Origin of the sequence: Corynebacterium sp. c8Ua_99, assembly GCF_039907185.1 — a bacterium.
Classification (GTDB): domain Bacteria; phylum Actinomycetota; class Actinomycetes; order Mycobacteriales; family Mycobacteriaceae; genus Corynebacterium; species Corynebacterium jeikeium_D.
Genome location: NZ_JASBOG010000015.1, coordinates 1 through 56185, shown reverse-complemented (window position 1 = coordinate 56185; position 56185 = coordinate 1). Strand labels below are relative to the sequence as shown.

Genomic DNA, 56185 nt, shown 5'->3' with positions numbered 1-56185 from the left:
ACCGTGCTGGCCGTGGTCGCTGGTCTGGCAATTACCGCTTCCGCGTCTGTCGGCCAGGACCTCTACCAGGCCGTGATTCGCAAGGGACAGGCCACGGAAGCCGAGCAGGTTCGTGTCTCCCGCATTACCGTTATCGTGCTGGGTGTTGTCGCCATTATCCTCGGCATCCTGGCCATGGGGCAGAACGTCGCCTTCCTGGTGTCGCTGGCCTTCGCAGTGGCAGCATCCGCAAACGTGCCGACCATCCTGATGTCCCTGTTCTGGAAGCGCTTCAACACCGCAGGCGCAGTTGCCTCCATGTACACCGGTGTCATCGCCTCGCTGGTTCTGATTATCTTCTCCCCGGCAGTCTCCGGCGCTGAGTCCTCGATGATTCCGTCCGTTGACTTCTCCTGGTTCCCGCTGACCTCGCCGGGTCTGCTCGCAATCCCGCTGGCGTTCCTGGCTGGCATCATCGCCACCTACATGGGTAAGCCGGATAACTTCGATGACCTGGCAGCTGAGATGGAAGTTCGCTCCCTGACCGGTGTTGGTACCGAGGCTGCGGTTGATCACTAATAACCACTGAGCCTTTGGCTGGCAACGCTGTCCGAACAGCTCGGCCAAACTCAATTAACTGAATAGACAAATGCAAAAGCCCCGTTATCGTCACTGGTAGCGGGGCCTTTGTGGTGGGCGCGGGGTCGTCGTCAAGCATGTGCGAATCAGTGCATGATAGTTAATGGACGGGCCTGTTGCCCTGGATCCGCAGGGGCTCGCGGAAGCGAGCACGGAGTCTTAGATATAAGGTGGGAAGGTAACAATCTGGTTTGCCCCACCGCAATAATTGGAGTGTGTATGACTGACAATTCTGGCGCTTCTGAGAACAACAATTCTTTCCGTAGCGCCCTGCATGATGAGCACGTAAGCCTTGGCGCAGAAATGCGCAATGTTGGTGGCTACGAAGTGCCGTTCCGCTACTCTTCGGAAATTGCAGAGCACAACGCAGTGCGTGAGGCCGTTGGTGTTTTCGACCTGTCGCTGATGGGTATCATCCGCGTCACTGGTGAGGATGCGGCGGCGTTCCTTGCACACTCCCTGATTTCGGCAATCAAGCCGCTGGCGTTGGGTCGTGCCAAGTACACCATGATTGTGCAGGAAGACGGCGGCATTATTGATGACCTCATCATTTACCGCCTCGGTAGTCACGAATTCATGCTGGTGCAGAATGCCGCAGCCGCTGAAGATGTGTACTCGACGCTGCGCGAGCGCGTTGGTGGCTACAACGTCGAGGTTGAGCGCATGAATGACAAGAATGTGCTCCTGGCCATTCAAGGGCCGAAGGCTGCGAAGCTTCTGCGCCGTCTGTTGCCACAGGATCTGCACGCGACTCTCGATGGCATGAACTACTACTCTTGCACTCTGCTCGAGGTCGCAGGTGTGGAAATGATTGTTGCCCGAACCGGCTACACCGGTGAGGACGGCTTCGAGATCTTCCCGCCGGCTGACCGCGCCGTCGAGGTCTGGCGTGCAATCATTGCAGCAGGTGGCAAGGTGGAAAACCCGGAGGATCCGGCTGACAACGGCGCTGACCTCGGCCTGCTGCCGTGTGGTCTGGCCTGCCGCGACACCCTGCGTCTTGAGGCTGGTATGCCGCTCTATGGCTACGAGCTGACTCGCGACCGCACTCCGCTGGAGGCCGGCCTGAAGTCCATCATGGGGCCGACCAAGGGGCAGTTTATTGGTCGCAACGCACTGATTAATCGTCCGCAGTCGAAGGAGCTACTGGTTGGTCTGCGTTTCTCCGGTGATGAAGCTCCGAAGCGTGGCACCAAGCTCATTGATGCGGAAGGTAACGAGGTTGGCGTGCTGACTTCCGCCAAGGTGTCGCCGACTTTGGGGCACCCCATCGGTTTTGCATACGTTCAGCGTTGGCAGTCCTCCACTGGCACGGAGCTGACCGTTGAAGGCGCCGGCATTACCGCCACCGTCGTTCCGACGCCGTTCTACAATCGCCGTCACCGCAAGTAGGGGAGCGCGGGTGCTCCGCCGCATTGTGGCGGGCTCAGATCTGTTCAGGTTCGTCTCTTCGTATCTGTTGGGTAAATAAAAAATCCGCTGCAGTATTGTTGCAGCGGATTTTGGTTTTTAGGGCGAGCTAGCGCACCTTACCTAACTAAGTCCCGAGCCGACGAACCTCGCAGCCAGAGACGAACCTAGCGGAACAGGCCGGTGAGCCCATGATTATCTTCGCTTGGCTGCTCTTCCTGCTCCGATTCCGATTCTGTCGGCTCGCCGGAGGTTGTCGGAGTCGTTGAAGTATCGGGCGGCGTGGAAGTATCAGAGGTCGTCGAGCTCTCCGTCTCACTTGTCTCCGTTGTGCTCTCGCTCGGAGTCGTCGGCTCAGGTTCCTGAGGCAGTGGCTCAGTGGTCGTCGGAGTAGTGGAAATCCACATTTGCTGCGATGTCGGGTTCGCGGGGGTTTGCTGCAGCACCGTCCATACTTCCTGCTCGCCGACTTGTGCGCATTCAAGATTCTGGCCGTTGGCGCTCATTCGTATTTCCCCGGTCTGGTTCGGGCACAGCTGCCCGATGCGCGGCGTACCGCCTTCTCGAACCTTTGGTCCGGTCGTCGTCGGCGAACTCGTCGTCGACACCGTAGTAAGTTGGCTTGACGACGAGGTTTGCGTCGCGGCAACCTCCTCGCTTTCGCTGTTGGCGCAGCTGGTGGCCGTGGCTGCGAAGGTGAGGAAGCAGCAGGCCAGCGCCAGCTGCCGGCGGTTCTTGCGCCGGACGGCAGTGAGTTTAGGGTGCTGTACGGCTGACAGCTGAGTTCGCGTATTCACATCCATCTCACTTTCTGGGCTTCTCGGGCCTGCGTCGCGTGGTTTAATTCTCGGCTTTCTGGGGCGGCGTCTCCTGAAAAACCACTGGGGGTGCCAGCTATAGGGGAACTTGCCAAGTTATTGGCAAGGTAGTTGCTGACACCCAATAGATAGGTTGATTCAACCGGCAACTATACAGTCAACTTTTCGATTTGCATACTGGATGCTTCTAATCGTGGCAGAACGGGTGCGGTAGGGAAAGGCAATTCGTCTGTGAAGTCATAAGTGGTTTTGATAGCGTGTGTCCCATGTATCGGCGCACCCCGAATCGATTCCCCGTAAAGAGTAATGCGGATTTGTTCGCTCGGCGCAGTGGCGCGTGGATACTGGATTCGTTCCTTGTAGGAATCTTTGTTGCCATCATTATGGCACTTGGCAAACTTGCGTGGGAAGCAGCCATGGCGAACTGGGCGCTGCCGAGTCCGCCAGAGTTCAGGATTTTGTATGGTGTCATATTCCCAGCTGTCTTTTTCTTTGTGCGCGTGGTTGCAGAGGCTCGCGGTGAACAGACGTTTGGTAAAAGCGCATTTTTGCTACACGTTGTTCCAGCGCGGAAAGCAGACTCTGGGGCAACTCCGTTCGAAGTCGCTCAGCCAGAGGGAACATCGGAGCTCGAATCAGGAGACGATTCTTGGCACAGAGGTTGGCGGGCAGCGGTACGTAATTGTTACCTATTGTCGCTGATTTTCTTGCCTACGGGTTTTGAGCCAAACGTTGAACTGTTTTTTGGTGTCCTGATGATTTGGGTTGCTGTTTGCCGCTGGCACCCATTCGACTGGTTGGCAGGAAAACGCGTCGTTGTTGAAAGGCGTAGCGAGCGCTAACGTTCGAGCAAGCGTCAGGCCCTGGCTCTTTCCTCCTCGGCCTCAACCTCAGCGTTGAATTCTCGTTTAGAAGACTGCCACTGGTCTTCGGTCATACCGATACGCCAGTAGCCAGAAATGGAAACGTCTTTCTTCGGGATCTCAGATTCGACGAAGAGGAAGCGGCGCAATTCCTTGATCATCTCGGCGACACCGTGGATGAACCAGCTAGTTTTCTTACCTTCTGGAATGCCCGCCTCGCGCACTGCGCGGGATAGCTCTGTGCCGTGGGTTGCGCCGTTGCGGAGGACCCAATGGACTTCCACACCCTCTCGGGTTGGGAGCTCAAACTTCCGATCTTCGGACTCGATTTCGATGTATGCGGTTGCGGTCGTGCCTGCTGGGAGGTGCTTCAGTCCGGCGCTGATAGCTGGCGCTGCGGACTCGTCTCCGGCGAGTACAAAGTGTTCATATTCTGCTGCAGGTCCCCATGCGCCTCCTGGCCCTAAGAAGCCACGCTTGTCTCCGATTTCGGCTACGCGTGCCCACGGTCCAGCCAGGCCGGAATCGCCGTGGGTGACGAAGTCGACGTCAAAGTCGCCGGTTTCGGAGTCCACATTAATCAGAGTGTATGTGCGGGTGATTGGCAGTTTGTCTCGCGGCTGTTCGGCGCGAATTTTCGCAATATCGAACGGCCAGGAGTAATCAGCGTCCTCTGGCACAAACAATAATTTGATGTAATGGTCGGTAAACTCCAGCTCCTTGCCCACAAATGCAGGCGAGTTCATGCTCAAACGAACAAGGTCTGGGGAAATCTGGCGACGTCCAGTAACTGTTGCCTCGTGTGCCTTACGGGGCTTACGCTTCGGTGCTGCTGCTTTAGCTAGGCCAGCCATAGTTGTCACTGTCCTTCAACAAGTCTTGGGCTGTTTTGTACTGGCGGAAGTCTACACGCCACGTGATTAGGTAAGCCTAACACAAGTGTTTCTGGAAATTGCTGGGTGATGCGTTCTCAGGAGGGGGCGTAGTGGCCGGTCGTGAGAAAAACAAAGAACCCTCGCGCCCTATATGTAAAAGGTCACGAGGGTATTTGTGCCCCAGAGAGGAATCGAACCTCCGACACCGGCTTTAGGAGAGCCGTGCTCTATCCACTGAGCTACTAGGGCAATCATCTTCCGGGTAAAACAGCCGTGAAAACACATTCTCGGCGGCCGGAAAATTACTTCATCACTTTAACGCATCTGCGAGCTCTAGTGGCAATTGGGTCCTCGACCTGACACGCAAACATGCAGGAAGCTCGCTATTACCCCCATGTGCTTTTGTGCTCGGCGGTGCCGCCCGGAATCTGGCTAACATGGTTTATAACGAGCGACTTTCTTGCGCTTGCGGTCGCAACAGCGCTACTTATTTTCCGGTCGCTGTTTTGGAGGAGGATGACAATATGATTAAGCCAACTTTCACGGATGTCAACGGTGTCAAGATTAAGTGCTCCATGACCACGGACTCGGACAAGCCGCACCTTTTGGTTTCGCGCATGGAAGATGATGGCTCTTTGACTCCGATTCTGGAGATGAACGTGTACGACTCCAAGTACATGGCCAACGCTTGCGAGATTTACTTGAAGCAGGCCGCTTCGGCTAACCTCCAGGGTTCGATGGCTGGCCTGTCTCCAGATGAGATGGCTGAACAGTTCGGTTACGAGGGAGATCCGACCAATCACTAGTCGAAACGACGCCGCCCGCACTCAGGCCGAGAGCCCTGTATACAGCGGATATGTCGATGTAGACGTCATCGGAATCGGCGCCGGTAGTCCGAGCCACATTACGCTCGAGGCTATCGGCGCTCTTGCTGATGTCGACGTAGTTTTTGCTCTCGACAAGGGTGATGCCAAAGCGGACTTGTTGGCTGCGCGACAGGCGATCGTCGATAAGCATGCGCCGCATGTCGAACTCGTTACCGTTCCCGACCCGCCACGTGACCGCACGCCCGATAACTACGGCGCAGTCGTCCGTGACTGGCATCAGCGCCGTGCAGAGCTGCTTGCCGACGCCTTCGTCGCTCACCTCGGACGAGAGGGCAAGCGCCGCGGTGCGTTCTTGGTCTGGGGTGACCCCTCCTTGTATGACTCAACATTGCGGATTTTGCAGCGCGTCCGCGACCTTGGGCTGGACGTGCGCTCGCGAGTTATCCCCAGTGTGACGGCGATTTCCGCGCTGACCGCAGCGCATGGAGAGTGCCTGAACCAGATTGGTAAGCCGGTATTGATTACCACTGGTCGGCGCCTGGGGGAGCGTGCGCCTGGCATGGATGCGGTGGTGATGCTCGATGGCGGTGCAGCCTGGCTCGAGCACGCGGACCCGGAGGAAGAGATTCTCTGGGGTGCATTCCTGGGAACGGAGCTGGAGACGCTCCGCCGTGGTCGCGTTGGCGACGTCGGCGAAGAGATTGCGGAGCTGAAAAAGAAGCTCCGTGCGGAGCACGGTTGGATTATGGATATCTACCTGCTGCGTTCCGGCGCCTAGGACTGAGCAGTCGCAGCGGTGCCAGTTCGGCTAGCTGACTTTCTTGCCCAAGAAGCCCTCTGCCCATCGGTGGAGGGCTTTTTCGGCGGCTTCGACGCCGTCGGCGACGGTTACCTTGGTGAGGACCTGATCGTCGTTAGGCAACACGCGTGCGGGATCGCCTGCGGGACGGACGGTGATGCTGACGTGGTCGGCATTGATGACCTCGACGGTTGCTAGTGCGAGCATCTCGACGTTCGTCTGCTCAGCAACCGCAAAGCGGTAGGCGGTGTCGTTTTCCCACTCGGTGGTGGAGTTCCGAAGGAACTCGGCGACGGAGTCAGGGGCCAATTCTGTGAGTAATTGGGTTGCGACCGGGGCGTCATCGACGCGGGAATCGTGGCGCAGCGGACGGCAGTAGAAGCGGCCGGCATTTACTTCCATGGGTTCCATACCGTCCACTCTAGACGTCCTGAACAGTGTTTAAGGGCGCCGGGGGAGGGGCTGAAAAGAATCAAGCGGGGCTGGCTGCGAATCCCATCGCAACCAGCCCCGCTTAGAGCTTTAGAACTACTTCAGTTCCATCAGGACATCGCCCTTGCCGACACCTGAGCCAGCCTCGGTAGCCAGACCCGTGACAACGCCGTCCTTGTGAGCCTTGACTGGGTTTTCCATCTTCATGGCCTCAAGGACAACCACGGTGTCACCCTCGGAGACTTCCTGGCCCTCTTCGACGTTGACCTTGATGACGGTGCCCTGCATCGGAGCAACCACAGCGTCACCGGAAGCGGCCTTCTTGGAACCGCCAGCGCGCTTCTTCTTGCTCTTCTTCTTGGCACCAGCGTTGCCGCCGCCCAGAGCCAGGTCGCCCGGCAGGGCTACCTCGACGCGGCGACCGTCGATCTCGACGACAACCTTCTGAGCCGGAACGGTGTCGGTGTCAGCGTCGGAGTCACCGTCGTACGGAGCAATCGGGTTGTCCCATTCCTCTTCAATCCACTTGGTGTAGACGTCAAACTTCTCGCCATCGCCGACAAACGCCGGGTTCTCCACAATGTGGCGGTGGAACGGAATGACCGTTGCCAGGCCCTCAACCTGGTACTCGGACAGAGCACGAGCGGAGCGGCGTAGGGCCTCTTCGCGGGTCTCGCCCCAAACAATCAGCTTGGCCAGCATGGAGTCGAACTGGCCGCCGATGACGTCGCCCTCCTTGATGCCGGTGTCCATGCGGACACCCGGGCCGGACGGTTCGACGTACTTGGTGATGGTGCCCGGAGCCGGCATGAAGTTGCTGCCGGCGTCCTCGCCGTTGATGCGGAACTCGAAAGCGTGACCGCGCATCTCCGGGTCTTCCTTGATGGACAGTTCCTTGCCTTCAGCAATGCGGAACTGCTCGCGGACCAGATCGAGGCCGGTAATTTCCTCGGTGACCGGGTGCTCCACCTGTAGACGAGTGTTGACCTCGAGGAAGTTAATCAGACCGTCAGCGCCAACCAGGTACTCAACGGTGCCCGCACCGTAGTAGCCAGCCTCGCGGCAGATGTCCTTAGCGGACTGGCGCAGGCGCTCATCCTGCTCTGGGGTCAGGAACGGAGCGGGTGCTTCCTCGACGAGCTTCTGGAAACGACGCTGTAGCGAGCAGTCACGGGTGGAGGCGACAACGACGTTGCCGTGCTTATCAGCGAGAACCTGGCACTCGACGTGGCGTGCCTTGTCCAGGTAGCGCTCTACGAAGCACTCACCGCGACCGAAGGCCGCAACGGCCTCACGGGTAGCGGACTCGTAGAGGTCGGCGACCTCTTCCATCTTGTGTGCGACCTTCATGCCGCGGCCACCGCCACCGAAAGCGGCCTTAATGGCGATTGGCAGACCGTGCTCCTTAGCGAACGCGACGACCTCGTCTGCATCCTTAACTGGCTCCTTGGTGCCTGGAGCCATTGGAGCGTCAGCCTTCAGCGCGATGTGACGAGCGGTGACCTTGTCGCCCAGGGCGCGGATGGACTCTGGTGACGGGCCAATCCAGATCAGGCCAGCGTTCTCAACAGCCTCAGCGAAGTCGCCGTTCTCCGACAGGAAGCCGTATCCCGGGTGGATGGCATTAGCGCCGGACTTCTTTGCGGCGTCCAGAATCTTGTCGAAAACTAGGTAGGACTCAGCGGAAGTGGTGCCACCGAGAGCAAAAGCCTCATCCGCCATGGTCACGAAAGGAGCGTCCGCATCCGGCTCAGCGTAAACGGCGACGGAAGGAATGCCGGCGTCCTTCGCAGCGCGAATAACGCGAACGGCAATCTCGCCACGGTTGGCGACGAGAACCTTCGTGATTTTTTCAGTGGTCTGCTCGGACACGAAATCCTCCATTTTTCGTGGGCACCCCGAGAATTGGCCCTCGGGGCAAGGTTGCGACAGTCATTTGTAGGAATCACAAGCAGCACTGCAGTTAACTGAGTGGTGAACCGCAATGCGGTTCACCACGCGGTAGCTAACAGCGTGTGACCCAATGTCTCCATTGTGTCACAGGTGCGGTAAGCAACCTCTTTTTGCTCGCTACATAAGGGGGTAGGGATTGTGGTCTTGAGCAGCGTTCAAGTGGTCATGGGGGCAGCTGAAGTGGCTATTTTCCGCCCAAAAACCTAGGTTTGTGGTTAAAATTATCACCCAAGAGTGCAAGAGCCGCCCCCTTGATTGGGGGCGGCAGGGGGAAACTAAATCTCCGGTGTAGCGTCAGCCGCTGACGCTGGAAAAACGGTGGGGGAAGCGCCCACCGGTTGCGTCGATCGCCTACAGGCTTCCCGGCTCCGAACCGTGGGCAATGGGCATGCCAATCATATTGCCCCACTCAACCCACGAGCCGTCGTAGTTGCGAACATTCTCGTGGCCGAGCAGGTGGTGCAGTACAAACCAGGTGTGCGCGGAGCGCTCGCCGATGCGGCAGTAGACAATCGCCTCATCTTCAAATTGGACGTGCGCGTAAATCTGCTCGAGCTCTTCGCGATCGCGGAAACGCGAGTTCGGGTGAACGGACTGATTCCATGGAATGTTTACCGCGGTTGGAATGTGGCCACCACGCAGGACGCCTTCCTGTGGGTAATCGACCATGTGGGTTCGTGCACCGGCATACTCCTCCGGAGTGCGCACGTCGATAATCGGAGCCTTTCCAATGAGCTCACGTGTATCGCTGAAGTAGGCGCGCAGTGTCTTGTCGTCGCGCTCGACGACAGGGTAGTCAGTGCGTGGGTAATTGGGGACCTCGAAGCTCGTGTCTCGTTCTTCAGTCATCCAGGCATCGCGGCCACCGTTAAGCAGGCGCACGTCGGGATGCCCAAAAAGCTCGAAGACCCAGAGTGTGTAGGCGGCCCACCAGTTGGACTTGTCGCCGTAGATTACGACGGTGTCATCGCGCGAGATGCCCTTCTCGCGCATGAGCTCGGCAAAGCCTTCGGCGTCGATATAGTCGCGGCGCACGGGATCGTTAAGGTCGTGATGCCAGTCGATGCGAACCGCGCCCGGAATATGTCCAATGTCGTAGAGCAGTGAGTCCTCGTCGGATTCAACAACGCGCAGACCGGGAGAGCCCAGTCGGGCAGCAAGCCAGGAGCTAGAGACGAGGCGCTCAGGGTGGGCGTACTGCTGGAACTGGGGGTGCGGGTCGTGCGGAACAGCCATCGGATACTCCCTTGGCGCAAGTTGGGTGGGTGGGACTTTCTGACGTTTATCGTCAATTGCATATCTAGTTTACGGGTCGCGTGGCGAACGGCGGAATAGTCCCCAGTGTGAGCGCTTTCCGACGGCAACAATTGCGTCCGCGGCCACCCTGGGATACGCCTCACAGTTGGGGGTAAAAGCAGTGTTTTCAGCGCGCTTGGAGTCCAGGTAGTGCCCTAAAATTTAGCTGAGAGTTAGCGCAAAAACTGTGTTGATTCGTATCACTGGAAAATGGGCTGAAATGGGCTATCTGCCTGGGTATTCGCTGCGTTACGGAGACAATTGAGTGCCGGAAGTCCATGTATTTTCTTAAAAGGAGTGCCTGTGCACAAGAACATTGTTGTATTCGAGATCGAGGGCGGCTCGGACAAGTACTTCGACGGACACCGCAAGGACACCATGCCAATCGTCAACGCTATCCGCGAAGCCGGTTGGTCCGCTGAGGTCGTCTACTACCGACCGGAGTGGAAGGACGACCTGTACGACTACGTCTCCCAGAACTTCGACGGCTACATCTCCCGCGTAAACCCGGGCAACATCCCGGGTGGTGAGAGGGGCTACTTCGAGCTTCTGACCAGTCTCTCGGTCGCTGGTTTGGTTGGTATGTCCACCCCGGGCGAAATGATGGCCTACGGCGCAAAGGACGCACTGGTCAAGCTCAAGGACACCGACCTGGTTCCGTCTGACACCGCTGCATACTACGACGTCGAGGCATTCCACAGCACTTTCCCGACCTCCCTGTCCTACGGCGAGCGCGTCCTCAAGCAGAACCGTGGCTCCACCGGATCTGGCATTTGGCGCGTGCGTATCGCTGACGAAGAGGTTGCTAAGAACGTTGAGCCGGGCACCCCGCTGCCGCTGAACACCAAGCTGAAGTGCACCGAGGCCGTGGACAACCACACCGAGACTCGCGAGCTCGGCGAGTTCATGGATTTCTGCGACCAGTACATCATCGGCGATAACGGCATGCTCGTGGACATGCGCTTCATGCCGCGCATCACCGAAGGCGAAATTCGCATTCTGCTGGTCGGTCCGCACCCGGTCTTCGTGGTTCACAAGAAGCCGGCCGAGGGCGGCGACGCTTTCTCCGCAACCTTGTTCTCTGGCGCGAAGTACACCTACAACAAGCCGGAAGAGTGGCAGGACCTCATCGACATGTTTGCTGAGGCTCGCCCGGTCATTGCCGAGAACCTCGGTGGCGACAATATCCCGCTAATCTGGACCGCTGATTTCATGCTGGCAGACGGCGAGGACGGCGAGGACACTTACGTTCTCGGCGAGATCAACTGCTCCTGTGTCGGCTTCACCTCCGAGCTGGATATGGGTATTCAGGAGCTTGTTGCTCAGGAGGCCATCAAGCGCGTTGAGGCTGCTAACAAGTAGTCTCAACAGCTAAGAAAACCGCACCAATTTGGTGCGGTTTTTGCTTTACGACGTCCTTGCGATGCCTACCGATTCCAGAACTGGGAGACCGAATAGCCGTAGCGATACAGAGCTCGGCGCACGACAGGTAGCGACAGTCCGATCACACTGGATGAGTCGCCATTGATGCCATCGACAAACCAGCCGCCTAGAGCCTCCAAAGTAAACGCGCCAGCGCACTTCAGCGGCTCGCCCGTCGCAGCGTAGGCACGGATGTCCTCTTCTGGGACTTCAGCGAAATCGAGGGAAGTAATCGCCACCTCAAGGTGCTCGCCCTTTGGTGTCACGACACAGTGACCAGTAATCAGCTCAGCCGTCCGGCCACTCTGTTGATGCCAGCGCTCAATGGTCTTTTCTTCCGTGTGGGGCTTGCCCTGCAACTGCCCGTCGAGAAGCAGCATTGAATCCCCGCCAATGACAATGTCATTGGGGTAGGCCGGAGAGGCAGCGTGTGCCTTGGCCTGCGCGAGTTCCTCGACGATGCGTACCGGCGATGCGTCCGGAAGGGCTGTGATTACGGCATCCTCGTCGACGTTGGGCGCTACTGTGATGGGCTCGATGCCTGCAGAGCGGAGAATGTGCAGTCGCGAAGGGGAAGTGGAAGCCAAGACGATTCGGGGGCTGCTCATAGTTAGTGATTTTAGTGAGGGCGGAATCGTAAAGCCTAATTTTTGTGGCAAACATGCGTGGGGTTGGCCCGATTGTAAGAACAGGCAGATTTTTTAGATGGCAGCTGCCTTCTAACGATGTAAAGTAAAGTGGACATCAAGTTAAAGAAAGTACACAGATGAGTGGGGAAGAACGTTCGAACCAGGTCAGGAGATACCGACGCTGGTTGGAGCTGAGCCAAGCAGATTTAGCCGCGCAGGTGGAGGTCTCGCGGCAAACCATTGCAAATATCGAGCGGGGAAATTACTCGCCTTCGGTGTATTTGGCGTTGCGTATCTGCAAGGTCCTGGGAAAAACAGTCGAAGAAATTTTTGGTGAGGAAGGATACTGACAATGTCCTATGCGGATGTCGTAATTGAACGCAACAGCGCCACGGTGGACGATGAGTATCAGCAAATGTTGCTGCATAAGTCCTACACGTACGGGTTCACAATGATGATGTGGGCTAACTACGTGCTTGCAACGGTACTGATTTGGCTCATTCCAGAGCCAAAGATGGTGGGCGTGACAGTGGCAATCATCTTGATGCCGCTGGTTGGACTCCTGTTTTCGCAGCGGTGGTTGCGACGTCAAGTGCCAATGCCGAAGATTAATGGTCTTACAAAAGGCGAGATTGCAGCACTCGTAGCCGTTATTGGGCTGTGGCTGATTGGTTTTATCAGAGTGCAAATGCTCTCTGAGGCAAGCGCTGGTGGGGCACTATCGGAATCGTGGGGATTCATTGCCGGCGCGGTGGTGGGTGCTGCCATCGGTCTGGCGTTTGTGTATTTCCTGTTCAAGGTGGTGTGGCCGGTAGCTCGCAACCGTGATCAGCGCCGGCTGGACCGGGAGCTCGATGACGAGTGTGATGGCGAGTCGCTGGGTGAACAGGGCTAGTAATAAGCAGTGGTCAAGGCTAAGGCAGTAACAAAAACCAAAGCGCCACCATCGGAAACCCGATGGTGGCGCTTTGTGCTAGCGAATCAACGCAGCTAGCGTGCGGTAACGACTACGCGGTAAGCGGTAGCTGTACTAGTAGAAATGGACGTTGCGGAACGTGCCCGGTACGTGCTGGTGCGGCTGGTGGAAACCCTCTTCCAGCCGACCCCAGTTGTTGCGCGGGCCGCGGTCCTCTGGGGCGCCGCCGGCTGCTGCCATACCTGCGAACAAAAGCGCGAGCGTGGCGGTTTCAGCGTCAGACGGGTTGCCCTTGAGGACGGACATGAACGGTGCAGCCGGGGCTGCAGCGGCGTCCTTGCCTTCGGTTGCTGGGGTGTTTTTGGAATCGGTCACAGCGGAATGTTCCCATGCTTCTTGGCGGGTACGTTAACAACCTTGCGATCCAGCAGACGCAGACCCTCGATGATCTGGCCGCGGGTCTCGCTCGGCGGGATAACGGCGTCGATGAAGCCGCGCTCAGCAGCCATGTACGGGTTGACCAGGGTGGCCTCGTACTCTGCCTCATACTCCTTCTGCAGTGCGACGACATCCTTGCCCTCGGCCGCAGCAGCCTTGAGCTCCTTGCGGTAGATGAAGCCGACAGCGCCGGAAGCACCCATGACCGCAATCTGAGCGGTCGGCCATGCCAGGTTGATGTCAGCGCCCATGTCCTTGGAGCCCATCACACAGTAAGCTCCGCCGTAGGCCTTACGGGTGATGACGGTAATCTTCGGGACGGTGGCCTCAGCATATGCGTACAGCAGCTTGGCGCCACGGCGGATGATGCCGTCGAACTCTTGGTTGGTGCCCGGCAGGAAGCCTGGAACGTCAACCAGCATGATGATCGGAATGTTGAAGGCGTCACAGGTGCGGACGAAGCGAGCCGCCTTCTCGGATGCCTTGATGTCGAGGCAGCCAGCGAACTGAATCGGCTGGTTGGCGACGAAACCGACCGAGCGACCTTCCACGCGACCGAAGCCGATGACCACGTTCTGTGCGTAGTCCTCCTGAATTTCCAGGAAGTCCTCGTCGTCGACCAGACGGGTGATGACGTCCTTGATGTCGTACGGCTGGTTTGGGGAGTCTGGAATCAGCGTGTCGAGCTCGAGGTCAGTCTCAGTGATGTTGTCAGCGATGGAGCCCTCGAACGGCTCAGCCTCCATGCGAGGAGCCTCAGCGCGGTTGTTGGACGGCAGGTAGCTGACCAATTCCTGAACGAAAGTCAGAGCGTCTTCGTCATCAGCGGCGGTGTAGTGCGAAGTACCGGAGGTGCTCATGTGAGTACCAGCGCCACCCAGCTCTTCCTGTGTGACCTCTTCGCCAGTGACGGTCTTAATAACGTCCGGGCCGGTGATGAACATCTTGGAAGTGCCATCGACCATGACAATGAAGTCGGTCAGGGCCGGGGAGTAGACGTGGCCACCAGCGCAGGCGCCCATGATCAGGGAGATCTGTGGGATAACACCAGAAGCCTGGGTGTTTCGGAAGAAGATCTGGGAGTAGAGGCCGAGGGAAACAACGCCCTCTTGGATGCGGGCACCAGCACCCTCGTTGATGCCGATAATTGGGACACCGGTCTTGATGGCCAGATCCATGATCTTGACAATCTTTTCACCGTAGACTTCACCGAGCGCGCCACCGAAGATGGCGCCGTCCTGCGAGAAGACACAGACCTGGCGGCCATCGATGGTGCCGTAGCCTGTCACAACACCGTCAGTGACAGGGCGCTTGGCGTCGAGGCCGAAGTTCTTGGAGCGGTGACGTGCGAGAGCGTCAACCTCCACGAACGAGCCCTCGTCCAAGAGGAACTCGATGCGCTCACGAGCGGTCATCTTGCCCTTGTCGTGGACGCGGTCAATGCTGGCCTGGCCCATTGGAGCCTGGGTCTCTGCGAGACGGGCTCGCAGATCGGCCAGCTTTCCAGCAGTAGTGGTCAAATCCGGGGTTTCACCGGTTGATGTATTTGCGGCAGTCGTCATACCAACTAGTTTACGTTTCGAAAACGGGGGGAGGTAGTTGGGGGCAATCGCTGTTAACAAAAGTAGGGGTAATGACTAGCTCGTTGTACAGCAAAAAGCCTGCTCTTACAGTGGAATATTGCCGTGCTTGCGCGCAGGCCACGGTACTTTCTTTGAAGTTAGAAGGCGCAGATTTTTTATCACTCGAGTTCGTGTCTCGGAGGGGAGGATGACTTCATCAATTAACCCCCGTTCGGCGGCACGATAAGGCGTGAGCATGTGTTGCTCGTATCCCATTTCCAGTTCAGCAATGAGTTCTTTCACACTCTCGGGAGTGCCAAATCTATCGGCCGCTGGGTCTGCTGCGAGAGCTGCTTCGGTGGCGGTTCGAATCTCGGCACGATGGAGGAAGCGTACTGCGCCTGAGGCGCCCATCACGGCGATCTGTGCCGTCGGCCAAGCCAGATTTACATCCGCGCCGAGCCCCTTTGATCCCATCACGCAATACGCGCCGCCATAGGCTTTGCGCATGGTGACGGTGATTTTAGGAACGGTTGCTTCTGCATACGCATAGAGCAATTTAGCGCCACGGCGCAGAATTCCCTGGTGTTCTTGATTTGAACCGGGGAGAAAGCCGGGTACGTCTACGAGAAAGACGAGTGGAATGTTGAAACAATCGCAGGTTCGGACGAATCGCGCGGCCTTCTCCGCTGCATCGATATCTAGGCAGCCCGCGAATTCCATGGGCTGATTAGCGACAAACCCAACAGATTGACCGTTGAGACGGCCAAGGCCAATCACGACATTGGCTGCTCGGTTTTCCTGGATTTCCAGGAACTCCGCATCGTCGCAAAGCGCGTAGATGACTTCGTGCACGTCGTACGGCGTGGATGGGCTGTCGGGAATGAGACTGTCGAGGGTGCGATCGGTGTCGGTGATTTCGTCACTGGCATCGGAATCCCAGCTGGGCGCGGGGGAGGTTGTGTTGTTGGGGAGGTAGTCGAGCAAATCGCAGACCCAGTCGAGTCCATCCTGCTCGCTAGCGGCGGTGTAGTGGGAGCTTCCGGCGATCTCCATATGGGTGTCGGCGCCGCCGAGCTCGTGCTGGCTGATTTTTTCGCCTGTGACTGTTTCGATTACGTCAGGGCCGGTGACGAACATACGGGAGTTTTCCTCCACCATGACAACGAAGTCCGTCAGTGCTGGGGAGTAGGCATTTCCGCCCGCGCAGGCGCCAAAAATGACTGAAATCTGCGGAATGACGCCGCTGGCGCGAACGTTGTGGTGGAACGTCTGGGCAATAAAGTCCAGTGAGACTGCGCCATCTTGGATGCGGGCGCCGGCGCCTTCGTACATGCCAATAAGGGGGCGGCCGGTAGTGATGGCAAGTTCCTGAATCTTGACCATCTTTTCGCCGTAGACCTCTCCGAGTGCACCACCGAAGATTGTGCCGTCCTGAGAGAAGATGCAGACCTCACGGCCGTCTATGGTTCCCCAGCCGGTGATGATTCCGTCGGTCACGGGGCGTTTGGCTTCCATCCCAAATGCGGTAGTGCGGTGGCGGGCTAGCGCATCAAATTCGACAAAAGATCCTTCGTCCAGCAGGTAGTCAATGCGCTCGCGGGCATTCATGCGCTCAGTCAGTTTGAGCTTGTCGTAGCCCCGCGACCCCATCGGAGTCAGTGCAGCAGTGCGTCGGCGTAGAAGGTCTTCATTGAGAAAAGCGGTGGTGTGTTGCTCCGCCGCCAAACGTGAGGAAATAGTCATGTTATGGAATGTAGTGTTTGGGAAGGAAAATAGTAAAGCAGGCGAGCTGTGATGATTCTCACGCTGTCGAGCTCTTGAGAAAGGTCACGACTCAGTGAATCCGGCCATGGCGCTAGACTGCTGTGCATGACCAACCCCAGGATTGTTGCTTCCCGCAAGCCTCTTGACGCCACGCGTGTGCGCGCAGCCGCGCCGGGCTGGAATTCCATTGAGGTTGTCGAAACCACTGGTTCGACCAACGCTGATCTTCGGAAACAGGCGGCACTGGGGCAGGTGGCAGATCTCAGTGCGCTTATCGCCTCGGAGCAGACCGCAGGTCGCGGTCGACTGAGTCGTAGTTGGACGGCCCCGAAGGGTGCGTCCATTGCACTCAGCGCGCTGCTGCGCCCGGAAGGGCTCGCACCCGAGCAACTGGGTCTGTTGCCGTTAGTCGCGGGCCTCGCAGTTGTCGATGCTGTTGTGGAAGTTGCGGGTCTTGCGCCTGAACGCGTTTCCCTGAAGTGGCCGAACGATGTCCTGGTTGACGGTCGTAAGCTCTGCGGAATTCTGGTGGAGGCCGCGTCGCTGACACCGCCAATTCTCATTCCGGGAATCGGCATCAACGTTTCCCTGCAGGAAGATGAGCTGCCGGTGCCACACGCCATTTCGCTATACCTGGCGGGAGCGGAAAACCTCGACCGCGACGACATCTCCGCTGGTGTGCTGCGTGCGCTGGGACGTCGTCAAGCGCAGTGGCGAAAGGGCGATGCGGAGCTGCTGCGGGACTACGAGGCGGTGTGCGCGACCATCGGTTCGAACGTGCGCGTGGAGTTGCCGGGGGATCGCGTGCTGGTGGGCAAGGCGGTTGGCGTGCGTGCCGACGGCGAATTGATCGTCACCGATGAAGCTGGCACAAGTCACTTTGTTGCGGCCGGTGACGTGTTCCATGTTCGTGCCACTGACGGCGGCTATGCGTCCCCGCAGGCTGATTCGGAGCGGGGGGTAGTGCTGTATGGCCTTTCCCGATGATGAGTTGGACACGCGCGAGGCAATTCTGCTGGACACCAATCCAACTTTTGGTCGGCTGGTGTGGCCGCTCTTGGAACTCATGGTTATCACGGGCGTCTGCTGGTTGCTGATTGGTTTTATCGACGGCCCTGGGATTGCTCCGGGAGATCTGCAAGGTGTGCGTCAGCTGCTGCTCTTCGCGTGGCTGGGGCTTATTCTCTGGCGCGTCGTTCGTCCGGTACTAAGTTGGCTGGGGGAGCGGTTCGTACTGACTGATAGGCGAATTATTCTGCGCCGTGGCATTCTGCGCCCGCAGGTGGTCTCGATTGATCTGCGTTCGGTACGTGCGGTCAATCGCAAGGGCGGCGTGCTGTATCTGCACACCCGCAGTTTCGGCCCGCCGCTGGCTGTAGAAGATATTCCCAGCTCCCGCAAGGTGGCTAAGTTGGTCTCCCGGTTGACTTAGAATTTTGGGTCATAACCTACAATCAGGGGTGTGATTGCTTCGGATACCCCTGAAAACTCCACTAATTCCACTTCTAATTCCGCTGCAGCGCTAACTGCTGCGCAGCATCCCGCGCATGCTGATGGCGTGCCGGTTGTGGCGGTGATTGGTGACGGTCAGCTGGCTCGTATGATGCAGACTGAGGCCATTGAGCTGGGACAGTCCATCCGTTTGCTCGCCGGTTCGCCGGATGCTTCCGCAGCGCAGGTGTGTGCGGACGTTATCATCGGCGACTACCACGTCTGGGAAGATGTTGAGCGCGCTGTCGCCGGTGCGCAGGCCGTGACTTTCGACCATGAGCACGTTCCCACCGAATTCCTCAACAAGCTGACCGAGATGGGCTACTCGGTTCAGCCTCAGCCGTCGGCGTTGCTGTACGCGCAGGATAAGCTGCTGATGCGCCAGCGCCTGGAGGAACTGGGCGCTCCAGTACCTGCCTACGCTGCAATTGAGTCCGCCGAGGATGCCGAAGCATTCTTCGACCGCGTTGACGGTGCCGTCTGCCTGAAGGCTCGCCGCGGCGGTTACGACGGTCACGGCGTGTGGTTCCCGAAGGACCGCGAGGATCTGCGTGCGCTTGTCGACGAACTGCTGGGCAAGGACGTGCCGCTGATGGCCGAGCGGAAGGTCGCGCTGGTTCGTGAGTTGTCGGCCATGTGTGCGCGCACGCCGTCGGGCGAGGTCAAGGCCTGGCCGGTCCTCGAGTCCGTGCAGCGTGACGGCATCTGTGTTGAGGCAATCTGCCCGGCGCCAGGGCTTGCCGACGACCTTGCGAGAGCGGCCGAAAAGCTCAGTGTGACCATCGCTTCCGAGCTGGGAGTAACCGGCGCGCTGGCAGTTGAGCTGTTCGAAACCGTCGATGCTGACGGCAATCCGGAGATTTTTGTCAACGAGTTGGCCATGCGGCCACACAACACTGGTCACTGGTCGCAGGACGGCTGTGAGACCAGCCAGTTTGAGCAGCACCTGCGTGCAGTTGCTGACATGCCACTGGGTTCCACTCGCCCGACTGCGCCGGTGACGGTAATGGTCAATACGCTCGGTGGCGATGAGGCCTCGGATGTACCTATTTCACAGCGTTTTGCTGAGGTATGGCGTCGTTTCCCATCAGCGAAGATTCACTGGTACGGGAAGGATTGGCGCCCTGGACGTAAGCTGGGGCACGTCAACCTGTGCGGCTACGACGCAAGCCCGGAAGGCATCGCGGAGACCCGGCGGGTTGCCAACCTCGCTGCTGGCTACATCGTCGATGGCGTGTGGGCAGACGGCTACACCGCATAGGTGGCTGGCGCTGTATAAGAATTAGATTGCTATCTCAAGGAGACAACATTGGCTGAAGCAAACCAGGTGGCAAGCCCGAAGTTGGCCAACGTAACCGGTCCGCTGGTCGGTCTGATTATGGGGTCGGACTCGGATTGGCCGACCATGGAGCCCGCAGCGGAGGTCTTGGCTGAGTTCGGAATTCCCTTTGAGGTAGGTGTGGTCTCTGCACACCGCACTCCGGAACGCATGATTGACTACGCAAAGTCCGCCGCTGACAAGGGGCTGCGCTGCATTATCGCTGGCGCCGGTGGTGCAGCACACCTGCCGGGCATGGTTGCGTCGGCCACTCCGCTGCCGGTTATCGGCGTGCCACGCGCGTTGGAGAACCTGGAGGGTGTCGATTCCCTGCTGTCAATCGTTCAGATGCCGGGCGGCGTTCCGGTGGCAACCGTCGGTGTGGGCGGCGCTAAGAACGCTGGCCTGCTGGCTGTGCGTATTCTCTCGGCCGGTTACCCGGAGCTCATTGTGGCGATGGAGAACTACCAGGCCAACATGCGCGATGAAGTTCTGGCGAAGGACGAGCGTCTGCGCAAGAAGCTGATGGGTGAGTAGGGCGCGCAACCAGCCCCGAACTACCCGCGCATATGAACTGCGGGGTAGTGGAACGTGTCCGGGTCGGCAGTCTCCCAGGCTTCGGCCCAGTTGTGGAAGCGAGTTCCGCTCAGCAGCTCGCCTGGCTGCAGCCAGTTGTAGAGCTCCGCGTAGGTCTCACCGACCTGCTCATTGGTGCGCCGCAGCAGGTGGGACGGCCCCAGCTCAGAGAAGCTATTCAGGCCCATCGATGCCAACAGGCTAGCTGCTTCCGCGACCGTGGCATTGTGATAGTTGGCCACACGCTGACCCTTGTCGTCGACATCCAGGGCCTTCCACAGGCTCGGATCCTGGGTAGCCACACCCACCGGGCAGGTGTTTGTATGACATAGCTGAGATTGGATACAGCCGGTGGCCATCATCATGCCGCGAGCCGAGTTCACAAAGTCAGCACCGATGCACATGCGCTTCACAATATCGAAGCCAGTAATGACCTTGCCGGACGCACCGAGCTTAATGCGATCGCGCAGACCGGCACCTACGAGCGCGTTATGGACGAGAATCAGGCCGTCGGTAAGCGGCAGGCCAACGCGGTCGGAGTATTCCAGCGGTGCAGCACCGGTGCCGCCTTCAGCGCCGTCGACGATGATGAAGTCCGGGGTGATGTTCTCTTCCAGCATGGCCTTGCACACGGCGAGGAACTCAAGCTGGGAGCCAACACACAGCTTGAAACCGACCGGCTTGCCACCGTTGAGCTCGCGCATGGTGCCCATAAACCGAACAAGTTCACGCGGGGTGGAGTAGACGCGGTGGTACGGCGGGCTCATCACACCCTTGCCAACTGGTACGTGGCGAGTAGCCGCGATTTCCTCATTGACCTTGTGACCTGGCAGCATGCCGCCGAGTCCAGGCTTTGCGCCCTGGCTAACCTTCAGATAGGTTGCCTTGACCTGCGGAATCTTAGCCTTTTCGCGGAAGAGCTCCGGATCGAAGTCGCCATCCTCGGTACGCGCACCGAAGTAACCGGAACCCAGCTGCCAATAGAGGTCGGCACCATACTTCAAATGGTAAGGGCTGATAGCGCCCTCGCCGGTGTCCTGTACGAAGTTGCCCAGCTTCGCGCCCTTATTCATTGCCATGACAGCGTTAGGGGACAGAGAGCCGAAACTCATGGCTGAGATGTTGAAGATAGACGCTGAGTACGGCTGGGCGCAGTCCGGACCGCCAATATCTACGCGCGGATCCTCGATGACGTGCTGGCTCGGCGCCATCGAGTGGCGGACGTACTCGTAGCCGGGCGCATTAATCTTTCGCTCAGTACCGAATGACTTCTTCGAGGACAGCCCCTTCGCACGCTCGTAGACCACGGTACGGGTATCGCGGTCGAATGGAGCGCCGTCGAAGTTGCGTTCGATGAAGTACTGCTGCATCTCAGGGCGAATGGTCTCACCCATGTAGCGCAGATGGCCGATGACCGGGAAGTTCCGCAAGATGGAGTGCTTCCTCTGAAGCATGTCATAGATAGCCACAACATCCAGGAAGAGGATGAAGGCCATCAGAATCCACCACCATGGGCTCAGATCCCATACAGCCAGTGCGCCCAAGACGTTGATGAGGGCGAGAATCGCAAGAATATATGGTCGGGTAATCACGGTTTCCAGGTTATCGCGACTACTTAGAGCGCTTCTCGACGGGACAGCTGCGACTAAATCACACGGGCTTTTTCGGCCGTAGAAATAGCAGTGACACGCTCGCTATCGCCACCGCGCACGACGACGGCAGCACCTCCACGAACCCAAGCCGACAGCACATTACATGCCCATTTATCTGCGGTGACCTGTGAAGAATCAGGCACCAGCCAGCCGTCGGAAACGACGCGGGAACCGGGCGTGAGCTGCATCTCGTCCGCATAATCGCCAGCAGATGAAAGCAGTTCTGCAGCCGACTTTTCCCCAATAACGGGGGTTTGGTCGGAGTCCGGGCCTGCGCCTAGATATGCGTCTGGGTGGAAACGAACTTCCGGACCAAAGTCAATGACTCCCGGTGGAATATCATCACCGCATTCCACGACACCGCGGCCAAAGGGATCGTCGGTAAGCACTGCGAGGTAGGCATCTGGGAACTTCTCTTCCCACGTGCTGACGTTGCTGACAGTGGTGAATACGACCAGCGGCTCCTCATCGCTAACGGTGACGCCAGCACGCTCGCAGCCCAGGATGATGCAGGCGGACTGCCAAATCAACGGCAAGTCAATCCATACTTGGTCTCCGGCGACGAGGTCGAACTCATCGTGCAGCATGTTGGCGATCTTGCTGGCCCAGTTGTCCAGAGTTTGGGCCGATAGATCAGTACGACCGCCGGTAGTTTCGTCATAACAGGTCAAACGAGGCACGGACGGGTCGGCCTCGAGAAGTGTCTTCAGAATCTCCACGCCTCCAAGGGTAACGAGATTCTCTCCAGGCCGTCGGGAAGAGTCCCCTAACTCAACAGCAGGGTGAACAAAAGGACCGTCGGCAAGCAGGCGATTGTCGTAATCACGCCACAATCGCGCGCCTGTTCAAGGTTCCGGCCGAAACGGGAGGCGAAGGTGTAGACGTTCTGGGCTGTCGGCAGGCCGGCGATAATCACAGCTGCCAGCAGCGCATGCCCGCTGAGACCAAAGACAAAATGGCCGAACAGGAGAGCCAGCGCGGGGTGCAGGAAAAGCTTCAGCGTAGACGCCACCACGACGGCGCGACGAGGGGAGCGGCCGGCTTCCATAAACGGCATGCCATGCAAACTAATACCGAAGGCCAAAAGTGCCATTGGCACCGCGGCCTGCCCCAATAGCCCCACTGGATGCGCTACGAACTGAGGTAGTTTGATAGCAAACGCATTAACCGCAAGTCCCACCATCGCCGCCAGAAAGATCGGGTTCTTCAGCGGTGCCATGATGACATTGCGCGGTCGGAAATGGCCGCGGTTAGTGAGGATTTCCAGCACGGTCATGGAAGCGGGCGCATAGAAGGCAATCTGAAAGATAAGGGCTGGGACGACGGCGGTAGCGTCGTGAAGCACTGCGACAGCGATGGGCACGCCGAGATTAGCGACGTTGTTGTAACTCGACGACATCGCGCCGACCACAGCATCGGCGCCGCGCTGTTTGAACATGGGTGCCACAAAGATCCGGTAAAACGCCGCCGTGCCAAGCGCCGACAGTGCCGCGACGCCAAACGCCGAACCGAAGATGCTCGCCGAATCCGCCGTCGCGAGCGTGTGCGCGAGCATGCACGGCATCGCAATCCAGAACACGACCATATTCAGGGTAAAAGATGCCCGCTTATCGACGATCTCACTGCGCCCAAACAACCAGCCAACAATGATCAGTACTGCGACGGAACCAAAGCCGGTGAATATTTCGGTGAGAGCGGGCATAAGTGCATATTTTAGACAATAAAAAACGGACCCAATCCAATCCCCTTGGTGGGGAAGGACTGAGTCCGTTTTACGCTGTTATCGCATGTATCGTCATGCGGCCAGCGCGTAAATAAGGCCTTTCGGCGGGTATTCGAATGATCGGCTCCCGCCGACCAGCCATCTTTAGCGGCTGGTGAACGGCAGGAGTGCCATCTCGCGGGCGTTCTTCACAGCGGTAGCGACCTGGCGCTGCTGCTGCGGAGTCAGACCGGTGACGCGGCGGGAACGAATCTTGCCACGGTCAGAGATGAACTGGCGGAGCAGGTTAATGTCCTTGTAATCAACCTTCTCAACGCCTGCGGCCTTGAGCGGGTTCTTCTTCGGGCGGCGGGACTGCTCCATCCGCGCCTTCTTGTTAGAGTGATTGCGCTTCATTGGTGCTCCTCGACTTACCAGCTGGACTTACGGACGCCCGGGAGTTCGCCACGGTGGGCCATCTCACGAACGCGGACACGGGACAGACCGAACTTGCGGAGGTAGCCGCGCGGGCGACCATCTGCAGCGTCACGGTTGCGGACGCGAATCGGGGACGCGTCACGCGGCTGACGGTTCAGCTCGTACTGTGCGTCCATGCGCTCTTCGTCAGTGGAGTGCGGGGACTTGATGATGCGCTTCAGTTCAGCGCGACGTTCTGCATAACGAGCGACGATTTCCTTGCGCTGCTCGTTCTTGGCAATCTTGGACTTCTTAGCCATGAATTAGCGCTCCTCGCGGAATTCGACGTGCTTGCGGACAACCGGATCGTACTTCTTAATGGTGATACGGTCCGGGGTATTGCGCTTGTTCTTACGGGTCACGTAGGTGTAACCGGTGCCCGCAGTGGACTTCAGCTTGATGATTGGACGAATGTCATTACGTGCCATTTTTTAGATCTTCTCCCCACGTGCACGAATCTGAGCAACAACAGCCTCGATACCGTACTTGTCGATGGTCTTCAGACCCTTCGGGGACACATTCAGAGTGATGTGACGCCCCTCAGAGGCGAGGTAGAACTTCTTACGCTGCACGTTGGGGTTCCAACGGCGCGACGTGCGCCGGTGGGAGTGGGACACGGTCTTGCCGAAAGACGGCTTGCGTCCCGTAACCTGGCAAATCGCCGACATAGGGATTCCTTTGCTTCCTTGCCGCCCAATGCCGACATCACTGGTGCGCCACGCCGGACTATTGAATAACCGAGGAATCCACCTGGCCTTTTCCGGGGCGCTGCCCACTGACACTCGACGCTGAGCGCGTAAACGAATAACTAGACAACAGCGAGAGAACAGTTTACACACGAGTTGCGGGATAACCTAATCGCTGTTCCACTGTGGTTTTCTCGGTGCGACTCTCGAGTGTCGTCATAGAGTTCGTGCTTGTCGACGGGCGTTAGTGCAGGGCCCTTTTTTAATTTTCGGGCTCGAGCCTGTAATATTCCATCGAGTGTCACATGCCGGTTTATAGAAATATTGACCCGGTGCGTGTCATTGTAAGTCGTGTTCGTACCCAACTCAGGCACGATTCTCTCACTCTTAGCTGGGGGAAAGCGACCTGAAGTTCAATCCTGAGGGAAACGAGAATTAATGAAGAAGGACATCCATCCTGATTACCACCCGGTGGTTTTCAAGGACGCAGGCACGGGTCACTCTTTCCTTACCCGTTCCACCGCCACCTCCGACCGCACTGTCGAGTGGGAAGACGGTAACGAGTACCCGCTGATTGTCGTTGACGTCACCAGCGAGTCGCACCCGTTCTGGACCGGTGCTCAGCGTGTCATGGACACCGCTGGTCGCGTCGAGAAGTTCCAGCGCCGTTACGGTAACCGCATTCGCCGCGCGAAGAAGAACTAAGAATAGGAGGGGAATAAGAAAATGGCAGTACCAAAGCGTCGCATGTCGCGTGCTAACACCCGCGCTCGCCGTTCCCAGTGGAAGAGCAACAACGTCGCTCTCCAGGAAGTCAAGGTAAACGGTCGCGTCTACAACGTTCCTCGTCGCATCGCCAAGGCTGTTCAGCTCGGCCTGGTTGACGTCGAGAAGTTCTAACGCGCATCTTTTAGGATGCTGACAACGTTCCTCGCTGAACCGAAGAGCGCTTCGAGCGCCCAGAGCGCGTTCAGTGTGTAAGGAACAGTTGATAAAGAGCTTTTTAAACCTCACCCCATCGCTTGTACTCGGCGATGGGGTGAGGTTTTTCAGTTCTATGGCCAGGTTTTATGGGAGCACTCTCACGAAGAATCTGTGTCACATTTACACTCACCTTATATTTTCAAGGCACAATGGGCAGTATGAAGATTTTGGTAGTTGATGACGATCAAGCGGTACGCGAAGCGTTGCGGCGATCGTTGACTTTTAATGGCTACACGGTCGAGCTCGCCGAGGATGGCGCAGAGGCCTTGGAAAAGATTGCCAAGGATCGTCCGGATTTGGCCATTTTGGATGTCATGATGCCGAAGCTGGACGGCCTGGATGTTTGCCGTCGGCTGCGCAGCGAAGGCGATGATCTGCCGGTCATGATGTTGACTGCACGTGATTCGGTCTCCGAGCGCGTAGCTGGTCTTGATGCCGGCGCAGATGACTACCTGCCCAAGCCGTTCGCATTGGAAGAGCTGCTCGCTCGTGTCCGTTCGCTACTTCGTCGTTCTGCTTTGGAAGTGCCTGCGATGGAGGATGCCGCAACTCTGCAGTTTGAGGATCTCTCCTTGGACCCGGAAACTCGTGAGGTCTTCCGCGGTGAACGCCGCATTAGCCTCACTCGTACAGAATTTGCGCTGCTGGAATTGCTGATGAGCAACCCGCGGCGTGTACTCTCCCGTACCGCCATCTTGGAGGATGTCTGGGGCTATGACTTCCCGACGTCCGGCAATGCGCTGGAGGTCTACATTGGTTACCTGCGTCGTAAGACTGAGGCAGAGGGAGAGCCGCGTCTGATTCACACCGTTCGTGGTGTCGGTTATGTGATGCGGGAGACCGCACCGTGATGTTGCGCCGTCGTCGTTCGACCGGCGGTGGCGTGCAATCAAATCAGCGTTCTGCCACGGAGGTCAATCCGGGGCAAGGTACCGTCGGTAAGCAAGAGAAGTCCGCGAATACTGAGACGATGGCAGGGGAATCGCTTCCCGGCCTGCCGCGGAGCTCGCGTATCCCTTCGCTGCGTTGGCGGCTGACTATTCTGACAGCGCTCATTGTGGCGATGTCGGTGGGGCTGATGACGCTGGCTGCATTTTTTACTGTGCAGGCAGCGCTATACCGCGAGGTGGACAGTAACCTCCGTAGCCAGGCGGAAAAGCTGCTGATGTCACCGTACGCTTCGGAGTTTGCCATTGGCCCCTCCTTTGAAGCGGACTCGAACAGGATTCTGAACCCCGATTTGGACGCGGTGTACTTTGCCCACGGCAGTGTGGCGGGCAAAGGCGGTGGCTCAATCTCTATTGGTGGCCCCGAACTTGCGGTGTTGCGGGGGAATCGACAGGAATCGATTCGCACCGATGAGTACAACGGCCGTCGTGTATACGCCGTCCGCTCCGAAGACGGTGCGACGCTGATCCTTTCGCAGGATCTGAGCTCGACGCAGTCGGTCTTGAAAGCGCTCAGTGCAGTGCTGCTGAGTATCTCTGCTATCGGAATCCTCTTCGCAATCGGATCAGGTATTACGGTGGCAACAACGGGTCTGCGCCCGGTCACTCGGCTGCGCATTGCTGCGGAGCGGGTGACGGAAACCGACGAGCTGCGCCCAATCCCTGTGGAGGGCGACGATGAGCTTGCACGCTTTACCCGCAGCTTCAATGAGATGTTGGCTGCACTTCAAGCGTCGCGCATTAAGCAAGCGGAGCTGGTTGCAGATGCTGGTCATGAGTTGAAGACTCCGCTGACGTCGTTACGCACAAATATTGAACTGCTGATGATGGCCTCCCGTTCGGGAGCGGCAATCTCGGATGAAGATCGCGCGGATCTGGAAGCTGACGTCATCGCACAGCTGGAAGAGCTGTCGACGTTGGTCGGCGACCTGGTTGATCTGGCACGCGAAGATGGCCCGCAACAGGTTATTGAGCATGTCGATGTCGACGAAATCATTTCCACGTCGCTGGCGCGTGTTGAGCGTCGTCGTCCGGATATTACCTTCGATGTGCAGACAGCTCCGTGGTATGTCTACGGGGATTCGGCGGGTCTTGGTCGCGCAGTTTTGAACTTAATGGACAATGCTGCAAAGTGGTCGCCAGAAAATGGCACCGTGCGGGTTCGTCTAACGCCGCTCAGCGAGGTTGTCGCTGAGTTCACGGTGGCGGACTCGGGGCCAGGTATCCCGAAGGAAGATCGAGACAAGGTCTTCGAGCGTTTCTACCGTTCCATTCAGTCGCGGTCGATGCCTGGATCCGGCCTGGGCTTGGCCATTGTGAAGTCGGTCATCGTCCGCCACGGGGGCACGATTACTGCCGATGAGTCCGATGATGGCGGTGCCTTGATGCGAGTGACTCTGCCGGGCAGTCCGCACAGCGGAAAAGGCGAAGACTCCGATTCAGCTCAAGAGCCTAGCTAGAAACGCATAACCCCACGTCAAAGCTGATGTAATCCCCGCTGCGCGCGGCCTTTTAAGGAAGTGCGTGGCGGGGATTCGGTGTTTCATTCGGGGAATTATCGGCGAGACCGCAGACTGCTCTCAGCCAATTGTTAGACAGACAGTGCAAGGTATTACGTATGAGCAACTCTTTCAACGATTCCTCGCGGGGAGATGAGCGGGGACACTACTCCTCGCAATCTCACAACTTCAGCGAGAACCGTGCCATTGGGGATGCTGGTGAGACGAACCAGTTTTCTGTCAATGAGCGCGGCTGGGAGAATTCCCACTACAACACCATCCCGTCTCAGCCGAACGGCGCTTACGGAGGCGGTTCAGAGTGGGACGTTGCGGCCAATCAGCAGAAGACCAAGGGTGCCCAGGGGGCTAAGGGCATGGGGGCGCTGGCAGTCGCTGCCCTGATGCTGTGCTCGGCCGGTATCGGTGGCGGTGTCGGCGCATGGGTAGTTCACAACTCGCAGTCGTCGGCCCCCGCGGACAACGCGCTGGATAAGCCTGCGGAAACCCGTCAGGTAGCAGCAGCTGAGGGGTCCGTGGAGAAGGTCGCGCAGAAGGTCCTTCCCAGTGTCGTCTCCATCACCACTGCCTCGGAGCGGGGCACGGCGTCGGGGTCAGGCTCCATTCTGTCGTCCGACGGTCTGGTGCTGACGAATAATCACGTCGTTGCAGGCGCGGGTCCGGACGCACATATGGAAGTCCTGCTTTCCGACGGCACCACGCACCCAGCAACTCTGGTTGCAGGGGATGCGGCTACGGATATTGCCGTTATTCGAATTGAAGGTGTTAACGGGCTGCGACCAATCTCGCTGGGCAACTCCTCGCAGGTTCAGGTTGGCCAGGAAGTGGTGGCCGTTGGTTCGCCACTGGGACTGACCTCCACTGTTACGCAGGGCATTGTCTCCGCTAAGAACCGTCCGGTGACCGCCGCTGGTGAAGACGGTCAGTCCTCGGTCATTGATGCAATCCAGACCGATGCGGCGATTAATCCGGGTAACTCCGGCGGAGCGCTAGTGGACATGGAAGGCAACCTCATCGGTGTGCCCAGCGTGATTGCCTCTAACAGTGAGGCATCGGAACAGGCGGGCAGCATTGGCCTTGGTTTCGCAATTCCGGTTAATCAGGCTCGTCGTATAGCGGAAGACCTGATCGATTCCGGCAAGGCGCGGATGCCTGTCATTGGCGCCCAGATCGATTCGCGTCCGATTGCACGTGGTGCACTGGTGCGAGAGGTAACGCCAGGTGGCCCAGCTGATAAAGCGGGGCTGAAAGATGGTGACCTGATTACCAAGGTTGATGACCGCACACTTGACAACGGCGTTGCACTAATTGCGGCTATTCGGTCGCATCGAATCGGGGATTCTGTCACACTTACAGTTACAGATGAGCGAGGCGGCAACGAGCGAACGGTCGATGTCACCTTGGCAGAAGCCCAGGATTGATAGGCAGCGTGGTGGAGTGAGTACCTCACCATCTGTAGAAGAGTTTTCGAGTGAAACTTCGAGTGAAAAGCTGTGGGAGAAAGCGAGACAGAGCAGATGAGTGAAACCGTGAGTACTGAGCCAAGTGACGTCAACCTCGCTGAGATGGAGCGTCTTATCAACGACGACGGCCAGGTCCGAAATGCGTTCGTTGTCCTCGTGGGCGACCATTTCGAGAACCCGGATGGTGCGGCTTCGCTCATGGTTGAGCTGTTGGAAGAAGACGGCTACTCGGTCGATGCCGTGGTCAGCACGGGTGCAGTGAAGCGTGAGATCCGGAAGGCTCTAGATACCGCTGTTGTCGGTGGCGCAGATTTGGTCGTCACGGTGGGTGGTGTTGGAGTTGGTCCTCGTGCGAAGACTCCGGATGCCACTCGCAAGGTTCTCGATGTGCGGCTGCAGGGCATCGAGCAGGCTATTCGTAACTCCGGTATGGGAGCTGGCGCCTTGGATGCGGGGCTGTCCCGCGGTTTGGCCGGTGTGTCCGGTCAGACAGTGATTGTCAATCTCGCGGAGTCTCGCGCTGCAGTGCGCGATGGCATGGCGACAATTCTCCCGCTGGTCTCACATGTGCTTGATGACCTCTGCCGCTGGAGCGTCTAGGAATGGGCGACGCCAAACATCCCAATCAGCCCGAGCAAGAGCAAGAGCAAGCCGCGCCGCGCAGTGGCAGCCGTAGGCAACGTCGTCGCGCAGGTGCACCGGCGAAAAACTTTGCCCAGTCACGCAGTGCGAAAACTGCGCGCACAGTGCACTATCACGATGAATCCCCGGAGGATGCTCGTGATTTTGATGCGGACTACTGGACAAAACAGCGCCCACCCCATTGGGGATGAGCGCTGTGTAAAAAGCGTTAGTTAGCTTCTTATCGGAAGCTCGCAACTAGCAGCTAGAGGCTAGTTCAGCTCCGTCTTCGGCTTGCCGTTCTGCTCTGCCAGCAGGTCACGAATCTCAGTCAGCAGGTCAGCCTCGGTGACCTCCGGTTCAGCGGAGGTCTCCAGACGAGCCTCACGCATCGCGTTGAACTTGTTCATCGGAGCAACGATGACGAAGTAGACAACCGCTGCGACCAGCAGGAAGTTGATGACTGCGGTGATGACAGCTGCGAAGTCAAGGTAGGTCGACGGGTTGCCGCTGATGATTTCGAAGCCAAGGCCAGTGACCTCAGCGCCACCGATGGTGTTCAGCAGCGGCTCGAGCAGGCTGTCGGTGAAAGCAGTGACGATTGCGGTGAACGCAGCACCGATGACAACACCGACCGCCAGGTCGATGACGTTGCCGCGCATGATGAACTCTTTAAAGCCCTTAAGCATAGGAAATTTCCTTCTGTAGAAACGGAACAAACCAAACGAGACCTGTGAGTCATCGTGTTGCTCATGGCAGGCCCATACGATTTTGAGAAACGGGGCAGTGCGATATCAGGCAGTGCCACTCTTCTTCGCTCTAATCGTAGTTTTGAATTGCCTGGCCATTGTATCCCCGCACTAAGTTGTGGGACAAGTCAACTTTCTGCGAAAAACACTGTTCAGGACCATAAAATCTTTGAACCAGTGAGATTTTGGTCACTAACCCGCGAGTAACAGTGTGAGCGGAGATGCTAGCGATGTCGCAGCCACCACCTCCGCGGCGCCGGTGGGCAGAGCGACCAAGACCACCTCATCGTCGACGATGTTGACCACCCTTGCCCCGTGTGCAAGCGGCGCCGCCACCCCGCGCTCATCCGCTGTCGACACAATATCCACGCTGTCACCAGTGCGAAGAGCGGACACAATGCCCGCATCAGTCAACGTGATGGCAATAATTTTGCTTTCCGACGTCCCCGTCAGCGACTTGGCAAGTGACGGGCCGACCATTCGCTGCTCTGTAATTATCTCTCTCGGTGACATGCCGGTGGCCAGGGTGCGTCCCCGCACAGAGGCGATGTCCGTTACGGCTCCACCGGGAACGAGCTCCCGGGGAATGTCCTTGAAAGCCACATCTTGTTCTGCCACCGATGCGCCAGCGGCAATGGATTTGGCGCTAACCACTACCCGAATATGGCCGCTGCGGGGTGTCAATGACTCCACCGCCGCCAGGCCGACTGCGCATAGGAAAACAGTGAGGGCAACCATCCGCCGAATAGTTGTGGGGCGGAGCTTTCGGAATGGACGCGGAAACCGGGACGAATATTTTGGGCTCATATTAAGTTAGGCGCGAAAATCCCGGAATCGGTTCCATTAAATCTGTGAAATCCCCGCTGGCGTGATCACATAATCGGCAGGAATGTCGTGCTCATCGTAGGCAAGCTCCGTGCGCAATTCGGTGTTGAAAACCGCAACAGCGATGACCGCAGTTCTCGCTCCATCCGTATCGTCGTCGCGTCGAGCGAAAACCAAGCTGCGATCGTAGTAACCAGCGCCACGCCCTAACCGCATCCCGGTTGCGAGGTCGGCCGCAACTGCCGGCAGAATAATGGCGTCGGCAACACCCAGCTCAGCTGGGCCAGCAGAGTCTTCCACCGAAACAGGTTCTAAGAGTCCAAATCGGCCCTTGTGGAAGCTGCCGTTGTAGTAACCCCAGTGCAGCGGTTGTGGTGGACCGGGCGGGCAGACGGGAAGCAGAATTCGTGCTCCGGGAACCGCGTTGGCCAGAGCTTCCACAAAGCCCTGGCCGGGCTCACCACCAGTCGAACTAGAAACGCTTGCGCCGGGTTCGTCGCCAGCGGGGACATAGGCAGCAATGATGGGTTTTGCGAGGTCGCCGACGGTATTGGATAACCATTCTTGCAACCGCTGTACCAGTGCTTCGTCGTCAAGCATGCGCTCACGCTGCCCCTTGGCGGCGCGTGCGGCGAGTACCTCGTGCCGTGTGCGGGCTTTGAAATCAGACGTGGTTTCGGGAAGCGGAGCCATACCTGCAAACCTACTCTGTCAGGTAGGGAAGCGACCTCTGTCGTCAGCGCAGGAGAAAATTTCTGATTAATGCGTTGAAAAAGCGGGGTCAGCCTCCGAGCAAATGGAAGTTATATAGGTATCGTTGCCATTATGGTCTCATCGTCTAAAGAGTCTGGTTCGGACATGACTACTCCGGTTCGAACTGTCATCGTTCCTGCCGCGGGCATGGGTACGCGATTCTTGCCTGCCACCAAGACAGTGCCGAAAGAATTGCTGCCCGTAGTTGATACGCCGGGCATCGAGATGATTGCTGAAGAGGCCGCCGCCACTGGTGCGCAACGCCTGGCTATTGTCACAGCGCCGAGTAAGGATGGCGTGCTTGGGCACTTCGACCCGCGCCCGGACCTTGAGCAGACTCTCGCCGAGCGCGGCAAGGACAAAATTGCAGCGAAGGTACGCCGCGCCACCGAGGTTATCCGCGTCGAATCCGTTGTCCAGGATCGACCGCTGGGCCTGGGGCATGCGGTGCTGGTCGCAGAGCCGCTGCTCGAAGACGATGAGGACAGCGTTGCTGTCATGCTTCCCGACGATCTCGTGCTCCCAGTGGGCGTGATGGATCGGATGACGGAAGTGCGCGAGCGCTTTGGTGGTTCGGTGCTGTGTGCGCTGGAAATTCCTCATGAAGAGGTCTACAACTACGGTGTCTTCGATATTGAGGACGCCACCCCGGCGGAGTCTGGTGAGCTCGGTGCTGACGCGGCCGACGCTGATGCCTGGGACGATGTGAAGCGAGTCAAGGGCATGGTGGAAAAGCCGGACCCTGCGGATGCTCCATCCAACTTCGTTGCAGTCGGACGTTACTTGCTCGATCGCGCCATCTTCGATGCGCTGCGTCGCATCCCGCGCGGTAAGGGCGGCGAATACCAGCTCACCGATGCAATTGAGCTGCTGATTCAAGAGGGGCATCCGGTTCATGTGGTCGTTCACAAGGGGTTCCGCCATGACCTGGGAAATCCTGGTGGCTTCATTCGTGCTTGCGTAGACTTTGGACTCAGGCATCCGGACTACGGCGAGGGGCTGCGCGACTACATGCAGCAGCGTCTGGCGCAGGATGAACAGGCTTAAAGCCTTTTTATAGAGGCTTGTACTGAGAAGCTGAATAGCCATAAAGCGCACCGCGGGTTGGTGCCGAGGAAGGTAAAACATGCGTTCTGTGGAAGAACAGTTGGCGGCAATCACCGCACACGCTGTGATGCCTGATCCTGTGCGCGTTGCTATTTCGGAATCCCTCGGCATGCTGTGCGCTGAGGATGTCATCGCTGAGCAGCCGTTACCGGGATTCGTGCAGTCAGCAATCGATGGTTATGCGGTGCGCGCTGTCGATATCGTCGGCGAATCTGGTTCTTTACCTCCGGATGCGCGTCAGAGTGATGTTGATTTTCGCGAGGTTGAGCTACCTGTTGTCGGTGAGGTGACAGCCGGCTCTCACCATCCGATGCGGCTACAGCCGAAGCAGGCCGTGCGCGTACAAACTGGTGCGCCGCTGCCATCGCTTGCCGACGCCGTCGTGCCCCTAAACTGGACCGACCGCGGTGGCCGTCGAGTTAATGTTCTCCATCCGGTCTACTCCGGTGATTTTGTGCGCAAGGTCGGTGACGACGTGCAGCCGGGTGACGTGGCGGTGTCCTTGGACTCGGTGATTTCGCCGTCACAGGTTGGATTGCTGGCAGCGGTGGGGCGTTCGAAGGTTTTGGTGCACCCCAAGCCACGTATGTCCGTGATTTCCATTGGTAATGAGTTGGTCGATGTTGACCGCACACCGGGGCTCGGTCAGGTCTACGACGTCAACTCCTACGCGCTGGCTGCAGCCGGCCGCGATGCTGGGGCTGAGGTACACCGAGTGGGTATTGCCACCGGTGAGCCCCGCCGCATCCGGGAAATCATCGAAGGCCAGCTCATTCGCAGTGAGCTCTTGGTCATCACGGGGGCTGTCGGCGGTGCTGCGGGTGAGCAGATTCGCCGTGTGCTGGCTGAATTGGGCGAGGTTGATGTTTCCCGCATCGCTATGCATCCTGGTTCAGTCCAGGGCTTTGGTCTGCTGGGAGATGACAAGATTCCAACGTTCCTCCTGCCGTCGAATCCGGTCGGCGCATTGGTCGTTTTTGAGGTCATGGTTCGTCCCCTCATTCGGCTGGCGTTGGGGAAGCGCAATCCCCGCCGCCGCGCTGTCACCGCTCGTGCTGTCGGCCCGATTGAGTCGGCGGAGAAGCGCCGTGGCTACATCCGTGGCCAGCTCATGCGTGACCGCGAGACCGGCGAATACATGGTGCAGCCGCTGGGAGGTTCCGGCGGTGCGCAAGCCCACCTTTTGGCCGGTATGTCGGAAGCCAACAGCCTCATCGTGATTCCGGAAGACGTGCTGCACGTGCGTCCGGGAGATGTAGTTGACGTGCTGTTCATGGCGCGCCAGGCCTAACCTCACTCCACTACCGCGAGTATTGTTGCTGTGCGTACTTCTCGTCTAGTAACCAGTGGCGGCCGAGTCCGCCTGCGTGTGCCAGAGCGCTCTGATGCCTCTGCATGGCGGGCACTGCGGCTGCGCGACGAGCCCATTTTGCGCCTCGTGGAGCCAACCCTCGAGGACGACTGGGCTAACGCCCACAGGGCTTCTGTTTTCCGCCGTAATCTGCGCAGTTGGCGTCGTTCAGAGGCTGCGGGAGACATGATTGTCTCCACCATTGAGGTAGACGGCCAGTTCGCCGGCATGCTCACACTCGGCGGTATTACGCCTTTCCCCGTCGCTCACGCCTGGATTGGTTACTGGGTCGGCAGCGGCTTTACATGTGGAGGGGTCGCCACTGCTGCAGTGGCGTTGGCGTCGGATTATGCCAAGAGAGTTGGCGTCCACCGAATTGAAGCGACTGTGTTGGACAGCAATGTCCCGTCGATACGCGTGCTGGAAAACTGTGGGTTCGAGTACGAAGGCGTGGCGCGGGAAGCCTTCCATATGGATGGCGCGTGGCGCGATCATCTGACCTATGCGCGGGTGGGGGAGGACAGTGCAGTGGACCTCATCGTGGCGAGTGGTCGTGCGCAATATGAAGAGGCGGAGAAATACCCACCGCAACGGCGCGCCTGAGTAGTCTGAGTAACACACGCCGATAGGGTGATGACAACTCTACTATTGGGCGAATTCGCTCTAGATACGCTGACTGCCTTCGCAAATGCCTCTGTGGAAGGGCATGTGGGTGGCGTATTTGGGCCGGGGAGAGACGGCGAAACCCCGGGCGAAATCGCAAGGAGACACAAAATATGTCAACTTCACTGTTGCTGATACTCATCGTTGTACTGTGGCTGTTTGTGCTTGCCCCGCTGGTGGTCAATACGCGCAAGCCGATTCGTCGTACCTCCGATGCGCTAGGTAAGACCCGCGTGCTGCATCGTGGTGGCGAGGAGTTGGCCACGACGCGCCGCCGTCCGTCTTTTAAGGAGTCGGACGTGCGCGTGGCCGAAGAAGTCGACGATTCTCTCGAAACCGTTGACGCGCAGGTCGACGATGACTTCGATGTCAGCGACGTGCTTATCGACGACACCGTGGACGAGGCGGCCGACCCGGCCGTCGTTGACGGCGATATCGTCTACGAGCTGGAAGCGGCAGATGCAGAGGAGGAGACCCCGCAGGCGGATGATTCCGCTACCGAGGAAGCCACTGCTGAGTCTTCTGACCGCTCTGACATGGACGTGTCCGATGATGAGTCTGCAGACCAGTCGCTGCAGGCTGTCGTTAATGACGAGGATGCTGAATCTGACTCCGCCGTTGCCTCCGCCGAAGGTGACGTGGTTCGTGCAGATGAGTCCTCTTCCGATGTGAGCGTTGACGTTCGCCGTCAGTTTGTCGACGCCGATGACTTGATGTTCGAAGATGCCGTTGAATCTGACGCTGATTCCGGTGCCGCGGCTGACGCTGAGCACGCGGACGCTGAGGCTCTCTCTGAGACTGAAGAGGCAGCAGACACCGTAGACGAGCAGGCGGAACCCGACGAGACCGTCGAGGACGACAGCGACCACAGTGTCGAGTCCAACGATGACGCAGTTGCTGTCGATGACATCTTGACCGAAGATGATTACGCGTTCGCTGAGAAGCGCCGTGGTCGTGGTGGGTTCGATCCGATTTCGGATGCTCAGTACGCTGAGACTCGCTTTGCCCGCCGCCGCCGTTCGGTTGCTGGGCTGGCAGCGTTCATCGCGGTCACGGTCATCATCGCTGCTTTCGCCGGTGGTTGGACCTGGTGGATTCCACTGGTCGGTGTCGGCTTGATGACCCTGTATCTGGTCAACCTGCGCCGCACCGTGCGTGCAGAGCAGGAACTGCGAGCTCGCCGAATTCGCCGGATGAAGATGGCCCGCCTCGGCGTGCGTAACCGCGAGGATGATGAGCTGGGAATTCCACAGCGTCTGCGCCGTCCGGGCGCGGTAGTGGTCGAGCTTGATGATGAGGACCCGGATTTCGCAGATCTGGCCTACACTGACCACCGCTTTGATGACGACGATTATGACGAAATGCCACAGGCTCGTGTGAGCTAGTCCTGTGAACTGAGCCGTAGAACAACCTTAAAGTTGTCTGAGCACGTCAGCGCGATTTTTTGTTAGAAACTCGGCCTGTTACGATGTCACTACCTAAGACATGACACACCGGGTGTGTTTGGCGGAAGGCTTCTCCCGAGGGGTTGGGAGAAGCCTTTTTGCATGTTTAAGTCGCTGGCCTCTCGCAGCCGCAGTGCTACCGTGTTTTGACCGTGCCGTCGGGTAGCATGTCCCTCATGGATCGACCGGTAATGCGCGATATCGCGCTCGTGATTCTCCGCCTGATACTCGGAATTATCTTCATCTGCCATGGCTGGGACAAGATTTTTATCACCGGTATCGACAAGACGACCGGTTACTTTGTCGCCGCGAATATCCCGCAGGCGCACTTGACGGTCTGGGTTGTCGCTCTAGTCGAACTGGTCGGTGGCGCGTTGCTGATTCTGGGACTCTTGGCGCCGACGGTGGCGATGGTCTTCATCATTGAGATGATTGGTGCCTGGTGGTCGATGCACTTGGGCAATGGCCTGTTTATCCGCGACAACGGTGCGGAGCTTGTGATGTCGCTCATCGGTGGTCTGGTGATGATTTTCGTTTTCGGGGCTGGCCGTTTCAGTTTGGACAGGCAGTTCATCAGGTAAGACCTCATTAGGTACAACCCCCTTAAGAGTTAAAGGCGGTGGAGATCCCCCGTGGAGTGCGAGGAAATTCGCGCAGCATTGTCAGCTCGTCTCGATGGCGAGCAGGCAAGCATTGCCGATGAAGTCATCGATGCCCATCTTGGGGCCTGCGAGGAGTGCCGAGCTTGGTACGAGCGAGCGGTGCGGCTGAACCGCGCCCTTACGGTTGGGTCTGCCGATGGTATGCCGGAGATTTCCACGGATGATCTCTCGGAGCGCATTTTGGTCTCCATCGAACCGGAGCGCCGCCGGCGTGAGCGCGCATGGCTGCTCATGGCCGGCACCGCCCGCGGGGTGCTCATTGCACTGGGCCTTTGCTGGGCGGTCTGGGGGATTGCGACGCTGGTCGACGCCTCCGGCATGATGACGCTCGGACTTTCCTCGACGCAGCCGCAGGGCGGTGCAGGAAACGCGACAAGCACGGAAGCGCCTATCGACGGTTCCACTGCCACTGTTGACCCAATGGAGCTCGGAGCACGCCTTGCCATCCAACTCGCGGCAATTCGGCTTGCGTTGGCAGTGGGATTGTTCTGGGCTGCCTGGCGGCCACGCGCTGCCATGGGCATGGCGCCGGTCTACGGTGCCGTCGCCACGTTCAGCATCGGTTTTGGTATTCGTGACATTCTCATCGGTGCTCAGGGAGCATCAGAGATCGCTGGCCTGGCCTTGATGTTTGTCTCCGCTTTGACGCTGGCCGTTGTGTGGCTGGGCGGTTATACGCCGACGGCAATCGCACAGGCATGGCGGGCTGCCTCCGGGTTGCCGGTCACAGGCGTGCCGCCACAGCGGGACTAGCTCCAGGACGGCAACCAGAACCGCCATTCAAAGTGGTTGAGAGGCAGCGGGTAGCCGGTCAAAATCGGCAGCCAGAACACAAACGCGGCCACCACTAGTGCGGCGTGCGTGCCAACGATTACCAACCCCACCGGCTTATCGCGGGGCCGCCAGTGTGAGAGATCGTCGGCAAGCAGAGCAAAGGCGATGAGTACAAATGGAATCAGCGCGGTGGCGTAGAAGAAGTACATCTGACGGTCGTAGCCGATGACCCACGGCAGCCACGAGGCGAGGAACCCGATGACTGGCAGCGCGTAGCGGCCGTCGCGGCGGCCGAGCCAGCGCCATGTGGCCCACAGGACCACGGGGACCAGCAACCACCAGATGGGCGGGGTGCCAAAGAGCATCATCCAGCCCTTGCACTCCTGGCCACCACTGCAGTTGGTTTCGGTGGAGTAGTAGAGCATTGGCCGCCAGCTGACCAGCCACTCCCAGGGCTTGGACTCCCAAGGGTGTTTGTGGCCATTAGAGGTGGTCAGCTCGGCGTGGAACTTCAGCACGCTGTTTTGGTAGTGCAGGTAGTTCTGCACGGCCTCGGGAAGCCATTCGGTGCCGGGGAGTCCCGTATCGCGCTCTTCGGGCGAGACATGGCGATAGACCGACGTTTCTTCGGCGAACCAGGAACGCCAACTTAAGAAGTAAACGCCCAGCGGAACCACCACCAGATCACGCAACGCCGGGGCGGTATCGCGGGCGAGCGCGCCGAGCACGGGCTTGTCCGCACCGGCATTCTTGCGTGACACCAGATCCGTGAAGACGGACCACAGGCCGAATGCGGCCATGTAGTACAGACCGGACCACTTCACCCCGGTGGCAAGCCCCAGCATGATGCCGGCGAGCAGTCGCCACCAGCGATAACTGAGATAGGGGCCGAAACTACCTAGCTCCGTGGCGGATTCCAGGCGCTTGCGGGCATCGGCCTGGTCAATGAGAAGTGCCCACGCGGCCGCGATGATGAAGAATGTCTGAATCATGTCCAGCATGCCGACCCGAGAGGAGACAAACAGCACTCCGTCGGCAAGCGCGTAGAGACCAGCAATACCCACCGCCAACCGCGAGCCGCGAGAGATGCGTCGGACGATGTCCATGAGCAGCAGGATGACCAGCGTGCCACACACCGCCGACATAAATCGCCAGCCCATTGGTGAATAACCGAAGATCCACTCGCCCAAGGCGATGACCTGCTTGGCCACTGGCGGATGCACAATCAGACCGTAGCCGGGATTGTCCTCAATGCCAGATGAGATGGGGTCGCGCGTGGACTCCAGAATCTGCCATGCCTGCGGCACATAGTGCTTCTCGTCGAAGAGCGGGGTGCCGTTGTCAGTCTTGGCAGCAAGCCCGATGAAACGCGTTAGCACTGCGACGATTCCGAGAACCACAAAAGTGGCGGTATCCGATTTATCCCACCGCCGCAGTGGCGGCAGCGGGGGAACCGGGGGAATCGGGCGCAGGAAACGCTTTTTCGCGCGGCGCTCGGTTTCCGGTGGTGGGGTTAAAGCGGCATCGGTCACGAATGTCAGTTTAAGCTATGGAATCATGACGCATTCGGCATCGAACTTCCAACCGCACGAGAACGAGCCCCTCAGCGAGGCTACGACGCTGGCTCCCGGCATCACTCTGGTGGCAACGCCGCTGGGCAATATCGCCGATGCCTCCGACCGCTTGCGCGGTGCGCTTATCGACGCCGATATCATCGCCGCGGAAGACACCAGGCGGGCGCGCAACCTGGCCACAGCGCTGGGCATTTCCCCCAAGGGGAAGTTTATTTCGAACTTCGATCACAACGAAGAGAGCCGCACTGAGTCGCTGATTCAGGCGGCGAAGGCGGGACAGAAAGTCATTGTGGTGACCGATGCGGGGATGCCGGTGGTGTCAGACCCTGGCCTGGCTGTGGTGGCGGCTGCTCACGACGCGGGCGTGCCGGTGTCCTGCGTACCGGGACCGAGCGCGGTGACAACCGCATTGGCCCTCAGTGGCTTGGGGGTCGGCCACTTCTGTTTCGATGGCTTTGCACCTCGTAAACAGGGGGCGCGCCGGGCCTGGTTGGAATCACTGAAGACAGAGAAGCGAGCCTGTTGTTTCTTTGAGTCGCCGCATCGATTGGCTGTCACGTTGGCGGATGCCGCGGAGATTTTAGGTGAGGAGCGGCGCGCGTCGGTAAGCCGTGAATTGACCAAGCGCTTTGAAGAAACTCGCCGTGCGACGCTGGGAGAGCTGGCTGCGTGGGCGGAGGAAGGTGTCCGCGGCGAAATTACGGTGGTGATTGAGGGCGCGGGGCAGCAGGCGACGGTGGTATCCACGGAGGACCTAGTTGACCGCGTGGAGGAGCTCGTGGCTGATGGCATGCGGTTGAAGGATGCCGCGAAGCAGGTTGCGGCAGAGGCTGGAATGACAAAGCACCGTGATCTCTATCAGGCGGTTTTGGCTGCTCGCGAGGAAAATCGTTAGGCGATTGTTACTTTGTGCCAGAAAATCTCCCAGCACACGGCAGTGAACAGGGTAAACGCCATTAGTGGCAGTTTTTGCACTCTGGGAAAAAATGAAGAAAACCTGAGAAAACCCGCATTCTAAGTTGAAATCCCAGGTCAATGATGAACATGGTGGAGGAATGACGAATCCACCAGAACATGAAATACAACAAGAAGTAGGGGAGTCGGTCGTTGGCGAAGTCAGGGCCGACGATTCTCACGCTCCCGTGAACCTCGGGGTTACCGTCCCCGCCATTGTCGCAATTCTGGCAATTATCGTCTGGGGCCTGGTGTGGCCGGACAGTTTCTCCACGTTTGCATCTAGTTCTCTGAACTGGGTTGTGGAGAACACCGGCTGGCTGTTTATCTTGGCCAGCACCGTCTTTGTCTTCTTTATTGTGTCCATCGCAATTTCCAAGTTCGGTCACATCCGCCTGGGCAAGGACGCCGAGAAACCAGAGTTTTCCACACCTAGCTGGATTGCCATGATGTTCGCCGCCGGTATGGGCATCGGTCTGATGTTCTACGGCGTTGCTGAGCCACTGACCTTCTACCGCGAAGGTGTACCGGGTCACCAGCCAAAGGAAGTCGGTACCGCCATGGCATCGACGATGTTCCACTGGACTCTGCACCCGTGGTCGCTCTACGCCATCGTCGGCCTCGCCATTGCTTACTCGACCTACCGTCTTGGTCGTAAGCAGCTAATCTCCGCGGCGTTCATTCCGCTCATCGGTGCACGTCGCGCTGAGGGATGGTTGGGCAAGCTTATCGACGCACTTGCGATTTTTGCCACCGTCTTCGGTACGGCAGCCTCTCTCGGTGTTGGTGTGCTGCAGATTTCCGCTGGTTTGGAGATCAACGGTTTCACTGCCATCAAGGGCACAAGTTTGTGGATTGGTCTTATCCTCATTCTGGGTTGTGCCTTTTTGGCTTCTGCGCTGTCGGGTGTGGGCAAGGGCATTCAGTACATTTCGAACTTCAACATGGTTGCCGCTGGCCTGCTGGCTCTGCTGGTGTTGGTCCTCGGCCCTACCGTGGTGATTCTGAACCTGATTCCGACTTCTATTGGTAGCTACCTGAATTCCTTCTTTGAGATGGCTGCCCGCTCCAGCGCTTCCGCTGACGGTACCGCCGGCGAATGGCTCTCGTCGTGGACAATCTTCTACTGGGCCTGGTGGATCTCCTGGTCGCCGTTTGTCGGTATGTTCATCGCGCGCATTTCTCGCGGCCGTACTATCCGTGAGTTCGTCTTCACCGTCGTCGCAGTTCCGTCGATTGTCTCTGCCGTATGGTTCTCCATCTTTGGCGGCACCGCCATTACTCGTGAGCAGCAGGGTGCTTCCATCTATGGCGACGGCTCGGCTGAGAGCCAGCTGTTCAACCTGCTGGAATCCCTGCCGGGTGGCGCGATTACTTCCGTCATCGCAATGGTTCTGCTGGCTACCTTCTTCATTACCTCGGCGGACTCCGCCTCCACGGTGATGGGCACCATGAGCCAGTTCGGTCGACTCACAGCATCGCGCACGGTCACTGCTATGTGGGGTATTTTCACCGCTCTGATTGCGATTGTCCTATTGGTCACCGGCGGCAGCGATGCCCTGTCCAACCTGCAGAACATCACCATTTTGGCGGCAAGCCCGTTCGTCATTGTTATCTTGGCGCTGATGGTGGCGCTGGTTAAGGGGCTTTCCGACGATCCGATGTACCTCGATGACAAGGAACAGCGTCAGTTTGCCCTGCGCATGGCTCGCGAGCGCCGCTTGGCGGAAGCGGCCGAACAGCGCGAGCGCCGTCGTGCTCGTAAACTACGCAACTAGCTCTCTAACAACAGCGGTGCGGCCTTGGCCTCAATCTCGGCCCATTCGCCCTCGGGCGTAGACCCGATGGTGATGCCACCGCCGATGCCAGCTTCGACCCGAACTCTCCCCGAGTTCGGGTCTTTTGCATACTCAGCGGTACGAATGGCGACATTGAGCTCAAGTGCATCCCCGTGAGCTGCACCAATCGCGCCACAGTGAGCGCCACGGGGCTCGGGTTCCCACTCGCGCAGAAGCTCAATTGCTCGCAGCTTCGGTGTACCGGTGACTGAGGCCGGTGGGAAGCAGGCATCGATCAGCTCAGCGTGGCTGAGCTGATCGGGAAGTTCCGCGGAAACTGTGGAAAACAGGTGCCACACGCCCGGTGCCGGACGCACACTGAGCAGATCCGTGACCTTCACAGTGCCAGTTTTGGCCACCTGGCCGAGGTCGTGGCGCACCAGGTCGACAATCATGATGTTCTCGGCGACATCCTTATCGCTGCGCAACAGCTCATGCGGGGGCCGGTCAGCGGGAATCGTGCCTTTGATAGGAGTTTCAGTCACGCTTGTGCCAGCGCGGATGAGGAACTCCTCAGGACTCAGCGAGGCCAGAATTGGAATTCCAGCATCGAGGTTGCCGGGCAAGAATGCCGCTCGAGCCGGCTGATACCGCGCCACGCGGGAGGAAAACCACGCGCCGGCGTGGGCTAGTGCAGCGTTGTCCACATCGACGTTCGTGCCCGATCCCGCATTCAGCTCCGCGTGAAAGCGTGTAGAGATGCAGGTTTGGTACACCTCGCCCGCGGCAATTGCTTCCTTACAGTTCTCCACTGCAAGCTGGTGGCGTTCTCGGTCGCCCTGATCCCACTCCAGTGGTGTGACCGCGGGGAGCGCGTCGTCACGCGTGTGTTCGTGCGAGTAAGTGATGGCCTCCTGAAGGGCTTGGAAATCCGGATTTAAGGGGTCACCGGTGCCGGGGCCGTCGAAATGCCACGTGCCGTCGTCGGCAAGCAGTGCGACGCAGGCAGCGATCCCATGCGCGCTGGTGCCGGAGTAGGGGCGGAACCCAAATAGCCACGCATTGGGGTCGGGGCTGGTGAAAAGCGCTGTCGAATTGCAGGCGGTGAGCTCGACGTTAGCGGCGAGAACCGCGCGATAACCGAACCAGGAGCCGACGAGTGCGGCGGGGCGATGACCGGCGGCGATAAGACGAGCTAGCGCAGTGGTCGCGCGCGAAGTGAAGTCAGCGGCCGAGTCGGAGGAGGTGGACCGAGTGGACATAGGACATAAGCGTAGTGACTGCGCGAGCGCGCGATGACGCTAGGGGACAAGTTCATGAAGACTTCATGAGGGCACAGTTCATCGTGATGGTAGGTCATCTATTACCCTGTTAGATATGTCTCGCATTTTCACAGCAGTTGCGTGGCCGTACGCTAACGGTCCGCGACATATCGGCCATGTTGCAGGTTTCGGTGTCCCCTCGGACGTTTTCGCTCGCTACCAGCGAATGATTGGCAATGACGTGCTGATGGTCTCCGGTACTGATGAGCATGGCACGCCACTGCTTGTGCAGGCGGAGAAGGAAGGCGTTTCTGTCCAGGAATTGGCCGACCGTTACAACCGCCAGATTGTGCAGGACCTCGCGGGTCTGGGGCTTTCCTACGACCTGTTTACGCGCACCACCACGCGCAATCACTACGCCGTTGTCCAGGAGCTCTTCCGGGGACTCTACGAAAACGGCTATATGGTCAAGCAGACCACGATGGGTGCGATTTCCCCGTCGACCGGTCGCACGCTGCCGGACCGTTACATCGAAGGTACCTGCCCAATTTGTGGCGCTTCCGGTGCCCGCGGCGACCAGTGTGACAACTGCGGTAACCAGCTTGACCCGGCCGATCTGATTGATCCGGTGTCGAAAATCAACGGCGAGACCCCGAAGTTCGTTGAAACTGAGCACTTCCTGCTAGACCTGCCGGCTCTGGCAGAGGCCTTGACCGAGTGGCTGCAGGAGCGCAAGGACTGGCGCCCGAACGTGCTGAAGTTCTCCCTGAACATCCTGAAGGACATCCGTCCGCGTGCAATGAGCCGTGATATTGACTGGGGTGTGCCGATTCCGCTGGAGGGCTGGTCGGAAAACGGGACGAAGAAACTCTACGTTTGGTTCGACGCCGTCGTCGGGTACCTATCCGCTTCCATCGAGTGGGCATGGCGCATTGGTGCCCCGGAAGCGTGGCGCAAGTGGTGGAATGACCCGGAGGCGCTGTCCTACTATTTCATGGGCAAGGACAACATCACCTTCCACTCCCAGATTTGGCCGGCTGAGCTGCTGGGCTACCGTGGCGAGGGCTCCCGCGGGGGCGAGGTCGGGGAGCTCGGTGAGTTGAACCTGCCGACGGAGGTCGTCTCCTCGGAGTACCTGACCATGTCGGGCTCGAAGTTCTCCTCTTCCAAGGGCGTTGTCATCTATGTGAAGGACTTCCTGGCGGAGTTTGGTCCGGATCCGCTGCGCTACTTCATCGCGATGGCAGGCCCGGAGAACCAGGACACCGACTTCACCTGGGATGAGTTCGTCCGCCGCGTGAATAACGAGCTGGCCAACTCCTGGGGCAACCTGGTCAACCGCACCGTGTCCATGGCTTTCAAGAACTTCGGTGAGGTGCCAACTCCGGGCGAACTCACTGACGCTGACCGTGAACTGCTCGACCTGGCTGAGCGTTCCTTCGCCGAGGTCGGCGACGCGCTTGCGCTGTCCCGTTTCCGCGCCGGTATCACCGCCGCCATGCACTTGGTCGGAGAGGCGAACGCCTACATTGCTGCGCAGGAGCCGTGGAAGCTGGCGAAGGACGAATCCCAGCGCGAGCGTCTCGCCACAGTGCTGTGGACAGCACTGCAGGTAGTCAGCGACGCCAATGTGCTGCTGACCCCGTACCTGCCGGAAAGCTCGCAGAAGGTCTTCGAGACCCTGGGCGGCGAGGGGATCTGGGCCGCAATGCCGGAAGTCCAGGAAGTCCAGGACGACATGCCGGTCGAACCGGTCGGCGCTGACCTGCCGGCAGAGGGTAGGAGCTACCCAATCATCACTGGTGACTACGTCAATCAGAAGGCCGCCTGGCGTCGCTTCGACATTGAGCCGGGTACTGCGCTGTCCAAGCCGAAGCCGATTTTCACCAAGCTCGACTCTGAGTTGGCTGAGCACGGCCCCGAGTGGGCACAGGTGAAGTAGGGGCTCAGTAGAGGTATGGGAAAGCGCAAACGCAAGATTGCAGAACCCGCGGAGTATCTCACTCCGCTGTTTGACGCCCACACGCATCTCGCGTCCTGTGGGGCGCAAACTCCGGAAGAGATTGCGGCTCTCATGGACCGGGCCGCCGCAGCGGGCGTCGTCGGAGTCTGCACGGTCGGCGATGGCATGCCGGAAACCGAACTGGCCTTTGCCGCTGCGCACGCGCACCCCAACGTCTGGGCCGCCGCCGCCATCCATCCGACGCGCGCGCACGAGCTTGACGACGACGCCAAGGCCCGCTTAACCGAAATGGCTGCCGACCCCAGGGTTGTGGCCGTGGGGGAGACGGGATTGGATTGGTACTGGCTGGATTCCCTCGACGGCTGCGCGTCGAAGAGCGAACAGCTGGCTGCGTTGCAGTGGCATATGGAGCTCGCAGCAACCGTCGGCAAGCCGTTGATGATTCATAACCGCGACGCCGATGAAGACCTGATGGCGGCGTTGGACGGCTACGACAATACGGTCATTTTGCACTGTTTCTCTTCGCCCATCGAGGTTGCCCGCGAAGCCATTGCACGCGGTTACCTGCTGAGTTTTACCGGCAACGTGACCTTCAAACGCAATGATTACCTGCGGCAGGCTGTGGCTGAGGCGCCGGCGGAGCAGCTGCTGGTGGAAACCGATGCCCCGTACATGACCGCGGAGCCTTTCCGAGGTGCGCGCAACGAGTCCACTTTTATCGGTCATCAGGCGCGTGCGATGGCCGCGGCCCGAGAAATCGGGGCGGAGGAGATGGCACAGATTTTGACGGATAATGCACGTCGGGTGTACGGCATTTAAGCACGTGCTGGCGTATTGCCGCCCCTGAGCTGTGGAAATGCAGCCGGGGCGGTTTGTTGTATTTCCCGTCACTTTTATCGATATATTTTAGACAACACTGAATCTTTACCGTACTGTTACAAACTGTATTTCTTTCATTTGCTAGCTGCCCCATCCTCCGAAAGGCTGTGACGAACCCCGTGAGTGCTGCGAAGAAGCGTCATCTCAATCGTGCTAATGACGGAGTCTCCACTTCGTCCAAGATTGCCGCAGGCGGTCTGGTCGCTGCTGTTGCTCTGGGTGGTACTGTCGCAGCATCCAACTATGACACCATCACCGTCGAAATCGACGGTAAGGTTGAGCAAATCGCAACCTGGTCCAAGGATGACAAGGCCATTCTGCAGAAGGCTGGTGTCGAAACCACCGGTGGCGACCTGGTTCAGCGTCAGGGCGATCTCACGGACGGCGGCAAGCTGGTCTACCGCTCTGCCAAGCCAGTCACGATGATTGTCGATGGCAAGCCGCAGGAGCACAAGACCAATGCCATCACTACCGATGAGCTGATTGAAGGTCTGAAGAAGCAGGGGCTCATCTCCGATAAGGACAAGGTCGAGGTCGAAAAGGGCGAGATTTCCGCTAAGGGAGTCGAACTCGACGTCGTTCGTGCCAAGAATATTGTGCTTCACGACGATGCCAAGGACATCGACCTGACCGTCCCGGCTATGACCGTCGGAGATGTGCTGGCTCAGCGTGGCATTGAACTGCGTGAAGATGACACCGTCGAGCCGGGTCTGGATGCTCCGGTCACCGAGGGGATGCGCATCGCTCTGTCTCGTCTGATTGATAAGACCATCACCGAGACTGAGGAGATTCCAGCTCACGAGAACATCATTGAAGATGATTCGATGTTCGAAGATGAGCGCATCGTTGAGCAGGAAGGTGAACCGGGCCAGGTAGAGCGTCAGGTCAAGGTCACCTCTCGCGATGGTGAAGAGCTCGGACGCGAGGTCCTGGAAGAAAAGGAGCTAAAGGCTCCGGGTATCTCCACTATTCGCCAGGGCACTAAGTCCCGCATTGCAGCTCCGGCTGCCGGCTACGGCGTGTGGGATCAGCTGGCTCAGTGTGAGTCCGGCGGCGACTGGGCTATCGATACCGGTAACGGTTTCTCCGGTGGTCTACAGTTCACCGATTCCACTTGGGCAGCTTACGGCGGTACTGAGTATGCACCGCGTGCATCGCAGGCTTCCCGCGAGCAGCAGATTGCTGTCGCTGAGCGTGTCCAGGCTGGTCAGGGTTGGGGCGCATGGCCCGCTTGTACCGCTTCCATGGGGCTTCGTTAAAGCTAGTTCCGTCTAGCCATAACGAGCTAAGCCTATTTTTTGTGTTGACCCCGTAGTATCTAACTGTGACTAAAGCAGAAGTTTCTTTCTTGGGGCCGGTCGAAGTACGCGACTTGGCGGCGCAGTTGGATATTGTCCCGACGAAGAAATTGGGGCAGAACTTCGTCCACGACGCCAACACCGTGCGTCGAATTGTCGCTGCGGCGGACTTGCCGGAGGATTCCTACCCTGTTGAGGTTGGCCCCGGCTTGGGCTCGCTGACCCTCGGGCTGCTCGAACACTGCGGCCGCGCGGCGGCTGTTGAAATCGATTCGCGGCTGGCGGCGCGTCTGCCCCAGACAGTCACTGAGCGCGCCGAGGGCTGCGCACTTGAGCTCATTGAGAAAGACGCGCTGAAGGTCAGCCGCGAGGACTTTCAGACTGCCCCAGATGCGCTGGTGGCCAATCTGCCATACAACGTTTCTGTACCGGTGCTCCTGCACATGCTTGCCGAGCTGCCCACCATCCGTCGCGTGCTCGTGATGGTGCAGTCTGAGGTCGCTGACCGGCTGGCGGCTCAGCCGGGCTCCAAGATCTACGGTGTCCCCAGTGTCAAGGCCGCCTACTACGGCACAGTGCGTCGCGCCGGTGCCATTGGTCCGCACGTCTTCTGGCCGGTCCCCAAGGTTGATTCCGGGCTCGTACGCATTGACTGCTACGCTCGCTCCGACGCTCCAGAGAACCCCAAGACCGCCGATGCCCCCGAGGCCCCGTGGGAAATCTCGCCGCAGTTCCGCGCACGACTCTTCCCGCTTATCGACGCTGCTTTTGCGCAACGCCGCAAGACCCTCCGTGCGGCCCTATCGGGGATTTACGGATCTGGCGCCGCAGCCGAAGAGGCGCTTATAGCAGCGGGGATTGACCCCAAGCAGCGAGGAGAGAAGCTCGAAATTGCCGATTTCGTTCGCCTCGCTGAGGTCTCACGAGACCAGCGCTTTTAACAAAGGACAGGCGATCTTTCCCCCATGCACCGTGACGGCAACCCCAGCAGGGCCGAAATCGGCCGGCGCGAACCGCGCGACCTGGCTTGGACTAAGTTCTGGCCTGACGACGACGGCTGGGTGTGCAACTGCATAGTTTTCCGAGGTGACCGCTTGCTGCTTCTGCTGCGTGAATACGAGGGCTTCCTCGGGGGCCAGTGGGATTTGCCCGGTGGCAAGCTCGACGCGGGGGAGGAGCCCGCGGAGGCCGCTGTGCGCGAACTGCGTGAAGAGGCCGGCCTGCGCGCAGCGGAGGTCAGTGAATTTGCCCACTATTCCAATCCGGACTTGGGCGGGGAGAATTTCCGCTTCCACACGGTGACCTTTCTAGTACGCGAGGCCGACGACACGCAGAATGTCCAGCTCAGCGGCGAGCATCCGGAGTTTAAATGGGTAACCCGAGAGCAGTTCGATGAGCTGCCGGTGGCCTGGTATGTCCGGCGTGTGCTTGGCAACGTCGAATGGGGCACAATAAATACTCATCATGGCGAATCTGATTAATTGCGAGAATATTTCTAAGTCCTTCGGGCTCAAGACTCTGCTCGACGGCGTCAGCCTCGGTGTTCAAGAGGGCGACCGCATCGGTGTTGTCGGTTTGAACGGTGGCGGCAAGTCCACACTGCTGAAGATTCTGGCAGGCGTGGAGCCAGCGGACTCCGGACGTATTTCGCGAGCCAACGACATGGCCATGGCGCATGTCACCCAGGGCGCCGAGCTCGACCCGAATTCCACCGTGTTTGAGTGCGTCATTGCACCGCTGGGACTCGCTGAACACGAGTGGGCGGGTAACGCTTCCATCCGCGAGGTCCTCGATGGCATCGGTATCAATGACCTCGGTATGGATACCAAGGTCGCCAATCTCTCCGGTGGTGAGCGCCGTCGCGTTAACCTGGCGGCCGCGCTGGTCCGAGATCTGGATCTGCTCATTCTCGATGAGCCAACGAACCACCTCGATATTGAGGGTGTGCAGTGGTTGGCCGATCATGTTCTTTCGCGCCGGGCAGCCCTGGTCGTCGTCACGCACGATCGTTGGTTCCTGGATACCGTTGCCACGAAGACGTGGGAAGTCCACGATGGCACCGTCGATTTTTACGATGGCGGTTACAACGACTGGACGTTCGCGCGTGCCGAGCGTGCGCGCCAGGCGGATGCCGCCGAGCAGCGTCGCCAGAACCTTGCACGTAAGGAACTCGCGTGGTTGCGCCGGGGTGCACCGGCCCGCACCTCGAAGCCTCGCTACCGCATCGAAGCAGCTGAGGCGCTCATCGCCAATGTCCCGGCACCGCGTGATTCCGTGGAGCTGATGGCGTTTTCGCAGCGTCGTCAGGGCAAGGTGGTCGTGGAGTTGGAGCATGCGTCCCTGGAAACGCCCGACGGTAGGGAATTGCTTAACGACGTCACGTGGCGCCTGGCCCCCGGCGAGCGCATCGGCCTGGTCGGTGTCAACGGCTCGGGTAAGACGACTTTGTTGCGTGCGTTGGCGGGAGACTACCCCCTAAGCGATGGCAAGCGAATTGAGGGCAAGACGGTGCGCCTGGGCTGGCTGCGACAGGAGCTCGATGATCTGCCGCTGGAAATGCGTGTGCTCGACGCTGTGGAGGACGTCGCGACCTATATTGACCTGGGCAAGAAGCAGATTAGCGCCTCGCAACTGGCTGAGCGATTGGGATTTTCCCCGAAACGGCAACGCACTCCAATCGCAGACCTTTCCGGTGGTGAGCGCCGTCGCTTGCAACTCACGCGTGTGTTGATGAGCGAGCCGAACTTCCTGCTGCTCGACGAGCCGACGAATGACCTGGACATTGACACACTGCAGGAATTGGAAGACCTGCTGGACAATTGGCCGGGCACGTTGGTGGTCATCTCGCACGACCGCTACCTGATTGAGCGTATTGCGGACTCGGCCTGGGCCCTTTTCGGCGATGGTGAGCTGACGAACCTGCCAGGTGGGATTGGTCAATACCTCCAGCGCCGCGCACAGCTGGCTGACAGGGGTGCACGCGTCACTGCCACGCGAACTCGTGAAGATGATGCTGCCGAAGAGACATCGAAGCTCTCAGCCGCGGAAGCTCATGCTGTTCAAAAGAAGATGAGTGCCCTGGAGCGGAAGATGGCGAAGCTCAGCCAGCAGGAAAGTGAACTGCATACGCAGATGGCGGAAGCGAGTGCTGATGTAGCCAACTTGGACACACAAAAGCTGGCGGACCTCGATCGCCGTGCTGCGGAGGTGGCTGAGCAGAAGGCAGAGCTGGAGATGGAGTGGCTGGAGCTAGGCGAGCAGCTCGAGGGCTAGCACCTTACTTCAGCTACTAGCCGAACAAACTAGGTATGAGCCGGGTACTCGTGGTCAGCGTGCCCGGTTCTTTCAATCTGCACCGTGGCGTGTTCAATCCCGTGGACGTCGTGAAGCAGTGCCTGCGCACGGTCGAGTAATACGTGCTCGTCGCCGTTGGGGAGCGTGTCGCAGCGCACGAGATGGACAGATGCCAGTAGGTCGCTGCCGTTGAGGGACCAGACGTGGAGATCGTGGACATCGACCACTCCGTCCAAGTCAGACAGGTCAGCAGTGATTCTCTCAGCGTCGACGCCCTTCGGGGTGTACTCCAGCAACACTTGGAGACAGTCGCGCACCAGAACGGCAGCGCGCGGGACGATGAAGAGCGCAATCACGATAGAGACCACCGAGTCGATGGCAGTCCAACCGGTGTATGCAATAGCGATAGCGGAGATAATGACGGCGACCGAACCAGCGGCGTCGACAAGCACATGGAGATATGCGCCGCGGACGTTGACGCTTTCCTTGGCAGCGCCCGCGAGCAGAAACGCCGCAATAACGTTGGTCAGCAGGCCTATGACCGCGATGATGAGCATCGACATGGTCTGAATTTCAGATTGTTCCACTGACCCGAATCGCCGGATCGCGCCCCAGAGAATCACAGCGGCAATGATGAAAACTGTCAGACCGTTGACGAGAGCAGTCAGAACCTCAACACGACGGTACCCGTACGTCGCGCGGTGATTGGCTCCGCGCTGGGCGATAGCCAAACCGGCAACTGCCATAAGCAGGCCTGCGGAGTCCGTCACCATATGGCCGGCATCTGCCAGCAGCGCCAGTGAACCCGAGACCAAGCCGCCGATGAGCTCGGCGAGAAATACGACAAGAGTTAGACCCGCAGCCGCGAGCAGGCGGCGGGCAGGAGTATTCGCGGGGTCAATATGAGCGTGGTCATGGCCGTGTGAATGACCGTGGCCGTGTGAGTGGCCAGAGTGTTCAGTTGTGTCCATAACCCCTAATGATAACAGGGCTATTCAGCCTCCGGAAGATAGCTATCCGCCCACGCATAAATCAGGTCAGCAGCGCGCGCGGCGGACTTAGCGCGAGTGAGCAAGTGGTCTGCGCGATCCAAGCTCATCAGGGATTTTGGATAGCGAGAGACCTGGAAAATCTTCTGGGCGCTATCGATACCAACAGTCTGGTCGGTCGGGGAGTGCAGAATAAGCAGTGGCTTGCGCAGCTGGCTGAGATAAACCTCCGGGTTGTAGTCCGCCAACACTTCCAAGAACTCACGGGAGATGGGAATGCCACGACCTTCAATCTGCAGAACCTGCGTGCCGTGCTCATCGACCGTCGAAATGTCACCGGCGATGCGCACAATCGAGTGTGCCGGATCGAAGGGTGCACCGATTGTCGCTACCGCCTTGATTTTCGGCATATCGTGGCCGGCGTTCAGCGCCGCTGCGCCACCGAGCGAGTGCCCAATCAGTAGCGAGGGGGCCTCAAATTCTGCCTCCATGAACTCGTAGGCGGCCTTAAGGTCATCGATGTTGGTCTGGAACGTCGTCTCACCGAAATCACCAGTGGACTGCCCGAGGCCAGTGAAGTCGAACCGGAATGCCGCAATGCCCTTCTTCGCCAGCGCCTTGCAGGTGCGTGACGCGCCGGGCACCATCCGATTACACGTGAAGCAATGACCAAATAGTGCCCACGCGCGTGGCTTACCGTCGGGCAAATCAATCGATGCAGCCAGAGTCTCGCCTGTCGATCCCGTAAATTTTAGGTGCTTTGTTGGCATAGGTTATATCCGCGTCTCAGTGTGTGCTCAAAGTGTGTACGTTTTCGCTTAACGACGCCCGTTGTGGTGGCGACCGTACGCAATACTAAACCCGAGTACCGCAAATAGTTGAGGGATTGGCCGAAAAATTCGACCAATCCCTCAGTTGCCCAGAAGTTGTGAGTTAACGCACCGGAACCCCTGGCCCCAGCGGAATACCCGCGAGATACCACACAACAAAGAATAGGAACCAGCCCACCAGCATGCACAGCGAGTAAGGGATGGCCAGTGACATCAGCGTGCCGACACCCGCCGGCTTGTAGTACTTCTGCAGGAAGGTCAGTGCCAGCGCAAAGTACGGCGACATCGGTGTAATGATGTTGGTCGGGGAGTCACCAATACGGAATAGCTGCTGAGAGACCTCCGGGGAGACGTTGACGTACATCAGCATCGGCACCACGACCGGCGCCATCAGTGCCCACTGTGCAGAGCCCGAGGTAATCAGCATGTTGAGAACAGCCACCATCAGGACGAAGGCAGCAAAGAGCAACAGCGGCGGCAGATCCGCCTTGGTCAGGAATTCGGAGCCCTTGATGGCGGTCCACTGGCCGATATTGGACCACTTGAAGTAGGCCGTGAACTGCGAAACAGCGAAGAAGAGCACCATCATTGTGGTCAGTGTGCCCAGGCCACGTTCCATGAAGGCGGGCACATCTGCAGAGGAGGTGATGGTCTTGGCGCCAATGCCGTACGCAATACCGACCACGGCGAAGAAGAGGGCAATGGACACCACGACGTCGGTAAGCAGCACGGAATTCAAGATGCCGTCGCCTTCGCCGCGCAGAGGCGAACCCGGGATGAATAGGGCAGCGAACCACAGCGCCAGGAAGATGACGGCGGCGATGTTGCCGTAGCGCAGGCCATGGCGTTCGGAGGGATTTAGAACGAGCTTATCGCGGCCGCTGTTGGAGCTGCTCGACGCGGTGTCTTGCTCCTTTTTCTTAGCGTTTTCCTCAGCAGCCTCCTCCGAAGCGCCCGGCTTGGTGAACTCGGCAGCTTCGTGGTCAATATGATCGTCGTGGATGGTCTTCTCCACGTGCTTGGTGATGAACAGCTCAGTAACAGCCGTAATAATCAGAGCCAGCACAATCGACGAGGCCATGGTGAAGAAGTAGTTGGCCAGCGGCGAAACTACGTATTCCGGATCTACGAAGTGCGCAGCATGCGTGGAGATGCCTGCCAGCAGCACATCGGTAATGTTGAGCACCAGTGATGAATTGAACCCGGCCGACGAGGCGGCAAAGGCGACCATCGCACCGACAATAGGGTTACGACCAACGGCGGCAAATGAGGCGGCGCCCAGCGGAATGAGAATCACGTAGACGGCATCAGAAGCGATCGAACCAGTCACGCCGGCCAGTGCAACGATGAATGTCAGCAGGACAGGGGAGTGCACCTTGGAAATTGCCGCGCGAATTGCCGAGCCGATGTAACCGGAGTACTCCGCAATGGCGACACCGAGCATGCACACCAGAATCAGGCCAACTGGTGCGAAGTCCGTGAAGTTCGTTACCGCCTCAGAAACCATCTTTTGCAGATACTCAGCGGTAGCGAGACTTTCCACCTCGATGATGTCACCCGACGCGGGATCCTTGGCCTGCATACCCGCAGCCTCACCGAGCCACGAAGAAACGATGACTACACCGGCAAGAATTACAAACAGCCAAAACGGGTTTGGCAGTGCGTTGCCAATGCGTTCCAGTGTTGCTAGGAACCCCTTTGGCTTCGGGGGCGCTTTGTCCGGTTCCAACGTTTTTGACTGTCCCATATTTAAATCCCTCTGTGTTAGACGTTGGTAAAAGGTTAGGGGAAAGTAAGTTGCGTCACAACGTAAAAGGCCAGAGGCATATATATGTTGGCTGCAAGGAGGCGCACAAGGGAAAGTTAAGGGAATAGCTAGGAAATAGCTGTAGTGCACCTTCTTCGACTAGAGTTAAGTAGGTTATGGGCAAGAAGAAGTCGAAGAAAGAAAAGGTCAGCGCCAACAACGCGGTGGTGGCCACCAATCGTCGTGCCCGCCATGACTACAACATTCTTGACACCTACGAATGCGGTGTCGTTCTCGTGGGCACTGAGGTCAAGGCGCTGCGCGAGGGCAAAGCATCGCTTAACGACGCCTTCGCGACCATCGATGACGGAGAAGTGTGGCTGCGCGGGCTGCATATCCCGGAGTACTCCTACGGTTCGTGGACTAATCACTCGCCGCGTCGTTCGCGCAAGCTGTTGTTGCACCGCAAGGAGATTGACACCCTGTGGGGCAAGGTCCGCGATGGTAACAACACGCTTGTACCCCTGAAGCTGTATTTCACCAACGGTCGCTTGAAGGTCGAGCTCGCACTCGCCCGCGGTAAGCAGGACTATGACAAGCGCCAGGACATCAAGCGCCGCACGGAGGAGCGCGAAGCTACTCGTGCGCTGGGTCGCCGTGTGAAGGGCATCAAGGGGTAGTGGGCTTTACGACGAGGTCTGTTGACTTTCCTCGTCGTAAAGCGTTATTCTTGGACATCCTTTGAGTGCTACGCACATTCCCGCGCTCGAAGGCGTTGTATGGGGCTGACATGGTTTCGACACCGTACAGTGAGCCAGGGGAAGCGTGCCGGTGCAGGCTAGAGACCACCGTTTAAGCGTCGTAGCAACTGATTAAGCGCCGAGAACACTCAGCGCGACTACGCTCTCGCTGCCTAATTAAGCGACTAGCGTGTCTGTCAGACCGGGCTTGCCCTTTGGTCCGGACCCTGGCATCGACTTAAAAGGGCTCGCCCGATGGGTGTGCCGTAAGGCTCATCGGGGATCTTCTTACTTGCGGCTGGGCCCGTCATTCGGACATGTTTGCCTGAGCCGAAGGGTCGAGTAGAGGCGATCGTGCGAACTGCGCACGGAGAAGCCCTGGCGAGTTGGCGGTGGACCCGAGTTCAATTCTCGGCAGCTCCACAGATTAAAATCCCCGGTCATTACGGCCGGGGATTTTGCTTTTATATTTTTTATATCGTGTAGTCG

57 protein-coding genes, 1 tRNA gene and 1 other RNA gene (1 of these 59 cut by a window edge) are annotated in these 56185 nt (G+C 58.7%); 34 read left to right on the top strand and 25 right to left on the bottom strand.

The window, feature by feature from the left end; all coding sequences use genetic code 11:
* Positions 1–558, top strand: the 3' end of a protein-coding gene (locus QKE19_RS09110) for a cation acetate symporter (RefSeq protein WP_070549884.1). 1095 nt of this gene lie to the left of the window's left edge; the window shows 558 of its 1653 coding nt (coding positions 1096–1653); its start codon lies off the left edge, out of view; its stop codon occupies positions 556–558.
* Between the two features lie 279 nt (positions 559–837).
* Positions 838–2010 (top strand): glycine cleavage system aminomethyltransferase GcvT, encoded by a 1173-nt coding sequence (gcvT, locus tag QKE19_RS09105; protein ID WP_347890849.1) that lies wholly within the window; start codon positions 838–840, stop codon positions 2008–2010.
* A gap of 185 nt (positions 2011–2195) precedes the next feature.
* Here the strand turns inward: gcvT and QKE19_RS09100 are convergent, their stop codons facing one another.
* Positions 2196–2831 (bottom strand): hypothetical protein, encoded by a 636-nt coding sequence (locus QKE19_RS09100; RefSeq protein WP_048733659.1) that lies wholly within the window; start codon positions 2829–2831, stop codon positions 2196–2198.
* A 281-nt stretch (positions 2832–3112) separates the two neighbouring features.
* Here QKE19_RS09100 and QKE19_RS09095 point away from each other — a divergent pair, with 281 nt between their 5' ends.
* On the top strand, positions 3113–3688 hold the full coding sequence (locus tag QKE19_RS09095) for an RDD family protein (protein WP_070545928.1): 576 nt from the start codon (positions 3113–3115) through the stop codon (positions 3686–3688).
* A 14-nt stretch (positions 3689–3702) separates the two neighbouring features.
* On the opposite strand, the gene QKE19_RS09090 is transcribed toward QKE19_RS09095, so the two are convergent.
* The gene (locus tag QKE19_RS09090) at positions 3703–4563 is read right to left on the bottom strand and encodes a siderophore-interacting protein (RefSeq protein ID WP_016423293.1); all 861 of its coding nucleotides are present in this window, start codon (positions 4561–4563) and stop codon (positions 3703–3705) included.
* A 197-nt stretch (positions 4564–4760) separates the two neighbouring features.
* Positions 4761–4833 (bottom strand) — tRNA-Arg (locus tag QKE19_RS09085).
* 275 nt (positions 4834–5108) lie between these two features.
* Here QKE19_RS09085 and QKE19_RS09080 point away from each other — a divergent pair.
* Both QKE19_RS09080 and cobF read left to right on the top strand, forming a co-directional pair.
* Positions 5109–5390, top strand: a complete 282-nt coding sequence (locus QKE19_RS09080) for a hypothetical protein (protein WP_016423292.1) — start codon at positions 5109–5111, stop codon at positions 5388–5390.
* Positions 5341–6189, top strand: a complete 849-nt coding sequence (cobF, locus tag QKE19_RS09075; protein WP_016423291.1) for a precorrin-6A synthase (deacetylating) — start codon at positions 5341–5343, stop codon at positions 6187–6189. The genes QKE19_RS09080 and cobF overlap by 50 nt, the downstream gene beginning before the upstream one ends.
* A 30-nt stretch (positions 6190–6219) precedes the next feature.
* On the opposite strand, the gene QKE19_RS09070 is transcribed toward cobF, so the two are convergent.
* From QKE19_RS09070 to QKE19_RS09060, 3 genes are all read right to left on the bottom strand, one after another.
* A complete protein-coding gene (locus QKE19_RS09070; RefSeq protein WP_042388876.1) occupies positions 6220–6621 on the bottom strand; it encodes a hypothetical protein in 402 nt (133 codons plus the stop codon).
* A 117-nt stretch (positions 6622–6738) separates the two neighbouring features.
* Positions 6739–8526, bottom strand: a complete 1788-nt coding sequence (locus QKE19_RS09065) for an acetyl/propionyl/methylcrotonyl-CoA carboxylase subunit alpha (protein ID WP_042388874.1) — start codon at positions 8524–8526, stop codon at positions 6739–6741.
* 420 nt (positions 8527–8946) lie between these two features.
* Positions 8947–9831: a sulfurtransferase gene (locus QKE19_RS09060; RefSeq protein WP_049189714.1), complete on the bottom strand. Its 885-nt coding sequence runs from the start codon at positions 9829–9831 to the stop codon at positions 8947–8949.
* A gap of 363 nt (positions 9832–10194) precedes the next feature.
* On the opposite strand from QKE19_RS09060, the gene QKE19_RS09055 reads away from it, so the two are divergent.
* On the top strand, positions 10195–11253 hold the full coding sequence (locus QKE19_RS09055; protein ID WP_049189713.1) for a Cj0069 family protein: 1059 nt from the start codon (positions 10195–10197) through the stop codon (positions 11251–11253).
* Positions 11254–11318: 65 nt separating this feature from the next.
* Here QKE19_RS09055 and QKE19_RS09050 read toward each other — a convergent pair whose 3' ends face one another.
* Entirely contained in the window at positions 11319–11921 is a 603-nt protein-coding gene (locus tag QKE19_RS09050; protein ID WP_016423286.1) for a nucleoside triphosphate pyrophosphatase, read from the bottom strand.
* Positions 11922–12079: 158 nt separating this feature from the next.
* On the opposite strand from QKE19_RS09050, the gene QKE19_RS09045 reads away from it, so the two are divergent.
* Together QKE19_RS09045 and QKE19_RS09040 are read left to right on the top strand one after the other, a co-directional pair.
* Positions 12080–12292 (top strand): helix-turn-helix transcriptional regulator, encoded by a 213-nt coding sequence (locus QKE19_RS09045; RefSeq protein WP_042388872.1) that lies wholly within the window; start codon positions 12080–12082, stop codon positions 12290–12292.
* Between the two features lie 2 nt (positions 12293–12294).
* Positions 12295–12837: a hypothetical protein gene (locus tag QKE19_RS09040; protein ID WP_150963367.1), complete on the top strand. Its 543-nt coding sequence runs from the start codon at positions 12295–12297 to the stop codon at positions 12835–12837.
* Positions 12838–12972: 135 nt separating this feature from the next.
* Here QKE19_RS09040 and QKE19_RS09035 read toward each other — a convergent pair whose 3' ends face one another.
* From QKE19_RS09035 to QKE19_RS09025, 3 genes are all read right to left on the bottom strand, one after another.
* Positions 12973–13233, bottom strand: coding sequence for an acyl-CoA carboxylase epsilon subunit (locus tag QKE19_RS09035; protein WP_150963369.1), 261 nt, complete (start codon positions 13231–13233; stop codon positions 12973–12975).
* Positions 13230–14858, bottom strand: coding sequence for an acyl-CoA carboxylase subunit beta (locus QKE19_RS09030; protein WP_016423283.1), 1629 nt, complete (start codon positions 14856–14858; stop codon positions 13230–13232). Before QKE19_RS09030 ends, QKE19_RS09035 begins: the two co-directional genes overlap by 4 nt.
* Before the next feature lie 105 nt (positions 14859–14963).
* A complete protein-coding gene (locus QKE19_RS09025) occupies positions 14964–16604 on the bottom strand; it encodes an acyl-CoA carboxylase subunit beta (protein WP_347890848.1) in 1641 nt (546 codons plus the stop codon).
* A 126-nt stretch (positions 16605–16730) separates the two neighbouring features.
* Between QKE19_RS09025 and QKE19_RS09020 the strand changes: the two genes are divergently transcribed.
* The 4 genes from QKE19_RS09020 to purE all read left to right on the top strand — a co-directional run bounded on the left by QKE19_RS09020 (position 16731) and on the right by purE (position 19971).
* Positions 16731–17612, top strand: coding sequence for a biotin--[acetyl-CoA-carboxylase] ligase (locus tag QKE19_RS09020; protein WP_347890847.1), 882 nt, complete (start codon positions 16731–16733; stop codon positions 17610–17612).
* The gene (locus QKE19_RS09015) at positions 17596–18057 is read left to right on the top strand and encodes a PH domain-containing protein (protein WP_016423280.1); all 462 of its coding nucleotides are present in this window, start codon (positions 17596–17598) and stop codon (positions 18055–18057) included. Before QKE19_RS09020 ends, QKE19_RS09015 begins: the two co-directional genes overlap by 17 nt.
* Before the next feature lie 33 nt (positions 18058–18090).
* Positions 18091–19377 (top strand): 5-(carboxyamino)imidazole ribonucleotide synthase, encoded by a 1287-nt coding sequence (locus tag QKE19_RS09010; RefSeq protein ID WP_141737812.1) that lies wholly within the window; start codon positions 18091–18093, stop codon positions 19375–19377.
* A gap of 117 nt (positions 19378–19494) precedes the next feature.
* Positions 19495–19971, top strand: a complete 477-nt coding sequence (purE, locus tag QKE19_RS09005) for a 5-(carboxyamino)imidazole ribonucleotide mutase (protein ID WP_042389458.1) — start codon at positions 19495–19497, stop codon at positions 19969–19971.
* Positions 19972–19991: 20 nt separating this feature from the next.
* On the opposite strand, the gene QKE19_RS09000 is transcribed toward purE, so the two are convergent.
* From QKE19_RS09000 to rpmB, 7 genes are all read right to left on the bottom strand, one after another.
* A complete protein-coding gene (locus QKE19_RS09000) occupies positions 19992–21602 on the bottom strand; it encodes an FMN-binding glutamate synthase family protein (protein WP_049171310.1) in 1611 nt (536 codons plus the stop codon).
* Between the two features lie 53 nt (positions 21603–21655).
* Positions 21656–22381 (bottom strand): TIGR03089 family protein, encoded by a 726-nt coding sequence (locus tag QKE19_RS08995; RefSeq protein ID WP_049171307.1) that lies wholly within the window; start codon positions 22379–22381, stop codon positions 21656–21658.
* Positions 22382–22428: 47 nt separating this feature from the next.
* The gene (locus QKE19_RS08990; RefSeq protein ID WP_049189712.1) at positions 22429–23364 is read right to left on the bottom strand and encodes an AEC family transporter; all 936 of its coding nucleotides are present in this window, start codon (positions 23362–23364) and stop codon (positions 22429–22431) included.
* A gap of 165 nt (positions 23365–23529) precedes the next feature.
* Positions 23530–23781, bottom strand: a complete 252-nt coding sequence (gene rpsR, locus QKE19_RS08985; RefSeq protein ID WP_005511410.1) for a 30S ribosomal protein S18 — start codon at positions 23779–23781, stop codon at positions 23530–23532.
* A gap of 14 nt (positions 23782–23795) precedes the next feature.
* Entirely contained in the window at positions 23796–24101 is a 306-nt protein-coding gene (gene rpsN, locus QKE19_RS08980; protein WP_005511414.1) for a 30S ribosomal protein S14, read from the bottom strand.
* Between the two features lie 3 nt (positions 24102–24104).
* Entirely contained in the window at positions 24105–24269 is a 165-nt protein-coding gene (rpmG, locus tag QKE19_RS08975) for a 50S ribosomal protein L33 (protein WP_005511413.1), read from the bottom strand.
* A 3-nt stretch (positions 24270–24272) separates the two neighbouring features.
* Positions 24273–24509: a 50S ribosomal protein L28 gene (rpmB, locus tag QKE19_RS08970; RefSeq protein ID WP_016423274.1), complete on the bottom strand. Its 237-nt coding sequence runs from the start codon at positions 24507–24509 to the stop codon at positions 24273–24275.
* Between the two features lie 456 nt (positions 24510–24965).
* Here rpmB and QKE19_RS08965 point away from each other — a divergent pair, with 456 nt between their 5' ends.
* From QKE19_RS08965 to QKE19_RS08940, 6 genes are all read left to right on the top strand, one after another.
* Positions 24966–25232, top strand: coding sequence for a type B 50S ribosomal protein L31 (locus QKE19_RS08965; RefSeq protein ID WP_005511390.1), 267 nt, complete (start codon positions 24966–24968; stop codon positions 25230–25232).
* A gap of 21 nt (positions 25233–25253) precedes the next feature.
* On the top strand, positions 25254–25427 hold the full coding sequence (gene rpmF / locus QKE19_RS08960) for a 50S ribosomal protein L32 (RefSeq protein WP_005511439.1): 174 nt from the start codon (positions 25254–25256) through the stop codon (positions 25425–25427).
* Between the two features lie 242 nt (positions 25428–25669).
* Complete coding sequence (locus QKE19_RS08955; RefSeq protein WP_005511429.1) at positions 25670–26362, top strand: response regulator transcription factor; 693 nt, start codon at positions 25670–25672, stop codon at positions 26360–26362.
* Positions 26362–27918 carry a HAMP domain-containing sensor histidine kinase gene (locus QKE19_RS08950; RefSeq protein ID WP_258225759.1) on the top strand — a complete coding sequence of 519 codons (1557 nt, stop codon included), beginning with the start codon at positions 26362–26364 and terminating at the stop codon, positions 27916–27918. The genes QKE19_RS08955 and QKE19_RS08950 overlap by 1 nt, the downstream gene beginning before the upstream one ends.
* A 158-nt stretch (positions 27919–28076) precedes the next feature.
* Complete coding sequence (locus QKE19_RS08945) at positions 28077–29396, top strand: trypsin-like peptidase domain-containing protein (protein WP_069359643.1); 1320 nt, start codon at positions 28077–28079, stop codon at positions 29394–29396.
* Between the two features lie 144 nt (positions 29397–29540).
* Entirely contained in the window at positions 29541–30038 is a 498-nt protein-coding gene (locus QKE19_RS08940; RefSeq protein WP_224433575.1) for a molybdopterin-binding protein, read from the top strand.
* Positions 30039–30331: 293 nt separating this feature from the next.
* On the opposite strand, the gene mscL is transcribed toward QKE19_RS08940, so the two are convergent.
* The 3 genes from mscL to QKE19_RS08925 all read right to left on the bottom strand — a co-directional run bounded on the left by mscL (position 30332) and on the right by QKE19_RS08925 (position 32326).
* Positions 30332–30748: a large-conductance mechanosensitive channel protein MscL gene (gene mscL / locus QKE19_RS08935; RefSeq protein ID WP_016423268.1), complete on the bottom strand. Its 417-nt coding sequence runs from the start codon at positions 30746–30748 to the stop codon at positions 30332–30334.
* Positions 30749–31000: 252 nt separating this feature from the next.
* The gene (locus QKE19_RS08930; RefSeq protein WP_224433571.1) at positions 31001–31546 is read right to left on the bottom strand and encodes an SAF domain-containing protein; all 546 of its coding nucleotides are present in this window, start codon (positions 31544–31546) and stop codon (positions 31001–31003) included.
* A 105-nt stretch (positions 31547–31651) separates the two neighbouring features.
* Positions 31652–32326, bottom strand: a complete 675-nt coding sequence (locus QKE19_RS08925; protein ID WP_347890841.1) for a 5-formyltetrahydrofolate cyclo-ligase — start codon at positions 32324–32326, stop codon at positions 31652–31654.
* A gap of 132 nt (positions 32327–32458) precedes the next feature.
* Here QKE19_RS08925 and QKE19_RS08920 point away from each other — a divergent pair, with 132 nt between their 5' ends.
* The 6 genes from QKE19_RS08920 to QKE19_RS08895 all read left to right on the top strand — a co-directional run bounded on the left by QKE19_RS08920 (position 32459) and on the right by QKE19_RS08895 (position 38367).
* Positions 32459–33433: a UTP--glucose-1-phosphate uridylyltransferase gene (locus tag QKE19_RS08920; RefSeq protein ID WP_016423265.1), complete on the top strand. Its 975-nt coding sequence runs from the start codon at positions 32459–32461 to the stop codon at positions 33431–33433.
* Positions 33434–33512: 79 nt separating this feature from the next.
* Positions 33513–34784 (top strand): gephyrin-like molybdotransferase Glp, encoded by a 1272-nt coding sequence (glp, locus tag QKE19_RS08915; protein WP_005511382.1) that lies wholly within the window; start codon positions 33513–33515, stop codon positions 34782–34784.
* A gap of 30 nt (positions 34785–34814) precedes the next feature.
* Entirely contained in the window at positions 34815–35447 is a 633-nt protein-coding gene (locus tag QKE19_RS08910; protein ID WP_187400375.1) for a GNAT family protein, read from the top strand.
* A gap of 173 nt (positions 35448–35620) precedes the next feature.
* Positions 35621–36892, top strand: a complete 1272-nt coding sequence (gene glpR, locus QKE19_RS08905; protein ID WP_049189706.1) for a gephyrin-like molybdotransferase receptor GlpR — start codon at positions 35621–35623, stop codon at positions 36890–36892.
* A 251-nt stretch (positions 36893–37143) separates the two neighbouring features.
* Positions 37144–37533, top strand: coding sequence for a DoxX family protein (locus QKE19_RS08900; protein WP_080969568.1), 390 nt, complete (start codon positions 37144–37146; stop codon positions 37531–37533).
* A gap of 51 nt (positions 37534–37584) precedes the next feature.
* Positions 37585–38367, top strand: a complete 783-nt coding sequence (locus QKE19_RS08895) for a zf-HC2 domain-containing protein (protein WP_347890839.1) — start codon at positions 37585–37587, stop codon at positions 38365–38367.
* Here QKE19_RS08895 and QKE19_RS08890 read toward each other — a convergent pair.
* The gene (locus QKE19_RS08890; protein WP_347890838.1) at positions 38364–39920 is read right to left on the bottom strand and encodes a phospholipid carrier-dependent glycosyltransferase; all 1557 of its coding nucleotides are present in this window, start codon (positions 39918–39920) and stop codon (positions 38364–38366) included. The genes QKE19_RS08895 and QKE19_RS08890 overlap by 4 nt on opposite strands.
* Positions 39921–39945: 25 nt before the next feature.
* Between QKE19_RS08890 and rsmI the strand changes: the two genes are divergently transcribed.
* Together rsmI and QKE19_RS08880 are read left to right on the top strand one after the other, a co-directional pair.
* Complete coding sequence (rsmI, locus tag QKE19_RS08885; protein WP_347890836.1) at positions 39946–40857, top strand: 16S rRNA (cytidine(1402)-2'-O)-methyltransferase; 912 nt, start codon at positions 39946–39948, stop codon at positions 40855–40857.
* A 160-nt stretch (positions 40858–41017) separates the two neighbouring features.
* Complete coding sequence (locus tag QKE19_RS08880; protein ID WP_284797609.1) at positions 41018–42694, top strand: BCCT family transporter; 1677 nt, start codon at positions 41018–41020, stop codon at positions 42692–42694.
* On the opposite strand, the gene QKE19_RS08875 is transcribed toward QKE19_RS08880, so the two are convergent.
* Entirely contained in the window at positions 42691–43956 is a 1266-nt protein-coding gene (locus QKE19_RS08875; RefSeq protein WP_347890834.1) for an aminodeoxychorismate synthase component I, read from the bottom strand. The genes QKE19_RS08880 and QKE19_RS08875 overlap by 4 nt on opposite strands.
* 115 nt (positions 43957–44071) lie before the next feature.
* Between QKE19_RS08875 and metG the strand changes: the two genes are divergently transcribed.
* The 6 genes from metG to QKE19_RS08845 all read left to right on the top strand — a co-directional run bounded on the left by metG (position 44072) and on the right by QKE19_RS08845 (position 51369).
* The gene (metG, locus tag QKE19_RS08870; protein ID WP_347890833.1) at positions 44072–45898 is read left to right on the top strand and encodes a methionine--tRNA ligase; all 1827 of its coding nucleotides are present in this window, start codon (positions 44072–44074) and stop codon (positions 45896–45898) included.
* A 15-nt stretch (positions 45899–45913) separates the two neighbouring features.
* On the top strand, positions 45914–46738 hold the full coding sequence (locus tag QKE19_RS08865) for a TatD family hydrolase (RefSeq protein ID WP_049171274.1): 825 nt from the start codon (positions 45914–45916) through the stop codon (positions 46736–46738).
* 167 nt (positions 46739–46905) lie between these two features.
* The gene (locus QKE19_RS08860; RefSeq protein WP_272715417.1) at positions 46906–48057 is read left to right on the top strand and encodes a resuscitation-promoting factor; all 1152 of its coding nucleotides are present in this window, start codon (positions 46906–46908) and stop codon (positions 48055–48057) included.
* A 65-nt stretch (positions 48058–48122) separates the two neighbouring features.
* Positions 48123–49037 (top strand): 16S rRNA (adenine(1518)-N(6)/adenine(1519)-N(6))-dimethyltransferase RsmA, encoded by a 915-nt coding sequence (gene rsmA, locus QKE19_RS08855; RefSeq protein WP_347890832.1) that lies wholly within the window; start codon positions 48123–48125, stop codon positions 49035–49037.
* A gap of 24 nt (positions 49038–49061) precedes the next feature.
* Positions 49062–49577: an NUDIX hydrolase gene (locus QKE19_RS08850; protein ID WP_049189699.1), complete on the top strand. Its 516-nt coding sequence runs from the start codon at positions 49062–49064 to the stop codon at positions 49575–49577.
* Positions 49561–51369 (top strand): ABC-F family ATP-binding cassette domain-containing protein, encoded by a 1809-nt coding sequence (locus tag QKE19_RS08845; protein WP_070858318.1) that lies wholly within the window; start codon positions 49561–49563, stop codon positions 51367–51369. Before QKE19_RS08850 ends, QKE19_RS08845 begins: the two co-directional genes overlap by 17 nt.
* Before the next feature lie 29 nt (positions 51370–51398).
* Here QKE19_RS08845 and QKE19_RS08840 read toward each other — a convergent pair whose 3' ends face one another.
* The 3 genes from QKE19_RS08840 to QKE19_RS08830 all read right to left on the bottom strand — a co-directional run bounded on the left by QKE19_RS08840 (position 51399) and on the right by QKE19_RS08830 (position 54956).
* A complete protein-coding gene (locus tag QKE19_RS08840) occupies positions 51399–52361 on the bottom strand; it encodes a cation diffusion facilitator family transporter (protein WP_347890831.1) in 963 nt (320 codons plus the stop codon).
* Between the two features lie 20 nt (positions 52362–52381).
* Complete coding sequence (locus tag QKE19_RS08835; RefSeq protein WP_016423249.1) at positions 52382–53149, bottom strand: alpha/beta fold hydrolase; 768 nt, start codon at positions 53147–53149, stop codon at positions 52382–52384.
* A 163-nt stretch (positions 53150–53312) separates the two neighbouring features.
* On the bottom strand, positions 53313–54956 hold the full coding sequence (locus QKE19_RS08830; RefSeq protein ID WP_016423248.1) for an AbgT family transporter: 1644 nt from the start codon (positions 54954–54956) through the stop codon (positions 53313–53315).
* Between the two features lie 176 nt (positions 54957–55132).
* Here QKE19_RS08830 and smpB point away from each other — a divergent pair, with 176 nt between their 5' ends.
* Positions 55133–55636: an SsrA-binding protein SmpB gene (gene smpB / locus QKE19_RS08825; protein WP_005511394.1), complete on the top strand. Its 504-nt coding sequence runs from the start codon at positions 55133–55135 to the stop codon at positions 55634–55636.
* A 101-nt stretch (positions 55637–55737) separates the two neighbouring features.
* Positions 55738–56122, top strand: a transfer-messenger RNA (tmRNA) gene (gene ssrA, locus QKE19_RS08820).
* Positions 56123–56185: the final 63 nt, after the last annotated feature.

Bases quoted from the DNA above. Each gene is read 5' to 3' on its own strand.
- gcvT (WP_347890849.1), top strand. From the start codon at position 838: ATGACTGACAATTCTGGCGCTTCTGAGAACAACAATTCTTTCCGTAGC.
- QKE19_RS09100 (WP_048733659.1), bottom strand. From the start codon at position 2,831: ATGGATGTGAATACGCGAACTCAGCTGTCAGCCGTACAGCACCCTAAA.
- QKE19_RS09095 (WP_070545928.1), top strand. From the start codon at position 3,113: ATGTATCGGCGCACCCCGAATCGATTCCCCGTAAAGAGTAATGCGGAT.
- QKE19_RS09090 (WP_016423293.1), bottom strand. From the start codon at position 4,563: ATGGCTGGCCTAGCTAAAGCAGCAGCACCGAAGCGTAAGCCCCGTAAG.
- QKE19_RS09080 (WP_016423292.1), top strand. From the start codon at position 5,109: ATGATTAAGCCAACTTTCACGGATGTCAACGGTGTCAAGATTAAGTGC.
- cobF (WP_016423291.1), top strand. From the start codon at position 5,341: ATGAGATGGCTGAACAGTTCGGTTACGAGGGAGATCCGACCAATCACT.
- QKE19_RS09070 (WP_042388876.1), bottom strand. From the start codon at position 6,621: ATGGAACCCATGGAAGTAAATGCCGGCCGCTTCTACTGCCGTCCGCTG.
- QKE19_RS09065 (WP_042388874.1), bottom strand. From the start codon at position 8,526: ATGGAGGATTTCGTGTCCGAGCAGACCACTGAAAAAATCACGAAGGTT.
- QKE19_RS09060 (WP_049189714.1), bottom strand. From the start codon at position 9,831: ATGGCTGTTCCGCACGACCCGCACCCCCAGTTCCAGCAGTACGCCCAC.
- QKE19_RS09050 (WP_016423286.1), bottom strand. From the start codon at position 11,921: ATGAGCAGCCCCCGAATCGTCTTGGCTTCCACTTCCCCTTCGCGACTG.
- QKE19_RS09045 (WP_042388872.1), top strand. From the start codon at position 12,080: ATGAGTGGGGAAGAACGTTCGAACCAGGTCAGGAGATACCGACGCTGG.
- QKE19_RS09040 (WP_150963367.1), top strand. From the start codon at position 12,295: ATGTCCTATGCGGATGTCGTAATTGAACGCAACAGCGCCACGGTGGAC.
- QKE19_RS09030 (WP_016423283.1), bottom strand. From the start codon at position 14,858: ATGACGACTGCCGCAAATACATCAACCGGTGAAACCCCGGATTTGACC.
- QKE19_RS09025 (WP_347890848.1), bottom strand. From the start codon at position 16,604: ATGACTATTTCCTCACGTTTGGCGGCGGAGCAACACACCACCGCTTTT.
- QKE19_RS09020 (WP_347890847.1), top strand. From the start codon at position 16,731: ATGACCAACCCCAGGATTGTTGCTTCCCGCAAGCCTCTTGACGCCACG.
- QKE19_RS09015 (WP_016423280.1), top strand. From the start codon at position 17,596: ATGGCCTTTCCCGATGATGAGTTGGACACGCGCGAGGCAATTCTGCTG.
- purE (WP_042389458.1), top strand. From the start codon at position 19,495: ATGGGGTCGGACTCGGATTGGCCGACCATGGAGCCCGCAGCGGAGGTC.
- QKE19_RS08990 (WP_049189712.1), bottom strand. From the start codon at position 23,364: ATGCCCGCTCTCACCGAAATATTCACCGGCTTTGGTTCCGTCGCAGTA.
- rpsR (WP_005511410.1), bottom strand. From the start codon at position 23,781: ATGAAGCGCAATCACTCTAACAAGAAGGCGCGGATGGAGCAGTCCCGC.
- rpsN (WP_005511414.1), bottom strand. From the start codon at position 24,101: ATGGCTAAGAAGTCCAAGATTGCCAAGAACGAGCAGCGCAAGGAAATC.
- rpmG (WP_005511413.1), bottom strand. From the start codon at position 24,269: ATGGCACGTAATGACATTCGTCCAATCATCAAGCTGAAGTCCACTGCG.
- rpmB (WP_016423274.1), bottom strand. From the start codon at position 24,509: ATGTCGGCGATTTGCCAGGTTACGGGACGCAAGCCGTCTTTCGGCAAG.
- QKE19_RS08965 (WP_005511390.1), top strand. From the start codon at position 24,966: ATGAAGAAGGACATCCATCCTGATTACCACCCGGTGGTTTTCAAGGAC.
- rpmF (WP_005511439.1), top strand. From the start codon at position 25,254: ATGGCAGTACCAAAGCGTCGCATGTCGCGTGCTAACACCCGCGCTCGC.
- QKE19_RS08955 (WP_005511429.1), top strand. From the start codon at position 25,670: ATGAAGATTTTGGTAGTTGATGACGATCAAGCGGTACGCGAAGCGTTG.
- QKE19_RS08950 (WP_258225759.1), top strand. From the start codon at position 26,362: ATGTTGCGCCGTCGTCGTTCGACCGGCGGTGGCGTGCAATCAAATCAG.
- QKE19_RS08945 (WP_069359643.1), top strand. From the start codon at position 28,077: ATGAGCAACTCTTTCAACGATTCCTCGCGGGGAGATGAGCGGGGACAC.
- QKE19_RS08940 (WP_224433575.1), top strand. From the start codon at position 29,541: ATGGAGCGTCTTATCAACGACGACGGCCAGGTCCGAAATGCGTTCGTT.
- mscL (WP_016423268.1), bottom strand. From the start codon at position 30,748: ATGCTTAAGGGCTTTAAAGAGTTCATCATGCGCGGCAACGTCATCGAC.
- QKE19_RS08930 (WP_224433571.1), bottom strand. From the start codon at position 31,546: ATGGTTGCCCTCACTGTTTTCCTATGCGCAGTCGGCCTGGCGGCGGTG.
- QKE19_RS08925 (WP_347890841.1), bottom strand. From the start codon at position 32,326: ATGGCTCCGCTTCCCGAAACCACGTCTGATTTCAAAGCCCGCACACGG.
- QKE19_RS08920 (WP_016423265.1), top strand. From the start codon at position 32,459: ATGGTCTCATCGTCTAAAGAGTCTGGTTCGGACATGACTACTCCGGTT.
- glp (WP_005511382.1), top strand. From the start codon at position 33,513: ATGCGTTCTGTGGAAGAACAGTTGGCGGCAATCACCGCACACGCTGTG.
- glpR (WP_049189706.1), top strand. From the start codon at position 35,621: ATGTCAACTTCACTGTTGCTGATACTCATCGTTGTACTGTGGCTGTTT.
- QKE19_RS08900 (WP_080969568.1), top strand. From the start codon at position 37,144: ATGCGCGATATCGCGCTCGTGATTCTCCGCCTGATACTCGGAATTATC.
- rsmI (WP_347890836.1), top strand. From the start codon at position 39,946: ATGACGCATTCGGCATCGAACTTCCAACCGCACGAGAACGAGCCCCTC.
- QKE19_RS08880 (WP_284797609.1), top strand. From the start codon at position 41,018: ATGACGAATCCACCAGAACATGAAATACAACAAGAAGTAGGGGAGTCG.
- QKE19_RS08875 (WP_347890834.1), bottom strand. From the start codon at position 43,956: ATGTCCACTCGGTCCACCTCCTCCGACTCGGCCGCTGACTTCACTTCG.
- metG (WP_347890833.1), top strand. From the start codon at position 44,072: ATGTCTCGCATTTTCACAGCAGTTGCGTGGCCGTACGCTAACGGTCCG.
- QKE19_RS08865 (WP_049171274.1), top strand. From the start codon at position 45,914: ATGGGAAAGCGCAAACGCAAGATTGCAGAACCCGCGGAGTATCTCACT.
- QKE19_RS08850 (WP_049189699.1), top strand. From the start codon at position 49,062: ATGCACCGTGACGGCAACCCCAGCAGGGCCGAAATCGGCCGGCGCGAA.
- QKE19_RS08845 (WP_070858318.1), top strand. From the start codon at position 49,561: ATGGCGAATCTGATTAATTGCGAGAATATTTCTAAGTCCTTCGGGCTC.
- QKE19_RS08840 (WP_347890831.1), bottom strand. From the start codon at position 52,361: ATGGACACAACTGAACACTCTGGCCACTCACACGGCCACGGTCATTCA.
- QKE19_RS08835 (WP_016423249.1), bottom strand. From the start codon at position 53,149: ATGCCAACAAAGCACCTAAAATTTACGGGATCGACAGGCGAGACTCTG.
- QKE19_RS08830 (WP_016423248.1), bottom strand. From the start codon at position 54,956: ATGGGACAGTCAAAAACGTTGGAACCGGACAAAGCGCCCCCGAAGCCA.
- smpB (WP_005511394.1), top strand. From the start codon at position 55,133: ATGGGCAAGAAGAAGTCGAAGAAAGAAAAGGTCAGCGCCAACAACGCG.